The sequence below is a fragment of the Bacteroides sp. Phil13 genome, from assembly GCF_001940965.1.
Classification (GTDB): domain Bacteria; phylum Bacteroidota; class Bacteroidia; order Bacteroidales; family Bacteroidaceae; genus Bacteroides; species Bacteroides intestinalis.
In genome coordinates this window covers 61,763-119,433 of record NZ_MSHA01000049.1, presented here as the reverse complement: position 1 = coordinate 119,433, position 57,671 = coordinate 61,763, and the positions used below count along the sequence as shown (strand labels likewise).

Annotated in this window: 36 protein-coding genes (1 of these 36 cut by a window edge); 7 read left to right on the top strand and 29 right to left on the bottom strand. The window is 41.2% G+C overall.

Annotated elements, in window-relative coordinates; genetic code table 11:
• Window positions 1-2,168, top strand: the 3' portion of a protein-coding gene (locus BWI44_RS09260; protein ID WP_195208633.1) for a glycoside hydrolase family 127 protein. It extends 205 nt beyond the left edge of the window; the window shows 2,168 of its 2,373 coding nt (coding positions 206-2,373); the start codon falls outside the window, past its left edge; its stop codon occupies window positions 2,166-2,168.
• A 7-nt stretch (window positions 2,169-2,175) separates the two neighbouring features.
• On the opposite strand, the gene BWI44_RS09255 is transcribed toward BWI44_RS09260, so the two are convergent.
• Entirely contained in the window at window positions 2,176-4,083 is a 1,908-nt protein-coding gene (locus BWI44_RS09255) for a glycoside hydrolase family 97 protein (RefSeq protein WP_195208632.1), read from the bottom strand.
• Between the two features lie 17 nt (window positions 4,084-4,100).
• Entirely contained in the window at window positions 4,101-7,208 is a 3,108-nt protein-coding gene (gene lacZ / locus BWI44_RS09250; RefSeq protein WP_195208631.1) for a beta-galactosidase, LacZ type, read from the bottom strand.
• 240 nt (window positions 7,209-7,448) lie between these two features.
• On the opposite strand from lacZ, the gene BWI44_RS09245 reads away from it, so the two are divergent.
• Complete coding sequence (locus tag BWI44_RS09245; RefSeq protein ID WP_195208630.1) at window positions 7,449-7,829, top strand: MmcQ/YjbR family DNA-binding protein; 381 nt, start codon at window positions 7,449-7,451, stop codon at window positions 7,827-7,829.
• Window positions 7,830-7,869: 40 nt separating this feature from the next.
• Here the strand turns inward: BWI44_RS09245 and BWI44_RS09240 are convergent, their stop codons facing one another.
• From BWI44_RS09240 to BWI44_RS09185, 12 genes are all read right to left on the bottom strand, one after another.
• Window positions 7,870-8,952, bottom strand: coding sequence for a hypothetical protein (locus BWI44_RS09240; RefSeq protein ID WP_195208629.1), 1,083 nt, complete (start codon window positions 8,950-8,952; stop codon window positions 7,870-7,872).
• 11 nt (window positions 8,953-8,963) lie between these two features.
• Window positions 8,964-9,371, bottom strand: coding sequence for a hypothetical protein (locus BWI44_RS09235; RefSeq protein ID WP_138291412.1), 408 nt, complete (start codon window positions 9,369-9,371; stop codon window positions 8,964-8,966).
• Window positions 9,368-9,931, bottom strand: coding sequence for an RNA polymerase sigma factor (locus tag BWI44_RS09230; protein ID WP_171032091.1), 564 nt, complete (start codon window positions 9,929-9,931; stop codon window positions 9,368-9,370). Before BWI44_RS09230 ends, BWI44_RS09235 begins: the two co-directional genes overlap by 4 nt.
• Before the next feature lie 88 nt (window positions 9,932-10,019).
• Window positions 10,020-12,467 (bottom strand): TlpA family protein disulfide reductase, encoded by a 2,448-nt coding sequence (locus tag BWI44_RS09225; RefSeq protein ID WP_286813028.1) that lies wholly within the window; start codon window positions 12,465-12,467, stop codon window positions 10,020-10,022.
• Between the two features lie 332 nt (window positions 12,468-12,799).
• Window positions 12,800-16,417 carry a family 43 glycosylhydrolase gene (locus BWI44_RS09220; RefSeq protein ID WP_195208628.1) on the bottom strand — a complete coding sequence of 1,206 codons (3,618 nt, stop codon included), beginning with the start codon at window positions 16,415-16,417 and terminating at the stop codon, window positions 12,800-12,802.
• Window positions 16,418-16,446: 29 nt separating this feature from the next.
• Window positions 16,447-19,134: an MG2 domain-containing protein gene (locus tag BWI44_RS09215; RefSeq protein ID WP_195208627.1), complete on the bottom strand. Its 2,688-nt coding sequence runs from the start codon at window positions 19,132-19,134 to the stop codon at window positions 16,447-16,449.
• Window positions 19,135-19,468: 334 nt separating this feature from the next.
• A complete protein-coding gene (locus BWI44_RS09210) occupies window positions 19,469-20,347 on the bottom strand; it encodes a hypothetical protein (RefSeq protein ID WP_138291415.1) in 879 nt (292 codons plus the stop codon).
• Window positions 20,348-20,544: 197 nt separating this feature from the next.
• Complete coding sequence (locus tag BWI44_RS09205; protein ID WP_195208626.1) at window positions 20,545-21,468, bottom strand: BT_3044 domain-containing protein; 924 nt, start codon at window positions 21,466-21,468, stop codon at window positions 20,545-20,547.
• 77 nt (window positions 21,469-21,545) lie between these two features.
• On the bottom strand, window positions 21,546-23,561 hold the full coding sequence (locus BWI44_RS09200) for a RagB/SusD family nutrient uptake outer membrane protein (RefSeq protein WP_195208625.1): 2,016 nt from the start codon (window positions 23,559-23,561) through the stop codon (window positions 21,546-21,548).
• A gap of 15 nt (window positions 23,562-23,576) precedes the next feature.
• Entirely contained in the window at window positions 23,577-26,660 is a 3,084-nt protein-coding gene (locus BWI44_RS09195; protein ID WP_195208624.1) for a SusC/RagA family TonB-linked outer membrane protein, read from the bottom strand.
• A gap of 28 nt (window positions 26,661-26,688) precedes the next feature.
• Window positions 26,689-28,029 carry a hypothetical protein gene (locus tag BWI44_RS09190; RefSeq protein ID WP_286813023.1) on the bottom strand — a complete coding sequence of 447 codons (1,341 nt, stop codon included), beginning with the start codon at window positions 28,027-28,029 and terminating at the stop codon, window positions 26,689-26,691.
• Between the two features lie 367 nt (window positions 28,030-28,396).
• A complete protein-coding gene (locus BWI44_RS09185; RefSeq protein ID WP_286813021.1) occupies window positions 28,397-32,263 on the bottom strand; it encodes a hybrid sensor histidine kinase/response regulator transcription factor in 3,867 nt (1,288 codons plus the stop codon).
• Between the two features lie 109 nt (window positions 32,264-32,372).
• Here BWI44_RS09185 and BWI44_RS09180 point away from each other — a divergent pair, with 109 nt between their 5' ends.
• Window positions 32,373-34,055, top strand: a complete 1,683-nt coding sequence (locus tag BWI44_RS09180) for a SulP family inorganic anion transporter (protein WP_007661143.1) — start codon at window positions 32,373-32,375, stop codon at window positions 34,053-34,055.
• Window positions 34,056-34,120: 65 nt separating this feature from the next.
• Here BWI44_RS09180 and BWI44_RS09175 read toward each other — a convergent pair whose 3' ends face one another.
• The 3 genes from BWI44_RS09175 to BWI44_RS09165 all read right to left on the bottom strand — a co-directional run bounded on the left by BWI44_RS09175 (window position 34,121) and on the right by BWI44_RS09165 (window position 37,719).
• Entirely contained in the window at window positions 34,121-34,630 is a 510-nt protein-coding gene (locus BWI44_RS09175; RefSeq protein ID WP_044154878.1) for a flavin reductase family protein, read from the bottom strand.
• A gap of 216 nt (window positions 34,631-34,846) precedes the next feature.
• Entirely contained in the window at window positions 34,847-35,620 is a 774-nt protein-coding gene (locus BWI44_RS09170) for a radical SAM protein (RefSeq protein WP_195208621.1), read from the bottom strand.
• Window positions 35,621-35,712: 92 nt separating this feature from the next.
• Entirely contained in the window at window positions 35,713-37,719 is a 2,007-nt protein-coding gene (locus tag BWI44_RS09165) for a helix-hairpin-helix domain-containing protein (RefSeq protein ID WP_195208620.1), read from the bottom strand.
• Between the two features lie 108 nt (window positions 37,720-37,827).
• Between BWI44_RS09165 and BWI44_RS09160 the strand changes: the two genes are divergently transcribed.
• A complete protein-coding gene (locus tag BWI44_RS09160; protein ID WP_007661149.1) occupies window positions 37,828-38,427 on the top strand; it encodes a DUF4294 domain-containing protein in 600 nt (199 codons plus the stop codon).
• 167 nt (window positions 38,428-38,594) lie between these two features.
• On the opposite strand, the gene BWI44_RS09155 is transcribed toward BWI44_RS09160, so the two are convergent.
• A complete protein-coding gene (locus tag BWI44_RS09155; RefSeq protein ID WP_007211408.1) occupies window positions 38,595-39,122 on the bottom strand; it encodes an RNA methyltransferase in 528 nt (175 codons plus the stop codon).
• 615 nt (window positions 39,123-39,737) lie between these two features.
• Here BWI44_RS09155 and nadA point away from each other — a divergent pair.
• A complete protein-coding gene (nadA, locus tag BWI44_RS09150; RefSeq protein ID WP_286813014.1) occupies window positions 39,738-40,676 on the top strand; it encodes a quinolinate synthase NadA in 939 nt (312 codons plus the stop codon).
• A gap of 147 nt (window positions 40,677-40,823) precedes the next feature.
• Here nadA and BWI44_RS09145 read toward each other — a convergent pair whose 3' ends face one another.
• From BWI44_RS09145 to leuS, 8 genes are all read right to left on the bottom strand, one after another.
• Complete coding sequence (locus tag BWI44_RS09145; protein ID WP_374937254.1) at window positions 40,824-41,729, bottom strand: sugar phosphate isomerase/epimerase family protein; 906 nt, start codon at window positions 41,727-41,729, stop codon at window positions 40,824-40,826.
• 108 nt (window positions 41,730-41,837) lie between these two features.
• Entirely contained in the window at window positions 41,838-42,710 is an 873-nt protein-coding gene (locus BWI44_RS09140; protein ID WP_007661154.1) for a 3-keto-disaccharide hydrolase, read from the bottom strand.
• Window positions 42,711-42,744: 34 nt separating this feature from the next.
• Window positions 42,745-44,232: a glycoside 3-dehydrogenase gene (locus BWI44_RS09135; RefSeq protein WP_007661155.1), complete on the bottom strand. Its 1,488-nt coding sequence runs from the start codon at window positions 44,230-44,232 to the stop codon at window positions 42,745-42,747.
• 64 nt (window positions 44,233-44,296) lie between these two features.
• A complete protein-coding gene (locus BWI44_RS09130) occupies window positions 44,297-45,376 on the bottom strand; it encodes a disaccharide 3-dehydrogenase (protein WP_195208619.1) in 1,080 nt (359 codons plus the stop codon).
• Window positions 45,377-45,481: 105 nt separating this feature from the next.
• Window positions 45,482-47,509: a type IX secretion system anionic LPS delivery protein PorZ gene (gene porZ, locus BWI44_RS09125; protein WP_195208618.1), complete on the bottom strand. Its 2,028-nt coding sequence runs from the start codon at window positions 47,507-47,509 to the stop codon at window positions 45,482-45,484.
• Window positions 47,510-47,574: 65 nt separating this feature from the next.
• A complete protein-coding gene (locus BWI44_RS09120) occupies window positions 47,575-48,159 on the bottom strand; it encodes a non-canonical purine NTP diphosphatase (RefSeq protein WP_118307839.1) in 585 nt (194 codons plus the stop codon).
• Window positions 48,160-48,173: 14 nt separating this feature from the next.
• Window positions 48,174-49,076 (bottom strand): YitT family protein, encoded by a 903-nt coding sequence (locus BWI44_RS09115; RefSeq protein ID WP_007661161.1) that lies wholly within the window; start codon window positions 49,074-49,076, stop codon window positions 48,174-48,176.
• Window positions 49,077-49,191: 115 nt separating this feature from the next.
• Entirely contained in the window at window positions 49,192-52,029 is a 2,838-nt protein-coding gene (gene leuS / locus BWI44_RS09110; RefSeq protein ID WP_195208617.1) for a leucine--tRNA ligase, read from the bottom strand.
• Window positions 52,030-52,684: 655 nt separating this feature from the next.
• On the opposite strand from leuS, the gene BWI44_RS09105 reads away from it, so the two are divergent.
• Complete coding sequence (locus tag BWI44_RS09105) at window positions 52,685-53,563, top strand: DMT family transporter (protein WP_007661164.1); 879 nt, start codon at window positions 52,685-52,687, stop codon at window positions 53,561-53,563.
• 8 nt (window positions 53,564-53,571) lie between these two features.
• Here BWI44_RS09105 and BWI44_RS09100 read toward each other — a convergent pair whose 3' ends face one another.
• Window positions 53,572-54,057 (bottom strand): DUF3836 domain-containing protein, encoded by a 486-nt coding sequence (locus BWI44_RS09100; RefSeq protein WP_195208616.1) that lies wholly within the window; start codon window positions 54,055-54,057, stop codon window positions 53,572-53,574.
• Between the two features lie 398 nt (window positions 54,058-54,455).
• Between BWI44_RS09100 and BWI44_RS09095 the strand changes: the two genes are divergently transcribed.
• Window positions 54,456-56,669, top strand: a complete 2,214-nt coding sequence (locus BWI44_RS09095; RefSeq protein WP_286813007.1) for a sensor histidine kinase — start codon at window positions 54,456-54,458, stop codon at window positions 56,667-56,669.
• Window positions 56,670-56,671: 2 nt separating this feature from the next.
• Here BWI44_RS09095 and BWI44_RS09090 read toward each other — a convergent pair whose 3' ends face one another.
• On the bottom strand, window positions 56,672-57,217 hold the full coding sequence (locus BWI44_RS09090) for a metalloprotease family protein (protein ID WP_195208614.1): 546 nt from the start codon (window positions 57,215-57,217) through the stop codon (window positions 56,672-56,674).
• Window positions 57,218-57,229: 12 nt separating this feature from the next.
• Window positions 57,230-57,367, bottom strand: a complete 138-nt coding sequence (locus BWI44_RS09085) for a hypothetical protein (RefSeq protein ID WP_167507334.1) — start codon at window positions 57,365-57,367, stop codon at window positions 57,230-57,232.
• Window positions 57,368-57,671 lie beyond the last annotated feature (304 nt).

Here is a 57,671-nt window from a genome sequence, read left to right as displayed (position 1 = left end):
TGACACCCAAAGCAAAGTGTTATCCCAATTGGGACGGATTGGACGGACATGTGGGGGGACATTACCTCACAGCTATGGCCATCAATGCAGCCACCGGCAATGAAGAATGTCGCAAGCGCATGGAGTATATTATCAGTGAAATTGCCGAATGTGCCGAAGCCAATTGCAAGAATCATCCCCAATGGGGTGTTGGCTACATGGGCGGAATGCCTAACAGCCAGAATATTTGGAATGGCTTTAAAGACGGAGACTTCCGCGTATACAGTGGCTCATGGGCACCGTTCTACAATTTGCATAAGATGTATGCCGGCTTACGCGATGCATGGCTATATTGCGGCAACGAACAGGCAAAGAGTCTTTTTCTACAGTTTTGTAATTGGGCGGTTGACATCACATCGCACCTGTCGGACAAACAAATGGAACGGATGCTTGGCAATGAACATGGCGGCATGAACGAGGTGCTTGCCGATGCGTATGCCATTACCCACGAACAGAAGTACCTTGACTGTGCGAAGCGTTTCTCTCATAAACGGTTATTTACTCCTATGTCGCAGCGGCAGGACTGTCTCGACAATATGCACGCCAATACGCAGGTACCCAAAGTTATCGGCTTCGAGCGTATATCAGAGTTATCGGGCAATGAAGATTATCATGCGGCAAGTTCATTCTTCTGGGATATCGTAACAGGCGAGCGCAGCCTTGCATTTGGCGGGAATAGCCGTCGTGAACACTTCCCTGCCAAGGATGCTTGCATGGATTTCATCAATGACATTGACGGGCCTGAGAGCTGCAACACCAACAATATGCTGAAACTAACAGAAGACCTCCATCGCCGTAACCCGGAAGCGCGGTATGCCGACTACTACGAGCTTGCTACTTTCAACCATATACTTTCTACCCAGCATCCGGAACATGGAGGCTATGTCTATTTCACGCCTGCCCGTCCCCGCCACTATCGCAACTACTCTGCTCCTAATGAAGCAATGTGGTGTTGTGTAGGCACCGGCATGGAGAACCATGGTAAGTACGGACAATTCATCTACACCCATGTAGGTGATGCTCTTTTTGTGAATCTATATGCGGCTTCGCAGCTCGACTGGAAGGAACGTGGCATCACGTTACGTCAGGAGACGGCTTTCCCTTATTCTGAAAACAGTACTGTTACTATTGCGGAAGGCAAAGGTACATTCAATCTCATGGTGCGCTATCCGGGATGGGTACATCCGGGCGAATTTAAGGTCAGTGTAAACGGAAAACCTGTCGACATCATTACAGGTCCGTCATCCTACGTCAGCATCCATCGTAAATGGAAAAAAGGCGATGCGGTGAATATCCATTTCCCAATGCACTCATCCCTGCGCTATCTACCCAACGAACCGCAGTACGTTGCTCTCATGCATGGGCCTATCCTTCTCGGTATGAAAACCGGTACAGAGTCGATGGCTTCACTCATAGCGGATGATAGCCGTTTCGGGCAGTATGCAGGTGGTCTAAAGCAACCTATTGATAAAGCTCCAATTCTCATCAACAATGACATTGCCAGCATCCCGTCACAGCTCACTCCTGTGCCCGGCAAACCACTGCATTTCACACTGAGCACCCGCATGGAGAACAAGATTGAAGGAGAATTGCAACCATTCTTCGAAATTCATGACTCTCGCTATATGATGTATTGGCTTGCCCTTACCGAAGGCAGTTACAAGCAGTACGTCGATAACATCGCCAAGCAGGAACAGGAACGCCAGGCACTCGAAGCAAAGACGGTCGACAAAGTGCAGCCGGGTGAACAACAACCGGAAACCGACCACAAGATGGAGACCGACGAGTCATACACCGGTAATACAAATAATGTCTTCTACCGCGACGCCCGCAACGGACATTATTTTAGCTACCTCATGCAAACCGATGGTCTGACCGACCTCAAGCTACGCCTCAAGTATTGGGGAGTGGGCGAATGGAAAAGCCATGAGTTCGATATTTATATGGATGATGTATTTCTCCGTTCTATCAATAACACCGGCAAATACCGCATATCGGAGTTCAAAGCAGAAACCTATGACATTCCGGATACTCTTTTGCAGGATAAGAAACAAGTACGCGTCAAGTTTGTGGCAAAACCAAACAAGCAAATAGGCGAGATATATGAAGTAAGATTAATAAAACAGTAGCAAGTAGCTACTGTTTTATTTCTTTTCCAATACGGATACAAGTCCCACCACCCGGTGCCAACTTTATATTCAGAACCTCATTCCGGGTTACTCTTTTTTTAGAAATCTTCATCGTTTCCCTGTTACTTAAATAATGGGCATTCTCTCCATCTTCTACAATTTCCGCTTCATAGTCTCCTTTACCTAAGAAAGACAGCGGCACACGTAAAGTTCTACTTTCTTCGTTAGTGACAGCTCCTATCAAGAATACTCCATCTTCCGCTTGACGCATCATTACGATATATTCCCCTATTTCGCCATCTAAAGTCTTACTTTCCAGCCAAGGCATTTTCTGTGCAGATAAAAAGCGGAGTAAAGCAGGATATTTACGATAATATTCAGGAATATCCGGAATAATCGTCGCACCGGAGAAAGTAATCAATGTTCGTGCAGCTTCCGATACCACCGTTGAAGGTACCTCCTGGTTATTATCCGAACGCGTCGTTTTCCCTTGCCGCAAGTCAAACATACCATTATTCATATCAATCGGGCCGGCTACCATATTTACAAATACCGAAGTAACAAAGGTTTTGGGATAGAAAATCTCGTGTCCGTCCAACTGAGCCTTGCAGTATTCACGTGTCACAGCATTGGGCCATGTCCGCATCTGCCCATAGGGATGCACCGGATAATCATGAAAATTTACCAATAGCTTATACCGTGCACACATTTCCGTTATACTCTTTGTTCTGGTATTCTTCTCTTCAGGGTTTCCGGCCATAAAACCATACTTCACTCCGGCAGCTCCCCACTCCCCATATTGTTTCAAAGTTTCTTCCAACGGATAATTACGTCCTCCCACATCATTCAGATACAACCAGATACCCACTCCTTTCTGCTTTCCATATTGAATCAATTTTCGCACATCCCTGGCCTTATCTCCCTTAACGGGGTCCGAACCCTGCTCAAACTCGGGTCCATACCAGTTGGCATCAAGAACCAGATAAGCAAAACCCTGCTCTGCGGCAAAATCAACCGCTCTTTCCCAGGAAGGATAGGACATCGTATAATTAAACCCGTCCCACTGAGCACCATTCATACGCCAGTCCCATAACGCAACTCCCGGCTTCACCCATGAGAAATCATATTCTCCGGAAGGTTCCGGATTCAGTAATTCCACAAGATGAGAATCCACCAGATCACCCGGCCGGTTACCGCAAAGCACCACACGCCATGCCGATTGATATCCTACACGGAGTAAATGCGGTTTCGCAGAAACAGAAAACAAGCATCGCCCCTTTTCCGATTTCAGTTTCAAGGGTTCACCCTCATCCAGACAAGCCTCATGTACAGCCAGGTATAAATCATCCGCAGCTTTCACCGTCATCACAGGCAAGCGTTCACCATCTGTTTCGGTCAATCGTTCCGGACCGATATTATGCCTTTCTCCATTATAATACCACGCGATATAGTCGCCTGCAAAATTAAAAGTGGTAAGTTCCAGTGCAGAACCCGCCCCTTGAGGCAACACATAGCGAAAAGCCACACCTTCATTATAAGCCCGCGCCACTATCTCCAAAGCATCCGATGATTCCGCTTCATTCACAAAAGACAACTTCATCTCATTGTATTTATCGGGTACTACGGCACGCTTTCCCCACAGAGGCTTCCAAACAGAATTCACTTTGTTACGGATAACCTTTCTCATTTTCCATCCTTGGGAAGGAAAAGACACCCCATCCTCTGTTTTAAATCCCAATGCAGAAGCCTCAATCACTTGTTTACGCTTCACAGATAGCTGATAAGTCAGCTCACCGGCATCCGTTTGAATAATCGCTAACTGTATCTTTCCGTCAGGCGAATCAACCGTATGTTTTTTTTCACCAGCATAACAATAGGTTCCTATCAATAAGAACAACAACCATAATTTTTTCATAATCCGAATTTATCACATCAATAAACTTTATTAAATACCGGCTTCATTATAAAGCTGAATTCATAATTACCGTATGGCAAACGGTATTGCGGATAAGCGATAGCTCCCCAACTATTTTCACAAGCCAGACCCAATTGAGCCTTGTCTATGCAAATATTCGTATAATCCACCGGGATTACTTCCGGCGAATGGCGCTGATCTTTATTCAATCCGTCGTCCAAAGATTCAATCGTATAGTTCAGAGCTGATGCTGAGAACGGGGCTTCCGCAACAAATTGCAACCCGGAACCCGCTTCGTTCAGTTGTCTCCACCAACGTATATCAGTCTTAGTACCCGTTTCCTGCGGACGAATATACGAAAAAAATTGTTCACTCACGGTCTGACGGTAAATTCCTAAATCCGTTGCATGATTGCGGTCCGAATAGTTTTCCACAGGACCTCTGCCATAATAGTTGATTCTATAGAATTCATCAGGCATCTGCATCTGCATGCCGAAGCGGAACATATCGGGCACTTTCTCTGCTTCACCGGCAGCCATTTTCTGAGTAACTTTTATCTCACCTGCATTATTTATCACATAAGTCAGGTATAGTTTAGCAGAGACATCCGGCATTTCATATCCGGCTTCAACTACAACCGTCCCATTTTCCTGCTTGTTGGTAAATGAAGTCCTTTTAAGTTTGGGATTCAGCCATACCCTGTATTTGTGCTGCAATCTGGCACCATAATCATTGTCAGTAGGCGCACGCCAGAAATTAGGTACGAGCTGTCCGCCATCATTCATCAATTCCTTGCCTGCAACCTTATATCTGCTCAGGAAACCATTGTTCTTCGCAAACTCGATAATGAAATCCTCACCTTCAATGATCAGATAATTACCATCATTATTATTCACGGAGGGAGCAACGGATTCTATATTCGCTTTCTTCACATTCACTAATGCAATATCGGGTGCTTTATAGGGAATGACAGACATTTGAGCTTTTGCAACAGTAAATCCGGGAGATAATAAGGTTTCAGCCTTTTTAAGTTTATAAGACACATTCAGTAATAGTTCTTTGTCTTTATACGAATTTACATCGGAGATGTCCAGTTTTAGTTTCGCCTTTTGTTGAGGAGCAACATTAAGATTGCTAACAGTGCCGGCTTCTACCAATTCACCATCTGCCAATAACTGCCAATCCAGATAATAAGCGGAAAGATCACGGAAGAAATTCTCATTAAAGATTTCTATTTCTCCATTTTGCAGGTTGACGGGATGTGTCCAAATGGACTGATAAAAGTAACCCACTTCGTACATGTGCGGATTCGGTACCCTGTCAGGGCTTATCAGACCGTTATCACAGAAATTATTGTCAGAACCATCGTACTTATTAAAATCTCCGCCATACGCATATATCTCTATGCCGTCCTTATTTTTCCAACGCACAGACTGGTCAACAAAGTCCCAGATGAATCCACCCTGAAATTTGGGATATTTGCGTATCAGGTCCCAATATTCTTTGAATCCACCCATAGAATTACCCATAGCATGCGCATATTCACACTGTATAAGCGGCTTAGTAGCATTACTCTTGGCATAATCCTCACACGCACTGTACCACAAATACATCGGGCAGAAAATATCGGTATAATAATCATGACCGGCCTGTTCATACTGCACGGGGCGTGTCGCATCTTCCGCTTTTATCCAACGGTAGCAAGTCTCAAAGTTAGGGCCGGGACCGGTTTCGTTGCCCAATGACCAAATAATAACCGAAGGATGATTGTAACTGCGCTGCACATTACGCTGGTTACGTTCCAGATGTGCTTTGGCAAAAGAAGTATGTTTAGAAAGCTGATTATTAGTATATAACATTCCATGCGCCTCTACATTAGCCTCAGCTACGACATACAAACCATACTCATCGCACAATTCATACCAAAGATTATCGTCAGGATAATGACACGTACGCACAGCATTGATATTGAATTGTTTCATAATCCGAATGTCCTGCAACATACGCTCCCGTGAAATAACGTATCCATAATCGGGATCCATTTCATGGCGGTTGGCACCTTTAATAAGTACAGGCTGTCCGTTCACAAGCAGCTGGGCATTCTTAATCTCCACTTTACGGAAACCCACTTTTACCGGAATAACTTCTAAAATATCATTACCATTCTTTAAAGTAGCGGTCAGGCAATAAAGATTGGGTATTTCCGCACTCCATTTAAGAGGATTCTTAACCTCCATAACAGTCGAAAGACTGCCCGAACCATTCAACCGGGTGTTTGCAACCACATTGCCTTTCGCATCCGACAAATCCAGCTCTACGGTACCCCGTCCTTTCATCTGGAGAGCAATGTCCAGTGATCCGTTGGTGTATTGCTGATCCAAATCGGGAGTAACTCTTATGTCCTGTATACAAGTCTTGTTGCGAGCATATAAATAGCAATCACGTCCCACACCCGAAAAGCGGAAGAAATCCTGATCTTCAAGATATGACCCGTCACACCAACGGAACACCTGAAATGCAATCAGATTTTTTCCCGGTTTGAGATAACCCGACAAATCAAACTCCGCTTCCAGTTTACTGTCTTCACTATACCCAACATACTTACCATTTACCCACAAATAGATATTAGAAGTGATAGAACCAAAATGCACAAAGATTTGCTTATTCTTCCATTCTGCCGGTATGACAATTTCTTTTCGATAGGATCCTACATGATTGTTGGCTACAGGTATTTTCGGAGGATCAGTTCTGAATTGGTTCTTCCATGGGTACCCTACATTGACATAAATAGGATCACCATAACCATTTAACTCCCATACAGCAGGTACTTTCAGTTCATCCCACGCACTATCATTATAACCCAACTGATAAAAATCATCTGGACGCTGGTCAGCATTCCTTACCCAATTAAATTTCCACATCCCATTCAGAGACAGAAAATTATCAGATTCTTCCTTAACACCTGTACGGGCAGCATCGTATGATTCATAAGCAAAATAATTAGCGTGCATCGGAGCACGATTCACAGCATTTACCTCCGGATCTCTCCACTCATTCTTTTGGGATAAAGCAACCGTTTGCAATCCAATAGCCAACGCAAATAGGCTAAATAGTCTCTTCTTCATATCATTATTATTTGAAATTATCCTATAGAATACAAATGTAGAGCTTAGCCTGTCCGCAGACTTTCAAAATTAAATATATGATTTTAAAAATTAGATATATCTCAGATTCCTAACTAAGATAACTCACCAATAGATACAGATAATGAAAAAGCATGACTGCAACAGATAATTAAGTATTCAGCCAGAATTCGCTTTAAAAGTGCTATATTTGCCTCTGTATACGTTTTAAAAACCATCAAAATGAATATCGAAGAATTTAGAGAATATTGCCTGTCATTAAAAGGTGTTCGTGAGAAAATGCCGTTTCCCAATGTCCCCGATAAATACAGTCGTGATGTTCTATGCTTTTATGTAGCGGATAAATGGTTCTGCTTTGTAAATATCGAAATCTTTGACTTTTGCTGTATCAAATGCAATCCAGAAGAATCAGGAGAATTACAAACCACATATATAGGAATAAAGCCCGGATGGCACATGAATAAAAAATACTGGATCAGTGTTTACTTTAATCAGGATGTACCTAACGAGAAAATTAAAGAACTCGTAAGCAAGTCTTATGACATTGTTGTCAAAAGCCTGACAAAGAAAGAACGGGAAATGCTACTATCAAGTGATGAGTAGCACTCCCAGCATTAATATGATATATATGAATTCTACAGAGTTATGAAAGTTTTCTATACAGTCGCCAACAGTATCCACCAATAAGCAATATTGGTAATAATGTAATACCAAAAGCCCAATAATTAACTACACGGGATTCGGCAACAAGCATATAATCACTGTCCAAAAGACGAAAAGCATCTACTTTCCAAATGAGTGACTCATTTTTTTGCATGGCTGCATTGGTAGAAACCACCCTACCCGGCATGGATAACTCAAACTGCACAGCATAACCAAACAATTCTGCAATCCGCCCTTTTTCCTCAAACAGATCATCCATTGGCTTTTTATTGTCCGCATATAAACTTGAGAAATATTTCGTTTGACTCAATTCATTCAGATAATTGCATACCTCTTCGGGCGAACCGTCATCACCGGTATCTTTTCCAGAAAAGTACTTCCCATAAACCGGTTCCTTCAGATCTGCCAACTGATGTACAAAGGCCGTATCTCCTTTTATCGTAATGAAATGAAGAATTACTTCACAACTCAATTCATACTGACTACGGTTATACCATTTCCAGAATTTGGCTTCAATGTCATCCAACCTATTATTCTGTTCAATGCCATTTAATCCGATCAAAGCCTCCTGATCTCCCCGGAACCATATCCGCTGCTCCTCTTTATTCATATAATTCTCAAGAGGCACCGGACCTTTATCGGATAATTCACCGTAGGCAGCCGTATACTGATAATATGTATAGAACCAGCGGAAGCTTTTCCGGAGTTTTTCAACCGGGACTACCAGAGGAAGACTGTATTCCTTTCCATCCAAAGTACTGAAGCTCTCGGAACCTACCATTGGATAAGTCCGGTAAACTTTCACATTCAGTTTGTCTTCATCTCCCCAGCAGTTGAATTTAACAACAGAATCCAAATTGCTCACTTCCCACCCCGAATCTATTCGGAATAAAAACGGATTATGAGTCCTGTCTCCTGCAAGGAAAGCAGAGTCGCCATAAGCATATACCTCTCTGTGCATGCTACCATCACTATTTACCTGAGAAACCATCCGGTAATAGGTACCGCAAGAAGTCATACCGAGCAGCAAAACAATGGCTGCCATCCATTTATACGTTCTCATAATGATTTAATTTAATAAGTTTTCTTTGTAAGTTCCATTACTCTCTTTTGTCTGAGCTTCTTATACTGCACATACTGTCCGGACAGGTAATCGCTCTTTTCAGAAAGCCTCATCATCTCCCAGCCTTCCGGTAGGGAATAAGCACTGTTTTCTTGGAAACGATACTCCTCTTCTACTCTGACACCATCGGGAACCGGACTAAGAAGAGTCTCACTCACCAACAAGCACAACAAAAGTCCTGCGGCTATCCCGGATACCCAACTGCCAATCAGCAGGCTTTTCCTTTTCTTCTTTCGGGGAACTATCCTGCTCACTTGCTGCAAAATGGCGGTAGTCAGTTCATCCGGATTGCTCAATATAGGCTGTACATTCCTCACCTCATCAAGCCATTCATTGTAAAGTTTATCATCTTGTTTCATAAGCCAGCATCTATTTGATTCATTTTGTTTCGTATATTCTTCCGAGCTAGGTAAAGGGTGGTTTTAATGATTCCGGCAGAAAGTCCGGTGATAGTCTGCACCTCCGGCACATCCAGTTCCTCAATATCCCGTAATGTAAAAATCAACCTTTGCCGGGGAGACAGTTCATTGGTATATCTCAGGATTAGTTCACGCAGTTGCTTGTTCACCACTGCCAATTCTACATTATCATCTGACAAGATATTTGCGGAAACGGAATAATCTGCTTCATTATCGAGTGGTGAATGGTGCAGGGAACGCAGACGGTCATAACAGGTATTGCAAGTGATTTTATAAAGCCAGGTAGAGAAACGGCACTCACCATTATATTTACCCAGTGCCAGCCACACCTTTACAAAGGTTTCCTGTACCATATCTTTAGCTTCATCTTCGTCGCACAGCAATCGGAAAGCAAGCCGGAATACAAGTGGCTGAAACGTAGAAACCAGCAGAGAGAATGCTACTGCATCCTCCTGCTGGCTCCTACTTATAAGCTCTTGTATTTTTTTCTGGTCCATCATAATAATATCTTCGTTTATTATATGATACGTAAGAAAAAACTTCCGGTCAATAAACAAGAGTTAAAATAATACTTAATAATGGAAAATATCAATCTTTATTCCCGAAACGCTTCTTCAAAAATTCCTCCAGATTATAAGTTCCCGGAGAATTTCGCAATACGGTACCATCTTTTTCTATCCATTCATAATGAGGAATACCATTAAAGTGAAATAACTGGCGGAGATAGTTGTAATCTGCCTGGGGGATACGATAGCAAGCCTCACCCTTCAGATTCTTCTCTACATATTCATTATAAGTCTTTTCGGGACTTTCACGATCACTGGTTATGTATATAAACTGAAAATCCGGATGATCTTTATACTGTTGGCGCAAACCGGCGGTATGTTCAATGCCTCCACGACAGGGTCCACAGAACGTTGCCCAAAAATCTACAAATAAAGCTTTACCCGCATGGGCTTTAATGATATTACGGAAGACATCCGTAGCGGGCCCTTCAGGCAACGTGTAAGTACTATCATTTTGTTGCGGAAACACCTTGGCATACAAACGTTCCGCCTCGGCAAATAAAAATGGATGAATGATAAGCTCCTTTTCTTTATCCAGCAGATAGCGGGCATACTTTTCATCGAGAGATTTTAAATCATAAGGCAGGCTACGCAAAGGAATCACTTGAGAAACAAACGGCCTATATCCCACTATTGTATCCAATTGCCCGACTTTCACTCTTTGATATTTAAAGGAACTGTCAGCATCCAATTCATTATCAGGCTTTTTATCTTCTGTTTCAGTATCATTCGCTACTTCATGTTCCGCTTTGTATGCTTCAAATAAATCCTTATACTTTTCCATAAGCTCTTTCCAGATTTTTGTTTCAGCAATCAGCTCTTCAACGGGCCTTTCCAATGTTGTTCCCGCCTTTTCTTCATGTTGTTTCCGTAGCTCTTCCTGTTCGGGAGTAAACTCGGCGCCATGCTTTTTCAGATAGGTAAGAATAGATTTTTCAGGATATGTGTATGTCACCACATCCATTTTCGTAACAGCGGTGTCACCCATGGCTCTTGCAAAATCCATATACTCAAGACGATTGATAAACGTGCTGAAATGCCTGTCCGCTACGATAAGACTATCGTTAAGCGGCATCTGACGTAAGAAGTGGTAATAAGTTGAATCTTCCTTAACCTTCAGAACCTCGTTATCCTTATTCTCTCGCGCCAGATAATTCCTATCCATTACAAAGTCCAACATCTTATAGCCTTGGGAAATCTTTGCCGTATTTCTCACCAGACGTGCCGCTTTTCCCACATACCGATTGGCAGCTATAAGAGAATCAGCCTGCTCTGACCAACGACGAAACATGGGTTCGCAACGTTCGGCAAATTGCGCAGGAGTCAGTTCTTTCTGCATTTTCGAGAAATCTTCATAACGAAATACGAATAAATCATCCACATATTTCAATGCCTTTCCTATATATGCGGTAGATCCCATGTAATGGACATTATGAAGAGGATAATAATGATCACGGGCACGACTACGGGCCATTATCGCTTCCCAATCCACATACATGGTTACGGTCTGTCCCGGCTCTATATAAAAGGGTATCCAATCATTATTGAACACAACCGAACTCACTATAGGATAGTTGATCTCAAATTTACATTCAAACCTTCCATTAGGCTGCAGAGTTACCACCATCGGATAATCTTCTCTTGTCAAATCATTAGAAACATAAATCAGACCATTGGTAAAGCCCAATTTCTGATCATAGCCGGCAATATATCCTTGCAGGCAAACACTATCACGACGAAATACCGGACTCTCATTCTCTTCAACCTGCATCGCCTTCATATTTCCCGTATCCCGCGAATAAAGTCGGGCAGGTTCTTTATCTTTCCCTATCCGGCACAAATCATTCTTTTGCGGAGTCAGTTCCAATTCCACTTTATCGCCCCGGTCATCTTTCAAAGTCAACAGCATACTTTTGCCTTTCTGACGGATCGTTTCGTACTGATAGAAACGATTGTCCATGACAGCAAGAGAATCGTATATGCCAAAAGCCCATTCATAATAGTCATCCATTCCCATCCAGTTGCCGGAGACTTCATCGAAGAGTGAGGCTTTGGCATCTTTTTTCTCCAAAGATATATAGAATGTATGCGACTCATCACCTTCATCGTCATCAAGAAAATGAATCTCTTTTGTTGTTTCAGGAAGCGGTGGAAAAAGAAGCACAAAATCCAAAGTTCCCGAATCCGGCGTATATACTTCTTTATCCAGTTCAAAACCTTCGCTTTCCGTAAGATAATATTTCTTACCGGTATCCGCATCCTCCAAATAAGTACTCTTACCCAGCATCACCCACCAATGCGGACGGAAAATAACATGGATATGCAACCTCGTTGCATCCGGAGTACGTTCAATGCGGGTAATATTATAGATGCTGCCCGAACGGAATTTAAACTTAGGATTATCAATTACATTTTGTGCCTGAAGCATACAAGTGATGCAAAGCAGGAAAAGGAAAATAAGTTTTCTCATGGTATAGTTGTATATGATTAATTTCTACTAAAATTTAAAGGTTGCTCACTCTGACAAATATAAGCAATAAAAAGGAAAGACTTTTTATTTTAAATAAATATTTTTCAATAACTGATATTTAAAAGTAAAGTATCCTTTTGGAATAGCTACACCCTTTATATAGAAAGGTGTAGCCATGAGAGTAAAAGGGTGTAGCCATCCGGACAAAAAGGTGTAGCCCTTTCAACACACGGCTACAAACACCTGTAGGCCGGATTATATCATCCTTATAAATATGTTTTTTAAAAAGCCGATTGTTTGTTCATGTAAACTAATCAGATTCTATCATCATATTACTCCAATATGGCGATCTTCTCTCTGCCTACAATATAAATTCCTGCAGGCAGTTCCCGGATCACCTCACTTCTGCGCACCTGAGTGCGAAGCTTGATTCCCGTAATGGTATAGACATCTACCAGAGGATCTTTATCCACGGTCACATCCTCGATGCCCGTAGGATCTTCGTAATCATCGGAATTAGTCAGATAGACTTTATCGATAATAATAGGGCTGCCGCCGAACGACCAGAAACCTACACCATAAATGTGGCTCGGATCAAGTTTCACTTTAGAATTACTCTTATACATATTATTCAAATCAACAACCACTTGCTTACTGTTCTTAACTTCATACTCAGCAGCTCCCGACCAATAGCTATTCTCATCAAATAAACGAAATGAAGCACCGTTGTTTGAGTTATCATTGCCCATTTTTGCCACAACGTATTTGTATTCCGACAAATCAATGCCGTTATCGTACCACCAGCCACCGAAACCATACTGTCCGGTCACCAATGTATGTGTATTCTCATCAAAAGAACCGGTCTCCCAAATATTGGGATTAAACAGTTCTGCAGTTAGCGGAAAAGTAGAAGAAGTTACATGAATCTTTAAAGACTGACGATCACCCAAAGGGCCTTTATAACTGATAATTATATCACTCTCTCCATCTTGCAAGGCCATTATACGTCCATTAGTTACACGTATGACATCCGGATTCTGATTTTCATAATCGACCGCCATAGTGATATCTTCCGTATGGCCATCGGCATATATTCCTTTCACTGTAATTGTAGAAGAACTTCCGGTAAGCAAAGTTAGCTCTTCATCTCCATCGATGGTCAATTCGGTTAAGGTTAGTGATTCTTCACTATAACCCTCAAAAGAATCGTCAAAATAGAACTCTTCATCAAACTCCGGTTCGGTAGAGAACCAGTCTACATCTACATAGCCACCTGTCTGGACAGTTGCATAATTAAAGATAGCGAACTTATTGCCTGTGAATACCGTCAGATCATACTTCATGTTCAGGTCATCTCCTAATTTTGTATAGGTCTTGTTGTCCAGGCTGTAGTAGAAACCTGCCTTACTCGTGCTGTAATTGGCAATAGCTCGCAGATAGATTACCGGTTCAGTGACTACCTCTCCTATCTGTTCCGACTTTGCAGCCGACGAAACTACAGGGGCAGTGGTATAAACCAACCGCTTCTGTCCATCTATGACTTTAATACCAATAAAAGCATAAGGGTCCTGAAATACTGCCAATCCTGCCACATCGCCTTCTTGCATTTTTCCTATCTCCATTCTGACCGTACCATAGGAATGCTCCAAATCCTGTGGATATCCCAGAATTCTTTGGGTCAATGTATTCTTGGCTTTATGCAGGCTGCCAGTAACATTTGCCGTATACAATCGCAAATAGCCGGCATGTTCAGTCAACGACCATTTTGATCTGTCTGCATTATGATTCCATCCCCATTGCAGCCCTAATTTATAATGCCTGAAATTATCATTTGTAGGCAATGACTTTATGGGGTATTCCTTACCAACATCGGGCTTACGATAGGTAGTGACTCCTTTTCCATTCTCACCGATTTCAGGCCAACCATCCACCCATTTTACGGGTTGCAGGTTAGGAAACCGTCCATAAGCACCTTTATCGTAGAAAAGCATAGTCCACCACTCTCCAGTCTGCGTTTCTATCAAAGCTCCCTGATGAATGTTGTCATCGTCTATCAGCTTCTTCTCCTCATAAGGTCCGTAGATGTCTTTGGAACGGAAAACAGTTTGGAAAGCAGGCCATCCTCCATACGTAGAGTAGATGTAATAATATTCACCTATCTTATACAAACGGCTCCCTTCGAGCCCTTCGCGGAAAGACCATTTAACCACATCCTTATCGTTACCGGGAATTTTATTGAAATCTGCATCCAATTCGGCTATGCGAAGCTGATTGATACCGTAAACTACGTATATTTTATCATTATCAAAAAGCAATCCGCAATCATAAAAACCGTCATTCAACTTCTTCTTTTCCCATTCACCTTCAATATCAGTAGTGGTCAATAGGTATCCACCTTCATCCAGTGTAGTAAACAGGAGATAGAACTTGCCGTCATGATATTGAAGCGCTGTTGCCCACTGTCCGCGACTGTAACGATTCTGACCATTTTCAAGATTATAACCATCGGATGCCTCTATCCGCTCCAACGGATTACAGCAATACTCCCAGTTCACCAAATCATAAGATTTCAGAATGGTAGCTCCGGGAAAAATGTACATAGTAGTGGATACCATGTAGTACACATCACCTACACGGATTACATCAGGATCAGGGAAATCACCGAAGATAACGGGATTGGTATATGTTCCATCCCCATTATCACTATGAGACTGATAAGTGAAATCGGGACGCGGATAATTCTCCTTTGCATATTCCTGATACCAGTGATAGGTAGGCCACGGACAAGCTTCCGGATCAGTCAGGAAAGTGTATGCCTCTCCTTCGGCAGGTGGAGTATTTTTAAACTTTGCCAGCAAATCGGCACCCGTAAAAATAAGCCAGCTCACATTGCTCGAATTATCTACAATATGTTTCATATTCGCTCCAAAACCCGGACCGCCAAATGTACCGGTATGGGCTTTCCCCCATGAAGCATTATATTTTGACGGCGCCCAATCCATTTCTGTTATCATGATAGGTGCGAATGTCGCTACCGGAGCTACAGAATCATCCCATCCCTGCTGGAAAGGTTCATATCCTCCTGTACTGGAACCACCATCTCCATTTTCCCCGTCACTTCCCATCCAGCCCGGGTAAAGGTGAACAGCATAGCCAATATTTTCTCCCTCAATCGGATTAACAGCAAATCCTTTATACAACCCCTGATAACCCAAACCGGGTATCCAGAGAATATTATCACAGCCCTGTGCACGCATCCCATCTACCACCGACTGGAAATACTCTTTCAGTTTATCGAAGTGTCCCTGCGAACCGGCTCCATAAGTACCATCAGGACCAAGTATATTAATCGGCTCGTTGGCCAGTTCAAACATAATATTGGGATGATTCTTTAATTTCGGATGCTGGGCTACATGTGTCCATACTTTAATGAGATACTGATTATACTCATCTCCTACAGCTATCTTTTCCGGACAGACTCCGGGAGGACGCATCACCACATAAAGTCCTTTTGAGACGGCATATTCCGCCATCGGAATAAAAACCCTATCAAGATAGGTTTTGAACCGGTTGAAATCGAATGCTGAAATATCATTCTCTCCTTCTACATGAATTCCCGGAGAGTTCGACCAATACGGGTCCATGTGTAATCGAAGAAAATTCATTTTCCAACCGGCATCTATAATGTCGTCAATCAGTCCTTGATTGTATTTCAAGCATTTTGCCACGTCATAATTGTCCCACTTCTGTCCCATCTCATTGAACCACGGACTATAGGTTTGTGCAAACCCATGTAAATTAACCTTATTCCCATGCGGGTCTACCAAATAACGGCCTTCGACATGCAATCTGGGCATTGGCATATCTTCCCATGCCCAAAGCGTGGAGGAAAACATCAAACAGCATAAAGCTATAAGAAATTCGTAAAATACGTTTGTAATGTTTTTCATAAGCAATATTTTAAATAATTCTGAGAAAATTAATAAGAAGCATTATGCCGCGATACAATTTTCTCACCTGAATAAATGAGATTGCCTGAAGCGCAGACACCTTCTATCACTATCCCATAATCGGCAGCAGAATCAGCCGTATAGAAACTGACGTGAGCAGTTCCCGATTCATCAACCTGAACGCTCGGATTCCAGTATATCGTTGAACGCAAGTCAGGAGTGATGGATTCTTTCTTCGCTTTGGTGTCATACGCCGGTGAGTAAAACTCTACAGTCTGCTGGTAGCCGATACCCGTAATAGTCTGTATGTTGCTGTTCATCTTATTTTTCTGCACAAACCCATTCTTCGTAGTGACTACTATGGCACCATTTCCCGCAGCCGACCCATAAAGAGGACCGACAGAAGTGGCAGGAGAGTAAAAAACATCTTTGATATCATCCACGTCCAACAGGTCAAAATCAAAATTTTCTTCGGGAACATTGTCCAGTAACACCATGACCGGAGCAAATCGATAACGCACCTCATTATTTGTGACAGTGATGCCCGGTAAACGTCGCAAAAGGTCGTATGTAGAAATAAAATGTCCTTTTTTTACATCCTCTTCTGTAAGCACCTTCGAAGTTCCTACCGAATAAAAGGGAGATTCCGTTTTTACAGCTCTCTCTCTTCTGGCTGTCACTATCACTTCCGCCAGATTATAGACTCTCATTCCATTTTCTATAGTATATTTTTGGTCCATCTTTGCCATATAGTTTTCTTCTATATGTGGTTTTTCAATGCGGGGAATAAATCCGATTTTAGGGGCAGGAAATGATTTATAGGGGTCCAGTTCTATAAAGACTTTTGAAGAACCTTTCTTGCTAAGAGCCTGAACTATATACTGAGTACCGCTGGGATATTCCAGCCTGTCGAATACAAACCGCCCATTCCGGTCAGGCTTCGCCAGTTCTGTCCCGATGAGCGAATCTTTAAGGGCGAGCAAAGAGATATTTCCCTCTTTCAATGCAGAAAACAAGCCTTCTACTTTACCGGAAACTTCGTCGCCCAATTCCAAATTGTAGGGTAATGTGCCAGTTACGTTGCCCTTCAATACCTCCGGAATGTTGTATTTCCGCCAGCCTTGTGTCATCATCAGCAAATCCAGAGCATAGGAAGAACTGCGGTTGTCTTGCAGATAACTCAACGGTGACTCAATGTGTCCTTTAAGATCGGAAGTGAGCAATAAAGTGGAAACAATGTTGGAAACGGTATCCGGCTTCACGTCTGTTCTGTCAACAACTGCAAGTGCGAAGTTGCCTGACATGGGGTTTCCGTTTATATCTTTAATCTGTATATCCATATCTACCTTCTCTCTTGCCAAGTAATTTTCGCGGTCAAGCCGGACTTCAGTCTGCACCAGCGCGCTTTTTTGCAGAGAAAACACTAAACGTTCGCTCAGAATATTTCTCCCTTCATCAACCAGCAGAAAATGAACGATACCTGCCGGGAAGAAGTTTTTTTCGAAGTCAACATAACTTTGTTTGTTATCCCAAGGCTGTGCATACAGAACGATGCCACGCAAATGTGCCACCAGCGTCAGCGAAGTCCCCAATGGGGTATCAGGTGATTTGGAAAGACTTACCCGCAAATAATCTTTAGACCAAAGTGTATTCAGGGAGATAGCATCCGGAGAAGGCTCAGGCAAATCAAAACGCCTGGAAACACCTGTTCCGTCACTACAAACGGCATGATACTTTTTTCCGGGAACATAATACATCCGGAAACTCCCCATACCCAAATGCTGGCTCTTGAAATCGGCACATACCTGACCTTCTTCGTCAAGTACCTGACCTTCTATCTCTGTAGACAAACCATCTGCATCAATAGCCTTAAATGCCATTTTGATTGTGGTGGACTGAGCTGCATGACCTCCTTCGGGAAAAAAAGCTACATCAAAGTTTTTACTCAATTCGGGGATTCTGAAATAGCGGTTGGATATTTTTCCGTCATACACTGTTTGCAACAAAAATGTACGCGAAGCGGGAATTTCTTTCTTTTTGAAAGTGTAATGGATATTTTCTCCTTCCAATGATAAGACTTTTCCTTGTTTGTCCCTGTCTCCATCAGGAAATAGAATAGCTTGTGTGGGAGTGACGGATCGGTTGTCCGGTTTAGTAAAAAAATGTATTTCCGCATGAATGTCGTTGTTTTCAGCAGAATAACTGATTTCCGGAGATATCGCTTCGGATACGGGATCGGATATATAAATCAATTTATGGGGAAAGTACTCTTCACCTATATTCTGCATGAACCAAGTATAGGCCCTGAGAGAATAGTTGCCTTCCGGCAGGTCTTCACCCAATGGAATATGTCCGTAAAAACACCCCAAAGAGTCCGGTCTTATTTTCACTCTCTCCACCAGGTTGCCCAACGGATTCACCAACTCTACATATACATATCGGCTGGCATTAGCTTGCTTTAGCATAAGGGCATCTACTAAGTGCGCCCTGAACCAAAGGGTTTCACCGGACATGTAGATGCCACGGTCTGTCTGAAGATAAATCTTTTCCTGGGGGAAATGTGACAACTCTTCTCTGAACAGGTTTTCAATGGTATCCGGTGTTATCTGTTGAGGGCAATTGCTATTATCATACGGAGCTGCCCAAAGGTCTAAAGATACCGTTAGAAAGCACAACGCAAGAATAAATTTGCCAAAGCCGTTTGTAATGTTCTTCATGATCTTTATTTAAATTGTTTGTTGTAAATGTATTATAATTTAGGGTTGACTAAAAGGAAAGGACTTTCCAACAAAAATCCTTCTACAGCCATATGTAAAGGGGGTAAAAGTCAACTTTCCGACCTTTTTAGTCAGCCCTATATTATTATAAATAGGAGGTATCATTATTAAATAAAATATATGTATAAATTACATAGAATTCACAGATAAAAGAAAGATACCTCTGTAGATTACATAGATAAATCCTCAATGAAATATCCACTCATTAAATAAACAGAATTCATAGAGGATTTTCCAAATATTACTATTTTAATAGAATATTAATTTTTTTAAATCAATGCCAATCAGGATTTGTATCCCTCACTATATTCATCGATACAACTCTATTAACCATACTTAAAGGTACTGCCGCAAACTCATATTTGCAATAATTTGTACATTTAGGAAACATACCGTTATTAACAGGATAATATGCATTCCTACATGATTTATCATGAATACGAACTTCCAAATTGACATATGCATCAGAACTATTTGCAAATTTTTCCATATTTTGCAGATGAAATCTAGCTTGAAATTCCCTATTCTCTTCTAAAGAATATAGAGAAGTACTTGACATTGATTCTTCGTTACCATATCTAAGAATACCATCACTATCACGATAATAACCTTGAATCTGAAGTTTATACACTAAATTCCCAAGGGTACTCAGATTAGTATAAAAATCCAAAGTACTCAGATTCTCATTCAGTTCTATACGTAAATTAGGATTTTGAGGAGTATACGAATGGTTACATAAAGCAATTGGAGTATATTCAGGATTTGTATTATTAATTGGAACATTCATTACCATACTGGAAGATCCAGAAGAAGGCACCAAAGTAACTTTTGCAATCAAAGGAAGTGTACTCGGATAAGTATAATAAGCACTGCTCATGCTGAAAGAACTCTGCCCACAATCATTTTTACTAAAGAAACTACCTAAACAACTACTGGAAAGGGCAGAAGACTGATCATATACTTCTACAGAAATCCCCATACCATCACCAAATGGTTTATTCCAAGAGATATACATAGTATGGTCAGATAATGTTAAATGAACATCATTCACTCCCATTCTTGTCGTTACAAATAAATCACTTTGTGGATCATCTTCTCCACTACACCCTGCCCACAACAGCATCAAGCACACGAAATAAAATAAATGTTTCATGATAATTAATTTTAAAATTAAACAATAAAATCTCCGAAAAAACGACTTCAACAAACATCAAAATTAAACGATATAATCAGATAAAAGAAAGATTTTACGTACAGAAAATGGCGCTTCTCACGAAGCACCACCTTCTTAAACTAATGGTAATAAAAAATGCAATCTGATTTTACCTTAAATATATTCTCTTAATTATCCTATTTTCTGTGTTCTTCCATCCAGTCGTTTATCTTACGCACTTCATCATCATTCTTGCGTTCTTTATAAACAAATCCTTTCGTTTCTTTCAGCAAACCATCCTCTTTATCCCTAAATGTGTACCACAAATCATATACTTCCATATCGGGATAATACTGGCCACCACCGTCAATAAGTTCAAACTTATCCCAAGACGTCAAATTCAAAGAATTGTCGGAATTCACGGTGATGTTAAAACAATAGTCCGGCCGGTAGTCCGTGGAACCTTTCGTCCATTCGTTCTTTTGATGATACATACGCACCGTATTACCATCAACTACCGCTTGCAGGGTACGAGGCGACTTGTAGACAACAGCATCATCGGGAGCATTTTGCAAAGCGATGGTACCGTCCATATAGTAGAGGCCGGAATAATCATTCATCAGATTCAAACGAATGAGCAACACCGTATCCTCCTTGGCCAGTTCAAAATGAGAAGTCTCTTCCAATTTAAACGCAAGCATATAGAGCGAGTCAATATGCAAGGTAGAGGGATCTATGTAAATGGGACAAGTACCAAATACTTCTCCCGCCTTTACTACTACATCCTCCTGCGGAATACTATAAATGCCATCGGCTAACGTGCGATACATAATGTCATCGGCCACACGCTCTTTTGCATTGTAATCTTCAATTCCGGAAGGATATTCCCGCACCTTGACAGTCACATCCGTCTTCGTCGGTAGCGAACCACTGATAGCCACAGAGGCATATACCGTGTCCTTTGCATAGCCGATATTCAGGTTTCTGTCCATAATTCTATCTTTGGCACCTACCAAATAAACCGATTCGGGATACAAATTCTCCTCCATAGGTATTTTATTATCGCAGCCCACCAAACTGAAAGCCAATAAGCCAAGCGATAAAAATGCTATTTTTCTCATATCATTTTAAGTTACTAAGTTTTTAAATAGATTTCCAATCCTGTTGCCCGGGATTACCAGACAACAGGGGGCAATGATTACCATCCTGGATTTTGTACTAATTTACCATTCTTTCTCAGCACATTTCTGTCGAGAGGCCACAAGTACATTTTATTAGAGAAGACTCGTTTCATGGTCTTTTCCGTGTTCCATACTCTTTCCGTATAGAACTGCTCGCGCTGTGACGATGTGGCGCTTACGTCCAGTCCTCTGATGGGTTTGTTGTACGCTTCGTAAGCATCTTTCCAGCGACGCAAATCCCAAAAGCGATGACCTTCAAAAGCAAATTCAATCTGTCTTTCGTGTTTAATCAAGTCCCTCATCTTGGCTTGGTTGGAAGCATCGGCTGCGGTGATGCCCGGCTGGCCGGCACGGTAGCGGATTTGATTGAAGCAGCTTACCATCTGATCCACATCACGGGTAACCGTCACCTGCGCTTCCTCATCCGTATATGAGCCTTCCATCTCATTCATAGCCTCTACATAGCCCAGCAATACTTCGGCATAACGGAACATTGGATAAGTTTTGGCTTTGCACGTACCTTCCCAAACGATACAATCATCTTGATTTACATATTTACGATTGGTATATCCGGTTCTGTTTCTATGATTATTATCATTCAAATTCGAGGCACTACCTCCGGAATAATAGTCTGTTACATAATTTTTGACACTAGAATCACCTCCACGATAGGAAGTACAAGGCCACACACAACCATTAAAACCAATAGTGGCGTAAAAACGCGGTTCACGACCATTGTCCCGATGAGCTCTCAAACCGGAAAGACGGTAATCCCCCGAGAATGTAGCATCCTGCCCTACCGCATTCCCGGACTTTTCTTCAGGAGTAGCCTCGCTAAACGCTCTACCATCTGCCATACGATACTCGTCAATCAAATCCAACGTGACACTATACATAGCATTTCCAAAGATTTTGCTGGGCGTAACAATACGATAATCGCCATATCCTGCCCCACCTCCCATTGAGTTCGGTATATAAGAAATATATTCTTTCACGATATAAGGCTGATAAGTACCATCAAACAGAGTCTTGTACGACTTATAAGGGTCTATATTTCCAGCCCCATCGGGAAAGTTGGCATCAGATACAGTTTCAGGAAGAGGCCATGTACCGGTACCTTTTCCATTATCCAACTTGGTTACCGTATGAATGGCATACTTATTCATATCAATAATCCGCTTGAACGTGGCAGCCGCTTTTCCCCACTTGGCTTTATCTTCCGTTTGGGCAATGAAGTTCCTGCCCTGTGAATCTTTCCAGTCTGCATAATAGGTATTTCCGTTGAAAAGAGGACTGGCGGCATAAAGTTGCAAACGTGCTTTGAAGGCCAGAGCAGCACCTTTGGTGGGCACATATTGCAAAGTCTCGATTCTATCGCCCGGTAACAAATTGGCCGCCATCTCAAAATCTGCACAAATCTTTTCCACACATTCGTCATACGTGGAACGTTCAAAGGAGGCATTAGCCACATCTTCGTCTGTTTCGAAAGCACGGTCGGGAAGTATCACCACCGGTCCGTATAATCTTACCATATAGAAATAGAAATAAGCACGCAGGTAATAGGCTCTTCCCATAAAATCACGCATTTCCATTTCAGTTAGTTCCTTGTTTTTGGAGATATTCTCCAAAATAATGTTAGCCTTACGTATTCCTTTATAACAATCCGGCCACGGATTATACCGTGAATTCGTCTCTGTTACTTCATCATAGAGTATCGCATTGCTGGCCCACACGTTTGGAACAATACCCTCATCCGAACCCAATCCGCTGGGTAAAGTTGCAACTTCTCCCCAATCATTTCCGGTCAGTCTAGATTCATCGGGAAGCAGGGCAGCCGCTCCATTGATATACTCTTCCGTTCGGGAACGGGAAAGGAATATGGAGTCGAGCGTGGTCTGGTCATATACATATTTCTCAATGTCCAAGTATTTTTCGCATGAACCGAAAATGAAACTCGAACCAAACACAACGACTATAATGGCAATTTTGCCAAGAAGTCCAAATATTCTTTTATAATTTCCAAATTTTATCATAATTGTCAGGTTTCATTAGAATGAAAGATTTAATTGCAAAGTGTACACACGTTGGATAGGATAAGCCTTTCCATTGTCCCCCGCCTGCGCCGGGTCTAACATTTTTTCCTTAGACCATACAGCCAGGTTATCACCAATCAGGCTGAAGACCGCCTTCTGAAGACCCAGTTTTTTCAGGAATGCACCCCTAGCCGTATAAGACACCTGTACATTCTTCAAACGTAAGTAACCGCCATCCGACAACCAAAATGTAGAATTTCTATCGTTGTTGGCACTACCTCCATAGTAAAGACGAGGATACTTGGCATTCGGATTCTCAGTAGCAGGGTTTCCTGATATTTCACGGGAGATCCAGCGATTAGCCGGGTTGGCGAAATCCGTAATCACGTTACCGGCAGCACTTTTTGCAAACGGGCGATACATATTATCTCCCTTGAAATAGGTAACACGGCTTACTCCTTCAAACAGGACACTCACATTGAAATTTTTCCAGTTAAACTCCGTAGCAAATCCATACTGAATCTGAGGTACATAAGAATACTTCAAGGGCACCTCATCATCCGAATTGATAAGACCATCGCCATTGATATCCTTATACTTGATATCACCCGGCAAATAATCGCCAAATGTCTGACGGGGGCTGTTATCTATTTCTGCCTGATCTTTAAACAATCCCAAAGCTATTAGTCCCCGGTTGATACCGCTTTGATAACCTACAGCTGATTGATAAGGATATTTCTTGAGATCTTCCTCATAGTTGGTAATCTCGTTCATAGACTGCGTGTAGTTGGCACGTACAATCAGGTATTTGTTATTGTCACCCAAAGGCTGCGTGTACGAGATGGTACCATCCATACCCCAGCTCTTCATTTCACCCACGTTGGCCCAAGGCAATGTTACAAGTCCCATCTCCTCGGGTACACTCTGGCGTTGCTGATAAATACCGGAACGTATATCCTGGAAGAAATCGACTGTCATATCAAAACGTTCGTGAAGGAAACGCATATCAATACCGATATTAGCTTTCTTGGCCTTCTCCCAGCGCAGGTTACTGGAACCTACTTGTGTTTCCGTCAAACCGGAACCGTTATTCCAAATACCGGAACCCGTATAACCAATCAAAGTCAAATAGGGGAAACGCACCGAGTCATCCCAAGTGAGGCGATCATTACCTACGATACCATACGAAGCCCTGATTTTGAAATAGTTAATAAAATTATCCCTATCGCGAAAGAATTTGTACTGCGTAGGTGCCCAACCCACAGAAACAGCGGGGAACCAACCAAATTTCTTACCTTTCTCAAAAGCCTCCGAACCGGTGTAACCCACATTAAGCTCAGCCATATAAGTATCATCATACGAATAAGAGAAACGGCTTGAGTAACTGTTATAACGCTTAGGAATAGCAGTCAACAATTGATTATACTTCGACGCTTCATAATCGCTCCAATCAGCTTTAATCAAAGCACCTACACGGTGCAGCTTATTAAACACACGGTCGTAATTCAGTCGGAATTCCCAATAGAACTTACGACTGGAATCTTGGTAATTTCCGTATGAAGGATCCCTAGATTCAGACATCTTTTCCAAGTTGAGTGTACCGTCACGATTGCGGCCATAAGCATAATAGATGGCCGGCATTTTTTGACGCATTTGCGTCAATGCACTATAAGAGTCGATATTGACCAAACCCGAAATAGAAAGTCCGGGAGTAACCATCTTTAAATCTTGATTGAGCTGCATCGTGATTTTATTGTTGTTAGAATACAGTTTCTGATATCCTGTCATGTTCAACAATACATACGGACTGATTTCAGAATTACCACTGCCGTAACCCGGAGCCTCTCCCGTAGTGTACATCAATGGCACGGTAACCGGAGTCAGATTGGACTGTGCTTCCCACAATGCCTTAGTGTCGTTTCCATATCCCGGATAGTTTTGACTCACAATCACTGTTTCCTCGTTCAACGAAAGGGTAGTGGTAGGTGTCACATTCACGTCCACATTGGCACGGAAGTTAAACTTATTATAGTTTACGTTTGTATTATATCTGTTTACGTCTTTATCTTGCTTGAAGATAGCATCTTTCGTGGTAAAGCCGGCACTGATGTAATAGCGAGCCACTTCACCACCACCCGATGCACTCAGAAAATATTGCTGATTCCAGGTATAATCTTTCAAAATTACATCTCGCCAATTCACATCAGGATGCAAATCAGGATCCATGTGATTTCTAAACAAATCCACATCCACATCGGAATAGATAGGAATGCGGCCACGTGTCACGGCAGCTTCATTAGCGAGCGCCGCATAAGTTGCCGCATTTACAAATTCAGGCATACGTGCAGAATAAGAAATACCGGCATTGGCTTTCACCTGCAAATTCAACTTTCCCGCTTTTCCTTTCTTGGTACTTACCAATACTACACCATTGGCACCACGCACACCATACACAGCCGTAGAGGAAGCATCCTTCAAGATAGAGAAACTCTCAATATCTTCGGGGTCGAGTGTATTCAAATCTCCTTCAATACCGTCAATCAACACCAAAGCTCCCTGTCCGGCACCAAAAGTACTGATACCACGTACCCAGAACTCAGAGAAGTCCTTACCCGGCTCTCCACTACGTGTAACGGAGATGATGCCCGGTACGCGTCCACCCAGCATATTGGTTACAGACGAGGCGGGTGTCTTCAGCGTGGCAACTTCCACACCCGTAACAGCTCCCGTCACGTTAATCTTTTTCTGTACTTTACCCGATGCCGTTATCACCACTTCGTCCACCAGGTTGGCGCTCTCTTTCAGCACCACACGCATGCGCTCGTCGCTCTTGGTCATTCTGATTTCCTGCGTGTCATATCCAATATAGGATATAAGCAAGGTGTTGCCGGCTTTGATGCCTGTCATGCGGAAACGTCCGTCCAAATCTGTAATAGCACCCATAGAGGGGACTTCCTTTACAGATACCGACACACCGATTAAGGCCTCACCCTTTTCATCCATTACCAGACCGGAAGCAGTCACGGTCTGTTGCGCATAGGCTGAACTCATAGAAGTCATCCATGCCATGAGAAACAATAATATATATTTTATCTTCATATTGATTCATTTTATATTGGTTCTATGTTTACTCGATTGTCATTTTTCTGATTGCTCTTGAATTTTCTTCACCAATAAAGAAATTCTCTTCCGAATCAAGAGAAATGCACATCGGGCGATCAAAATATGCATCAGTAGGGAATCCATTTACCTTTCCTGATTTATCGGGATTTCCTGCCACCAAGGAAACAAGGCGTCCATCAATCTTCAAAATGCAATGGCCTGTAGCACAGCATACATACAGTTCGCCACTGCTGTTTACAACCATACCCATAGGCTCTCTCAACACGGCATCATTCAATCGGTCCCCTAATGCAGTGGTACCTCCCGATCTGAAGCCGGCATAACGCTCCACATTCCACTTGCCGGAGTCATCTTGCCAAACCTTCAAGATACCGTTATTTTCAGCAAAGGAGAAAAAGAAACATTTGTGGAACTTGCTGTAAGTGATGTCGCTACGCCACTGCTTGGTGTTCAATCCGGCAAATTCTTCCGGGAAATCGGAGTATTTAAACATGGTTTCGTAGCTTTTTTCCTGCAAGTCAATCCTATAGAATGCATCGCCGCCTCTGCAATAGACGTAGCGGTTATCTTCGGCATAAGCCAAAGCGCCTTGGTTGTTTCCAGTGTGGTTTTCGGCAGGCACTTTGATGCCGAGTGAATTGATTGTCCATCCGTCTTCGCGGGTAGCTGTATATACCGCACCTCCCTCACGAGGCATGATAGTGACTTTTTCTTTTGTATTGTCTGCTACGACAGAACCCATGAAACCTATACCTGTCAATTTAATGACCATGCGGTCATCCAACGATACGAAATAGGTTCTGTCACCCCATCCACCTCCGAGGAAGATAAAGTTGTCACCCTTCTGTCCTGCCACTGTTGTAATTCCTGTACCCTGTGTCAGCCGGAACTCATCCATCTTGATGCTTCCTCCGCCATCGGTCCAGTCCTCATCGGTGAAAGCTCCCAATATGGTCGTCACCGATTGTGTCTGGTAATACTTGAAGTTGACATCGGAAGATGTGTATTTCGTTCCGTCAACTTCAAGCGTCACTTCATTGTAACCGGGTGCCTGCTTAGGAATAAGCCCATAGAGTTCCCGACCGTTGTTGTTTACTATAACCGCTTCCTTGTCGGCAAAGAAAACTTTGACTTTTCCGGTCGTGTCAACCGGAAAGTTTCCTTTGATAATAAAAGAATCGTTGATTCTTCCCCAGTCGGGTGACATGGATTTTAACTCAATAGGCTTGCTCGAATCATAATAGTTGCCTATTTCAGGCCATTTCTCAATTACTTCTTCGCCATTGCAACTTGCGAACAAAATACTTAAGAAAAGAAAAACCAAATAAAGCTTATTGTTTTTCATAATATATAAGTAATGGGGTTCTATGTTTTTCATTACTAATAGTAGTCATTGGTACCAGCCCCCCTTTAAATACCAAAGCTACGTAAAACTCATTGCAGATTACCGAAAGTGATATGTATCGCTACGGTTATCTCTGATTTTACAATCTTTACATAAATAGCTGACTTAACCGTCATCATCATACATACATTTCATAAGATTAACTTGATTAGATTTAACATAACAATAACTCCATCGACATACATTCCGTACATCGATACACAAAGCTACAGAAGTGTACCCAATACACTTTTAGATATTAGATATATAATTTTAGATATTAGATAATCTATACTACAAACGATAAAAAATAGGAAAAAGAAGTAAATTAGACCTCTGTAGGAGACTTACCAAAGTACTTTTTAAATACCGTACTAAAGTAACTGATACTGGAATAACCACAAAGTTCGCTAACTTCCGTGATGGTGTATTTATGAGATTGGAGTAATTCTAAAGCTCGGTTTAAACGAATGGATTTAATAAACTCAATAGGTGATTGACCTGTCAATGCTTTTATTTTTTTATATAATAGTGAACCGCTCACATGCATTTCCATAGCAAAGCTTTCTTTGTCAAAATCCAGATTTTGCATATTATTATGAATTACTTCCACGGCTTTTTTCACAAACTGATCATTAAGCTCATTCGCCAAAATAACCTGTTGCTCATCATTCTCCGGTTTTATCAATTTCAAAGCTTTCTCTCTGACAATTTCCCTGTTTCGCATAAGGGACTTTATCCGTTGCTCCAAAAGTGATATATCAAAAGGCTTTGTGATATAATCTTCTGCCCCCAGACCTAAACCTTCCAATTGGTCACTTTTATCACAAAGTGAAGTTAACAGGATTACCGGAATATGCGAAGTTTCAAAAGTAGATTTAATCAATTTACATAACTCAAACCCATCCATATCAGGCATCATCACATCCGAAATAATCAATTCAGGAGATTCTTTCTGAAGCAATTCCCATGCTTCATTGCCATTGCCAGCCTCTAAAATGTAATATTGATTTTCAAAAGAACACTTCAGGAAGTTCCGCAAATCCTTATTATCATCTACGATTAATATAGATTTCTTCTTTCCGGATCTATCATCTTCCTGTTTATATTCCGACTGATCAGACGGACCATCGGCAGATGTGATATTGCCCGGTTCTTCATGTTCAACAGGTGCAACTTCAACCACTTCTTTATAAGGGATGTTTATTTTGAATAAAGAACCTTCATTCTCCTTACTTTCAAGCGAGACTTTTCCCTCATGCATCAAAACGTAATTTTTCACCAACAACAGGCCTATCCCGGAACCTACCATGCGTGAATTAACCTTATTATCTCCCCTATAAAACTCTTTGAACAACTTTTTCTGAGCATTATCCGAGATACCCAATCCATAATCTCTTACCTCCAAGCTCCAATAGTACTCATTACAATTCAATGTAAGCTCCACTTTACCATTCGTATGGGAATATTTGATTGCATTAGATATCAAATTATCAACGACTTTCTCTATTTTCAATTCATCGACAGCTGACATATAAGATTCCTTGTTAGAGACAAACTCTAATATAACATTCTTTTTCCCTGCTGTAGACTTGAACATCGTTTTCCGCCTATATACCAAATTAACAATATCAACCATTACCAAAAACAGTTGTCCTTTTCCCATATCTACTTTCTGGAAATCCAGAAGTTGGGTTGCAACATTAGATAAGCGTTCAGACTGTTCCATAGCCAGATTCAGATAATAATGTCCTTTCTCTGACAATTCTTCCTCTTTATTCAATTCCTGAATAGGTGCATTTATCAGCGTTATCGATGTACGAAGATCATGAGCAGTATTTGTGAAAAAACGAATTTTATCTTCGGCATGGCGCTGTTTTAAACGATTTATATAGAATTTAAGCACAAAGAATGTAGTACTCATTATAATAATGAATATCACCAGGCGGAACCACCACGTCTGCCAGTAAAGCGGAATAACGTGTATATCCAATGTACGTTCATCAACTATCTGAGAAAGTGAATTATTGTACATTCTTACTTTAAGCCGGAAATTACCATTAGGAATATTGGTATAAGTAATTATTTGCTGACTGGAAGGATGTGACCACTCCACATCAAGACCTTCCATTTTCCATGAAAATTTTATTTCTTTGGAAGAAACACCAATAGGCAATACCTCAAGCGTCAGAGTATTCTGATCATATTTGAATGAAATATCAGTTTGCTTATTTACCGGGATTCCACGCAACAAATCCTGATTTTCTCTGATAGAACTACCGGAAATATTGATATTCTGGAAATAAATCTGTCCGTTGAGCTGGGTATGATATAACTTATCTGGATTAAACATTACCGCTCCATTATTGGTACCCCACATCAATTCGCCATTGCGTAATTTGCAGCTGGCATTCACATTGAACGAAGCACTGGAAAGAGCCAAAGTGGAATAATAAGTATGTACCGTACTGTCGGCAGGATTATAGCGACACAATCCATTTTCCGTTCCTAACCATAGATACCCATTATCATACATAACACTGTTAACATAATTAGATGGCAATCCGGATTCCACTGTTATTTTATGAGTTTCACGATTCGTATAATTATAGTGTAGCAATCCGTCTCCGGAAGTAGCCACCCAAATATCATCCTCCATTACTAAAATATCTTGTGCAAGGCATTCTGGTAAAAAAGATATTTGCCCTGTTTCTTTGTCTAACAAAAGCACAGAATAAGTACAGGCCAACAACATTTTTCCTGGAGAAAACTCCATAAACGTACGCATGGGCTGTGCACCATACGTATGAAAACGTTTTTCTTTCGTTAAATAACATATTACATCTTGGATACCCCCAATCCAAATATCACCCTCGCTATCCTTATATATATTCATTATGAATTTACCATCAGACTTCAAATCCGATGTATTCCGTGGATAATGAACCAATTCTTTTCCGGTATTCCGATCTAAAACATAAAATCCGGATGAGAACGACCCCGCCCAGATGTTTCCTTCATTATCTTCACATAATGCCAGAAATACCTGTGCCTGTGCCTGTTTATTCTGATAATAAATATCCCATTCATTAGTGGCTACTCTCCACCTGCTTATCCCATTATTCGTAGCAAACCAGATATCTCCTTTGCTATCTTCAAGTATCTTGTTTACATTATCATTCCCTAAAGAATTCGGATTATTAACCTGATGGGTAATTTGATTAATTAATGGAGACTTCCAGTCGAAAAAAGAAAGTCCACCTGTATAGGTAGCGACCCATACTCTTTGCTTACCATCACAATAAATATCATAAACTCCATCCCCGCGAAGAGAGAAAGGATTATCAATATCTTCTTTCAGAATGTTCAGAACCGTTTTTTTATCCTTATCCAATTCCCATACTCCCTGCCCGTCAATCCCAACCAATAATGTTGAATCAGAACTTTCCGTTATCACTCCGATTGGCTGCTTTGGAAAATCAGAAAATGGCAATAACGATTTTTTTTTCATGTCCAGATAAAAAAGACCGTCAGTAGAAGTCCCTATCCATAAAACCTCTCCTTTATTATCATAAAAAAGACTGCTTATCTGAAAAGTATTATTTATTTCATATACACTTTTTTGTTCCAATGTATTCATATTCAGCAAACTAATGCTATCCTGATGTGTTACAAGCAAATGTGTCTGATCATAAGGTACTATACTCGGTGTCATGATTTGTTTCTCTCCTATTTGGGAAAACATTCCATTCTTATATTTACACAATCCTCCGGAAGTGGGAATCCAGAGAGCCTGTTCATCATCAATAACAACTTTGCCTACACTTAAATAAGAATTTTTTAATGAAACCCTAAGATCCAGAAATAAATCAAACCGGTCATACAGTTCATTATAATGAAAGAATTGGCCATTATTCGTATATGCTATTAAAAACGAATTATTATAGGCCAGCTTGACATTAATGATATTGGCTGTTTTATAAGGAAGCTGATAGATGCGATAATCACTTTCCGTAATTCTCAATATACCCGTTTTAGAAGAAGCCCAAATAAAACCATTCTCATCTTTGCAGACAGAAGCCATCTCCCGCATGGAAATTCCATACATCGTATTAATATTATAAAACTTCACATCCGAAGCATATATATTAAAAATAGAAAGGAAAAGAAAGAATATAAGCAGTCGTGATTTCATAATATTACAGTTAGCTGTTGCAAATATAATATATTTGAAAGCAATCAACCAATATATGCATTATTTTGTCTAATTTTGCACCTCGTTTCACAAAAAGTACAGATTATTTATGAAAGCGTTCGAATTCAAACCAAAGCTATTCACGGCTTTGAAGAACTACTCGAAAGAATTATTCATGGCAGACCTGATGGCCGGTATCATAGTAGGTATCGTTGCTCTCCCGCTTGCCATTGCATTTGGTATTGCATCCGGTGTATCACCCGAGAAAGGTATTATCACGGCAATCATTGCCGGATTTATTATCTCCATGTTGGGAGGTAGCAAAGTACAGATCGGTGGTCCTACAGGAGCTTTTATCGTTATTATTTACGGCATTATCCAGCAATACGGAGAAGCGGGATTGATTGTTGCCACGCTAATGGCGGGAATCATTCTTATTCTGTTAGGGATATTCAAGTTGGGTGCCGTAATTAAGTTTATCCCTTATCCTATCATCGTAGGATTTACCAGTGGTATTGCTGTCACTATTTTCACCACCCAAATAGCTGATATTTTCGGACTTAGTTTCGGTGGTGAAAAGGTTCCCGGAGATTTTGTCGGGAAATGGATGATTTATTTCCAGCATTTCGACACCATTAACTGGTGGAACACGATTGTCAGCATTGTAAGTATTGTAATTATTGCCATAACCCCGAAATTCTCAAAGAAGATACCGGGATCGCTGATTGCTATCATTGTAGTAACAGTAGCGGTATATTTGATGAAGACTTATGCCGGAATCAACTGTATAGATACCATTGGTGACCGTTTCAGCATCAAAGCGGAACTGCCGGACGCAGTAATGCCTTCACTGAACTGGGAAGCTATTCAGGACTTATTCCCTGTAGCCATTACCATTGCAGTATTAGGAGCCATCGAATCATTGCTTTCTGCCACGGTAGCAGATGGTGTTATCGGTGACAAGCATGATTCCAATACGGAATTGATAGCACAAGGAGCTGCCAATCTAATAACACCTTTATTTGGTGGTATTCCTGCCACCGGTGCTATTGCACGTACAATGGCCAATATAAACAATGGTGGTAAAACCCCTGTTGCAGGTATGATACATGCAATGGTGCTTTTGCTTATCCTTCTGTTCCTTATGCCTTTGGCACAATATATTCCAATGGCATGTCTGGCAGGTGTACTCGTAATAGTCTCTTATAATATGAGTGGATGGCGTACGTTCAAGGCATTGCTGAAGAATCCGAAATCAGATGTCACTGTATTGCTGATTACCTTCTTCCTGACAGTAATTTTCGACTTAACCATCGCTATTGAAGTGGGTCTTGTCATAGCTTGTGTACTTTTCATGCATCGCGTTATGGAAACCACTGAAATTTCTGTTATTAAAGATGAGATAAATCTGAATGAAGAATCTGCCAGCAAAGAAGAAGAAGAAAACTTGTCCATCCCTAAGGGTGTGGAAGTATATGAAATAAACGGTCCTTACTTCTTTGGTATTGCCACTAAATTTGAGGAAATCATGTCCAGACTGGGAGACCGTCCTAAAGTGCGCATTATACGTATGAGGAAAGTACCTTTCATCGATTCAACAGGTATTCACAATCTAACCAATCTTTGCCAGATGGCGCAACGGGAGAAGACAACAATCGTACTTTCCGGTGTGAATGAAAAAGTACACAAAGCGTTGGAAAAATCCGGTTTCTATGAGCTTCTGGGTGAAAAGAATATCTGCCCGAATATCAATGTGGCATTGGAAAGATCGAAAGAATTATTGAATGAGTAAAACAAGGTAATAATATAAAGGAGGGAATGAAAAAATCATTCCCTCCTTTATATTATTAAAGATATTTATTCTCTCATCCATGCTCCAGTAATCTCTGCTACATAAATATGATGTAAACCGCCATGGGCACCACCATACCATTGCTTACAAACACTTGGATCAATGAAACAATCTTCTTTCATTACATTCGTATAGAGCTTACGGCATTCCATACTGAGACGTCCTTGTTCAAAAAGAATATTTCCTTTTTCAGTAATAACCGGTTTCAGTCCCGTCTCTTTTACCTTGTCTACTTCCCTACCCGACTTGCTTCCACATATCTTATGGATAGCTCTATTCTCTTCTCCCAGGAAAGAAAGCGTGAAGTATTCACTCTTCTCAATAAACTCAAACGTGTAACGTTCCGGACGGATAAAGATATAGACCACTGGTTTGTTCCATAGGAAGCCTATACCACCCCAACTGGCAGTCATCGTATTGAAATGATCTTTATTACCTGCCGTCACTAGCATCCATTCTTTACCAATAACTTCAAAGAAGTTCTCTGAAAGGTCTTTAATTGCAATAGGTTTCATTGTATGCATATTATAAAATTATTCACTTTAATATTTCTGATAAATTCCATACTTGTACATGACGTATATCTTCTCTTGAAGACCAATAGTTTCGATTATAATCGAAACTAATCCGTTACTTTATATAGTCTTAATTCAAACGCTTATTACTCCATTATTTCCCGTTTGCAGGATCTATATACCCAATGTATTGGATATATAGATCCTGTAAACCGCTTAATAAGAAACACTAACCGGAAGACCTTCTTCTTTAATTAAAGAAGCAATGCGGTCCAGTTCTTCATGAGTAGCCTTACAAAGATCATGGTCAGGCGTTTCACGATCAATGGTATAAATCATCACCTGGTGGGGTTTTATCTCTTTCACAACCTCCAGCCACGGAAGAACGTACTTATCCGAAGTATTATCCACGTCTTTCCCTTGATAACTGCCTTTCATGAACATGGTCTGAATAATGCAGTTTCCTTGAAAAGCTTTCATATGTTCTATGATTTCGTCTATGGAATAATGCCCTGTAGGACGATCCACAGTATGAATATAATCCTCATCTACCGTATCAAGTTTCAATATGTTGTTATCTATCTTATTCAGCGCATCAAACACTGCAGGGCGGTGAATAAAGGTGGAATTACTCAATACACTGACTTTAGCATTCGGGAAATACTTATCACGAAGCATCAACGTATCTTCTATGATTTCAGGAAAATGCGGATGAGCTGTAGGCTCACCATTTCCGGCAAAGGTCAATACATCCGGTTGAGGTCCGTTCTGTTGCATATCTTGCAATCTGGCTTCAAGAGCATCGCGAACCTCTTCGCGGGTAGGCAATACTTTCTTGGGACGATGGTCTGCATTGAAACCGCATTCACAATAAATGCAGTCGAATGAACACACCTTACCATCTTCCGGCAACAAGTTAATCCCTAAGGATACTCCCAAACGGCGGGAATGAACAGGACCGAAAATGGGAGACGGGTAAATTACAGTCATTTTATTTACTATTTGACAATTGACGATTCAAATTACTGAATTACTATAAAAACCAGATACAGTATTTTCAGCGTTTATAACGGCAAAGTTAACTAAATCTTTATACGAAGTTGCATTTGTAAGTCGGCTTTTTTGTTTCCTTGTATCAGGTCGTTACCCGAACCAATATTCTCACGATCTTCGTAGATAGTCTGCCCGAATTTAACAAGGAACATAAAAACTTTGTTCACATCATATCGGACACAAGCAGAAAAACGAAATCCTTGCCCATAAAACGAAGGTGTATAAAAGGTATAAAGCAATCCTTTTTCAGAAGCATAGATACGGGAATCGTAATCATCCGTATGGAAATAAGTACCCTGCACAGATATCTTTATAGGAAAAGAAAAAGCATATGAGCAGGATTGTGTAAACTGATATCCCTGGCTTCCCTCCTGCCCCTGCGAATGAAAATGATTATAATCCACCGTTGTTCGTAACTGTAGATGATCCGGTGAATAAGTCAGTCGGTAACGAAGGCGGTGCTGATAAGTAGGAAGGATAACTTTTCCATCCGTACCCGCCACATCTCTCTCTTTTCGCTTATAGCGATAATTAACATACATAGATAAATTTCGCTTAGGAGAATAGAGTGATTGAAACATACCATCCACACCTTGCGATGGTTTACTGATGCGGTATTTCCACCAAGGAAAAGAAAATAAATCCAAAGAAGCGAAGAACTTCCAATGTGCCAAAGGCGATGCTTCGGTAGCCAGATACCAACCATTTTCATTTTGCGGTGCACTGCTTTCACCAAACGAACGTGCAAACATTGCCCAGTAATTATGGCTATAATATCTATGAACAATCAGCAGTTGATAACCGGTTAATATGTTATATTTCAACTGGTTCAACAGTGAATAACCTTGTTTACCCATAGCTGCTTCACCTGTCAGAGTAAATCGATTCCAACGATATTTATAATCTACCCCCACATTATGAAAGTAATTCCCTTGCAGATTATACTTGGCATAGGTTCTTAATACCGGTTGATAACTACGGTTGAAAAAGTAGTAAATGCCTGTCATTCCTACTTTTAGATTGTTCTTTTCATAGGTGATATTCCCACCCATCAGCTGTAAAGTGAAAGCATTTACTTTATCTGCTTCCTTCTCCGTACGATGCAATCCGGTTTTATAAATAGAGGTAATTTCATTCCCTTCTATGACTCCATCTATAGACCGATGTGAATAAAAACCGGATAACTGAAGTGCAGGAATAACCTCCACTGTTGCCGCAGCACCCCTGAAATAATTATATTCATCCGTAGAACTATGCTTCCGAATACCACTATTACGGTTATCCACCGTTGAGAGAGAATAAGTTTTCCCTAAACGGAAATCAGTGCTGACTACCAACCCTTGCCCGAAACTTAATCTGTAATTTCCCAATGCCAACGTTTTCAACTTACCCAAATTACGAAGCAGAAAGTAAATAGAATAATAATCATATCCTTTTTCATTATGCAAGGCAAAGAAAGGTTCTCCTGCATCCTTTTCTGCTGTAATTCCCATTTGGAGATAATCTCCATAACGATACCCATATCTCAGAGAATGATACATTGCAGGTCCCAAATAATTTTTTTGATAACCTTTACGGGTATAAAAGGGCACATCCAGCCGGGTTAATACCTCCTGTTTACCATATTTCAACAGACTTTTCAACCGGGGAAAACCTTTCTTTTCCGCAACAGGATGCACACAAACAAAAGGGAGTAGCAAGTCGATGGTATGCTTATCCATTTCTTCCACCAATTGCAGTTCATAAATAGTTTGCATCTGCCCGTGTATATACACATAAGCCAAGATATTTTCAATTTGAATATCCGAAAGAAAAGAAAATTGCTCTAATTCATGTTTAGTAGTAACATTGATATTAACAGGTTCGTGCAAACGATTGGAAAGCTCTTCAAGCTCATCTTCCCAATTCTTTTCTTCCTCATCCATAGAGAGTTGCTCTATGTTCTCTTCCCATAGGGACACGCTTGTATTTTGGGCTTCAAGTACAGGAGTCATCAACAGCATACTCAGAAAAACTCCCAACTTGAGTAATTTCATTCGTGTAAATAAGTTTAATTGTCGCGAAATTACCATAAATAAGTTAACAAGGCAAGGAAAACATCGACAATCAAACCAAATATAAAGATAAACACTTAATTTTGTGGCATGAACGCACGGCTGAACATATTCATTATCGTAGTCTTCCTTCTGTTCGGAACTTCCCTATGCCAGGCACAGGAAACGAAAACCGAAGGATACCTTGTTCCTATGTGCATTTACGAAGGAGACACTATCCCGTATATAAAGATACCTACCGTTTATATTTTCAAACCTCTCAAATTCAAGAACAAGAAACAATTGAATGAGTATAACCGACTAGTATATAACGTAAAAAAGGTATTACCTATCTCCAAAGAAATCAACCGTGCAGTTATTGAAACTTACGAATATATGATGACTTTACCCGATGAGAAGAGCCGTCAGAAACACATGAAAGCGGTAGAAAAAAGCCTGAAAGAACAATATACTCCACGCATGAAAAAGCTTTCTTTCTCTCAAGGAAAGTTATTAATCAAGTTAGTGGATCGCCAAACTAATTCCACGGGTTACGAACTGGTAAAAGCCTTCATGGGACCTTTTAAAGCAGGTTTCTATCAGACTTTCGCCGCACTGTTCGGTGCCAGTCTGAAAAAACAATATGATCCCACTGGAGATGATGCGCTTACCGAACGGGTTATTCTGTTGGTAGAAAGCGGACAGCTCTAATAATGTTAAGAACATTGTTAGTAATGAAAAACAGTCATTATAGAAAACCATGTATTTCAAACACTTATCTATGTTGAAAACTTCTATGAACCATTGTTCATTTCTCTATCGATAAGGACATGATAACCACTGTTTGAACAGGGTTCAAACAACTTATCAACACCTTGTTATTTCAGTTTCTTAAATAAATCCCAGATAACGATACCGGCAGTTACAGATACGTTCAATGAGTGTTTCGTACCATATTGGGGTATCTCAATACATCCATCAGAATGGTCAATAACCTCCTGCTGAACTCCTTTCACCTCATTGCCCATAACTACTGCATACTTTTTAGTACGGTCTAAAGACAACTCATCCAACATGATACTGCCTTCCGCCTGCTCTACGGAATAAACAGTATATCCTTCCTTTTTAAGGTTATCAACAGCTTCAACACAGTTATCAACATACTTCCAGTCGACAGTGAATTCAGCACCTAAAGCTGTTTTATGCATCTCAGGATGGGGCGGAGTAGCTGTAATGCCACACAGGTAAATACATTCCACCCGGAAAGCATCCGAAGTACGAAATACAGAACCAATGTTATGAAGACTGCGGATATTATCCAATACCACCACCAAGGGTAGCTTCTCAGCTTCCTTAAACTCCTCTATACTAATACGATTCAGTTCTGTTATTTTCAGTTTACGCATGACAACTATACTCTTTAAATAGCTTTTATTAATAGATTGATTTACAAAGACTTGTTTAACACAAGTGTTTTATTTGCACCACACTTGTGTTTCATTTATACAACACAAGCATTACAGACAAACCACACAAGTGTAGAACAAACAACGTACTTATACGTTATCTTTTTATTCCTGTTGCAAAGATACTTCTTTCCGTTCACATCCCTGTTAATAACCATTGAAAAGCTGTCAAAAGAGTAGGGAAAGAAATTCAAAAATAATTCTTGCAATATTCAAAACAACGTATATGCACCCACCGGAATGAACATTCCAAAAAAGTTAAGAGAAACTTTCTGAGGTTATATAAACACATTTTTCAGCCCTATTACACCGGTTTATAACCATAAAGTTATTAACTTTGCACTTTATCAACAAGGTGTTGAAAGAGTTTTATAGATGGCTTATTATCAAGAGATATACCTTTTATTTGCCCGTTGATAACGTACGGATAAAGTTTTATCTCATACTAATAACTTCTCCGGCAAGAAAAATCGTATTTACTTGTCGACACTATTAACAGCCTATCATCACCATCAAAGGATTTTTAAATTAGAAAGAGAAATAAAAAATATAATTATGAATAATCTCATAGAAGCTATCAAGCAACTTAAAAAGGAGAAGAACGCGATTATTCTGGGGCACTATTACCAGAAGGGGGAAATACAGGATATAGCCGATTACGTCGGCGATAGTCTGGCATTAGCTCAATGGGCGGCTAAAACGGAAGCGGATATCATTGTGATGTGTGGTGTTCACTTTATGGGTGAAACAGCCAAGGTGCTTTGTCCGAATAAGAAAGTGCTGGTTCCTGATATGGCAGCCGGTTGTTCGTTGGCGGACAGTTGTCCGACGGACAAGTTCAGTCAGTTTGTCAAAGAGCATCCCGGATATACGGTGATATCTTACGTGAATACGACAGCTGCCGTGAAAGCAGTGACGGATGTTGTGGTAACTTCTACCAATGCGAAGCAGATCGTGGAAAGTTTCCCCAAAGATGAGAAAATAATCTTTGGTCCTGACAGAAATCTGGGGAATTATATTAACTCTATCACGGGGCGCAATATGTTATTATGGGACGGCGCATGCCATGTACACGAACAATTCTCGGTTGAAAAGATTGTTGAATTAAAGACGCAGCATCCCGATGCAGTGGTCTTGGCACATCCCGAATGTAAGAGTGTAGTTCTGAAGTTGGCTGATGTGGTAGGTTCAACTGCAGCATTGCTGAAGTATGCAGTGAATCATCCCGAGAAAGAGTATATTGTTGCTACCGAATCGGGCATCCTTCATGAGATGCAGAAGAAATGTCCGCAAACGACGTTTATTCCGGTTCCTCCTAACGATAGTACCTGTGCCTGCAATGAATGTAGCTTCATGAGATTAAATACGCTGGAAAAGCTTTATAATTGCTTGAAAGACGAATCTCCGGAAATAATAGTAGATTCTGAAATTGCCGAGAAAGCAGTGAAGCCTATCAAGAGGATGCTGGAGATTTCGGCAAAGCTGGGGCTTTAATAAACTTTGGTTGTATGAATTATTAGCTACGCTTATATTCTGTTAAAGTCGTATGAAATGACAATAGGGTGTATCAAGATAAATGATACGCCCTTATTGTTTTCACCATCCCATTGAAGAGTATTTTCAAATAAATAATTTTCCTGTTTATTTGCTATACGATGCTTTTACAAAGGGAGCTTCAAGTAAATAGTCTAGGCTTTGCTTTACACTTTCTTCTACAGGACAACTGTATTGTTCGATCTCTGCCACCAAATGGTGCACACCTGCTTTATCTGTATTTTTGAAAATAGCATCGTAACCTACCATACCGCTTTGCCCTATTTCGCGGTGGTCTTTAATGTGGAGCATTGTGAAGCGTCCGGGATATTTATTGAAGTAATCTACCGGACTGTTATCTCCACGCACTACCCAGTAAACGTCCATTTGGAAGAATACATATTCGGGATTGGTGTGTTGCAGCATATAATCCAGCATTATTTCCTTGTCTTCTACTTTTTGGAATTCGTGAGCATGGTTGTGGTAACCGTATTTCAGTCCGGCAGCATTGCAACGCTTGCCCACTTCATTGTAATAATCACAGTAGGTCTGCAATTCTTTCAAAGTCTTGGGTACGCCAAGCCATGGAGTCACAATGTATTCCATACCGGCAGCTTTGTGATCAGCTATACATTGATCCCACCATGCCAGAGCTTCCGTAAAGTCACCTGAAGATAATTCCTTGTCCGACAAGCCGTGCGATGTGTGTGAGGAAAGTACTTTCATTCCATTGGTCTCTACCATTTGTTTAAACTCTTGGGGCGTCTTGCCATAGAATTTTCCATCATTGTAGTTAGCAGCTTCCACACTGGTATAACCCATATCTGCCAAGTCTTTCAGAATTTTGTTGAGGTCTCCGCCATTGTTTATCAAATCTCTCACGGAATAGAGTTGTATGGCGACTTCTTTTTTTTCTTTTTCCTTCTTTTGGGGGGATTGGGGTGTGGTACATGCTTGTGGCACAGTCAGACAGAAGGTTGTCAGCACTGTAAGTAAATAATTCTTCATTATCATGTTTGTTAATTTTTCATGGATTATATTGGATAAATGCCTGCAACGAGGCTGTCGCTTTTAAAAGCGATGATTCTCATTGCAGGCATCGTTATGTTTGAAAAGAAAGGATTAGTCAAGAACCTTCACGCGGATGTTACGGAACCAAACGTCGTCTCCATGGTCTTGTACACCAATGAAACCTTCGTGATTGTCTCCGCCACAGTTGTTCAGGAGTTCAAATGCCAAAGGCCATTTTTCTTCACTGAATTTGCTGGCCTGCAACATATCTGTCCATTGCTTGGTCCATAAGTGGTATTCCAATACGTTCTCGTCGTTTTGTCCATGAACTACGGTGCCTTTGTATACCATAATTTTGGCTTTATTCCATTCACCGAATGGTTTGGCATTCTGAGGAACTGCAGGAATCATATCATACAGAGAAGCTGCCTGACGGTTATTGTCCTTGCCCAGTTTGGCATCGGGATGATTAGCGTTGTCCAGTACTTGGAATTCGGGAGCGGAGATGTAGATAGGTTCCAACACTTCATTACCGTCCTTGTCTTGAGAAGTGACTTCCTGAGCCAGATAGAAGATACCGGAGTTACCACCTTTCGAAATCTTCCATTCTAATTCCATCTCGAAGTTTTTGAATTTGTGGGCGAAGATTAAATCGCCTCCTTCACCAGTCTGTCCTTCACCAGTACCTGTGCCGTTAAATTTAAGACAGCCATCTTCAATAGTCCATCTGGAGGGTACTTGGTCTTTGCCATATCCGCGCCATCCGTCCAAGCTTGTTCCGTCGAAGATAGTTATATAGCCATCAGCGTCTATCGGTAGGGTCAGACTGTCTGTTTCAGCTCCCTTTAATGATTTGGAATAAGATAATGTAACGGTAGTAGGCGTACTTTCTTCCGTAACATTTTGTTTTTTGGCACCGCCTCCACAAGAAGCTAGCATACCACCAATGAGGCAGCAAGCCAAAGGATAATAAATTTTCTTCATAATAAAAAAATATTAAATAGTTTATGTTTGATTGTTATCTTGGCATATCGGGTAATTTCCAACCTTCGCGGTAGTTGTGCTTCACAAGTTCTTCGGCAAATGCTTTGGCATTGACAGGATCGGTCCATGTTTTGTCGAACGTAGGATGACCGTTGTGTATCTTGAAACCATCCTTGATGACTGTACGGATAGTTTCCTCGTCACCGATATTAGTAAAACGCATATTGGCACCGTCCCATTCCAATGTCTTATTTAAACCCTGTAGACGGATTGCTAATACACCCATAGCTACCATTTCGTTCATTGGGCCTGCTTCCGAGAAGTCAGATTTCGGCATTACACGGTTTGAAGCGCTTTCTTTGCAAGCACGTACCCAGTCCATTTCATGACCGCCATTCATAGCCTTCGGTACACGACGGCAGACTTTCGGTGCATTGGGTACACGACCTGAAAGCAACCATGGGTTTTGTCCATAGCAACCGCAAATTAGTGTGTCTTTGGTACCATGGAAGATGGTTAGACCACCACCACTTTGCATCAGTTGTTTTCCTTCGGGGAATCCTTTCGGACGTTCAGGCATCATGCCACCGTCGTACCAGTGAACTTCCACTTCGGGCATAGCCACTTTCGGCATATTTTCGCGTGCGGGGAAAGTCAGCTTCACATGCTGTGCTTGCGGAGCACAAGAATTGAGTAATAATGTAGACGAGCCTTCCACCTTAGTAGGATATTGTAACTTCAAAGCCCTAAACGGTTGGTGCAGGATGTGGCAGGCCATATCGCCCAAAGCACCTGTACCATAATCCCACCATCCGCGCCAGTTCCAAGGATGATAGATTTCGTTATAAGGATTCAATTTGGCAGGACCAGTAAATAAATCCCAGTTTAGTGTACGAGGAATACGGTCTTCCTTTTCAGGAACGTTCAGTCCTTGCGGCCAGATGGGGCGGTCGGTAGCGCATTCCACTTTTATTACATCGCCAATTTCACCGTTCCATATCCATTCGCATACTAAGTCAGTACCTTCATCTGAAGAGCCTTGGTTACCCATTTGGGTAACTACACCAGTGGAAGCGGCCAGACGAGTGAGTAGACGAGACTCATATACAGAGTGCGTCAGCGGTTTTTGGCAATATACGTGTTTACCCATTGTCATGGCATCGGCTGTAATGATGGCATGTGTATGGTCGGCAGTAGCAACGATCACTGCATCAATGGATTTTCCCATTTCATCGTACATTTTACGATAATCCCAATATTTCTTTGCATTGGGGAATTCGTCGAATACACCTTTTGCGTAGCGCCAATCTACGTCACAGAGGGCTACGATGTTTTCTGTATTCTTCACATGGTTGATGTTGGTGTGTCCCATTCCACCGATACCAACGGCAGCAATGTTCAATCGGTCACTAGGAGGTACGTGTCCGTGGCTACGACCTAAAATGGTACTTGGAGCAATTGTAAGTCCTGCCAAAGCTAAACCTCCGGTCTTAAGAAATTCTCTTCTTGTAAATTTTGACATGGTTTTTTAGATTTAAAAAATGGTTAATATTATGAATCTTAAAACAATCAATATTACCAATATGTCAGACTACAGTTCTTTTCGGACGAAGGAGTCCGTAGCCTTCTTTCATATACTTTCGGCGTTCCCTAATTTCTTCTAGTGTCTGTAAATCTCCGATAGCGGACAAGTCATTTCGGTGTGCATCTTCCAAGAATGTCCAACCATATTGGGATGCGATTGCAGAATCACGCATCTGCGGAAGCCGTGGGTCACGTTTTCCACTTTCAATAGAATTAGCCATAATGTCACAAAGCTTGTCTAGATTCTTCCCGCCAAATGGTTTTTCCAGACGAAGTGTACGGTTCACTCCGTGAAGTTCTACTACAGCAGTTTGGAAATCATGCGTCATGCGTACAATACCTTTTGTACCAATGATATCCGTATATGCGTTATGAGTTTGATTTTTGGAGAGTTGTCCGTAGACGAAACCTTGTGTAACATCAAATACAATTCCGTTTTGGAAAGTACCGTGGCACTGTACCCACCAGGGATCTTTATAGTTCCACATTCGTATACCTTGTGCATGCCAAGTTTTATATTCGCTATTGGCATACCAACGGGCAATGTCTATGTAGTGCATGCCGCAATCGTGGTAAGCAGGGCCTTCGTACTCGTGTCCTTCGCCTGGTGCCAGTCCTGGAGTCATGTGACAGATTCGTAGAATGGCTAGTTCACCTATTTCACCTTCTTCAATAAATTGTTTCATGATCTGATGATACCATGAGTTGCGCAAGTAAAGATTTACTGTGGAAAAAATATCACTTTTTTCCACTAGATCTACCACTTTCCATTCTTTATCGATGGTATCGGCAACGGGTTTTTCCGAAATAATGTGTTTTTTACTTTGAATAGCTTTCTCTATTTGATCTTTCCGTGAATCAGCTAACGTAAAGAGTCCTACGGCCTGTACGCTGTCATCATTGAATATTTCCTGTTCATCGGATATGATTTTGGATGTAGGTGAAAGAGTTCTTGCCAACTCTCGAGAAGCGGAATCTGTGTCGCAGATATATGCAATGTCCCACCGATTAGTCTTTTGCATGCTTTCCAAATACATCTGTCCCATTCGCCCGAACCCAATCAAACCAACTTTTATTTTCATGGTGTTTTTCTATATTTTATATTGGTTTGCTACAAAATTAGGACAATTCGTTATAGAAAGAAAAACAAAAATATAAAAAAATAAAAAATAAATTATAACTTTATGTTATTTGATAAATGCAATTTTCGTAACAATCCCCTCTTTTCCTTCACTGTCTGCGGCAAGTACCATATATATTCCTGTGGCCACTCTCCTACCCTGCTTATTTCTTCCATCCCAAGTGAATTGCCCTCCCAGGGAAGTACCTTGATAAATAAGATGTCCGGCAGTATCCACAATCTTCACATCACTGTCGTAAACCATTCCCGTAACAGTAATCACTCCGCTGTAGTCCGGACGTACCGGATTAGGATAAGCACGTACATTACTCTCTTTAAAGCTGTTTTCAGCCTTTGTAGCGTCACTTTGGTAAGAAACGATCCCCTTGCCTGTTCCGATGAAGACTTCGCCGGTACGGGGATGTATGGCAATAGATACGATGCTATTGGAAAGTAGCGGACTATTCTCTTCCGTAAAGTGATGAATCGTTTCCATTCCATCCGCACTTATCAGGTAAATTCCATTGGACGCCGTACCTATCCATTTTCTGTTGGCACCATCTATTGCAATGGCATTAATCGCTTCGTTCACCAATAAGAAATCAGCTAACCCACTGTCATCATTGCGCGGAACTTTAATCTGTGTACAATAGAAGTTATCATTGAAATAGCGGGAAGGATTGTTCAGTACCAAAGGACCTCTGTTAGTACCGATCCAGATGACTCCCTCTTTATCCTCGGCAATGCAATAAACCGCCAGCTGTTCTAAAAGGGCTCCGTCTTGATTCGTAAACCGGGTAATGAACCTGTGTTGGTCGTCCGAAGTATCTGCTATAGTGCCGTTATAATTCAAACAAAACAATCCTCCCGACTCTATACGCGAAGAAGTAGCCCACAGCCAACCTCTTTTATCAAAGATAGTCCGTCCGAAATTACTTGCTTTTACTATTTCCGGATAATGAAGACTTACCCAGTCACCATTTTTCATCAATACACTCACTGCATGTTGTGTCTCACAACTCACCATCCAAAGGTTATTTTCTTTGTCATAAATCAATCCGTTCACGCGTACATAACTATCTGCCCAAGGTTCATTAGGTACAGCACTTTCCAACGGACTGTTATGCATACTATACCAGTTTATGAACTTCCCATCTTTAAATTCGTAAATCCCTTCTCCTGCTGATGCTGCAAAATGATGAGCAATGTCTTTAGGATCTTGCACAATACAGTTTATGTCATCGTATCGATGTTTGGTTTGTTCACTGATGCCTTCTTCCTGAAAACTATTCCAGGTATTATTTTCAAAGGTCATAATGGTTCCGGGCCTGTCAAGTCTGTTGGCTATATGCCCTCCTCCGGTAATCAGCAATCGTTCTCCGGCAAAATTCATATAATACGGATAGTTTCGTACAGGACTATTCGGAGTAATGTTTTCAGGTACTTTTTCTTTGAAAGGAATATCGTGGTATTGCGAGAGGAATTCAGAGGTATCATCCGATACTTTCTTCCAGTTCTTAATATCCAGCAGATTTTCTGTCAATAACCCTGCAAACAACCCTTCGGAAGTAGCGGCATAAAGATGATTATCCGATACATTACATGCCAGAACGTTTTTATTCAGAGGATAGTAATTGCTGATTTCCCGCTTTTTCAGATTGATACAAAGAATACCCGACGCAGTGGATAAATACGTGTATTCCTTATAAAAACAAGCGTGGTTGACCGTCTTATCCTGTGTCATATTCTTGTTTTTATAATCGGGAAGGTTATAGATATCTTCCTCATTCACCAACAGGTCTATATTTGCATTGGAATAAATAATGACCAATGATTTATAGGCTGATTGGTAAGCAATATAAGATATTTCCGTATCGCTTAGCAGAAAAGATTTTGAATAAGTTCGTATGCTGGTATCTTCTTTATCATAAGCATATAAATCACCATTGGCAAGGATGAAGAGTTTACTTCCAATGACTTCACTGCGGGTAGGGTTATGATAAGAGAGGTAAGTTTGCCACTCTCCTATCGCATTTTGCGAATAGGCAGGCAGAAAATAGATTAAGCAGAGAAGAACTATATATTGAAATCTCATAAAATCAGAGTTATATTAGTTTGTAAGCAACACACTTACAAACTAATAACTCCATATTTTCGGGTTTATTGTATGCTATTAAGGAATTTGCAAAGTTTGTTTGTAGCTATGGCACGGTGGCTGATTTTGTTTTTAAGTTCGTTACCCATTTCTGCAAAAGTCTGTGTATACCCTTCGGGAACAAATATAGGATCATATCCGAAACCGGAGTTTCCTCTTCTGGTTTTGATGATTTCTCCTTTGATTACACCTTCGAACAAATGCTCTTTTCCGTCGATAATCAGTGCGAATGCAGTGCGGAATTGTGCTTTCCGGTTTTCTATTCCTTCCATGGCATGTAGCAGTTTCAGCATATTTGCTTCTGCATTATGTCCGTCTCCGGCATAGCGTGCCGAATAAACTCCCGGTTCTCCATTCAAAGCTTCTACTTCCAGACCGGTATCATCGGCAAAACAATCCATCTGGTAGTTTTCATAAATGTACTGTGCTTTCAGTAAAGCGTTTCCTTCCAAAGTATCGGCAGTTTCAGGTATGTCTGTATGGCAATGAATGTCTTTCAGATTGAGAAGTTCTATTCTTTTACCTAAAATAGCCGTTACTTCTTCCAATTTGTGTGCATTGTTTGTGGCAAATACGAATTTATGTTTCATATGTTGATTGGTTTTTATTTCACTTTCAACCGGTCGAAACCTTCTCCATAGACTCCGATAACAGAGCTTTGAGAGATAAATGCGTTCGGGTCAATGTCTTTCACCAAACGGAAAATATCAATTGACTGACGCTTATATGCTAATACAACGAGCACTTTTACATTGTGTTTACTGTACCATCCTATGCCGTCCAGAACGGTTACGCCACGGTGGGTCTCTTTCGTAATGCGATCGGCAATTTTTTCATACTCTTTGGAGAAGATAAAAAATTGCACGGACTGACGGGCACTGTTCACGATATAGTCTAATACGAAACCGATAACAAACAAAGTTACAAAACCAAATATCACGCGTCTCCAGTCATGGAATACGAAGTAACAGGAACTGATAATAATCACATCGCAAAGCATCACCATACGTCCCAGTGTGACGTCTTTATACTTATGTATAATGGCGGCGATAATATCCGTTCCGCCCGTACTTCCGTTGCAATTGAATACGACTCCAAGACCTGCACCGCACATCACGGCACCTATCATACAAGCCATGAAGTCCTGTCCCGGTCCCAGTATAAGTGGTGGTGTATTGTCTGGACCATTTACAAGCATTTGGAAAAACCATAAAAAGAATGTCAGCCCGAAGATGGCAAACGTAGTTTTAATACTGAATTTAGGACCCAGTATTTTAATGGCAAATGTCATTAAGACAGCATTGATGATGAAGTATGACCATTGGATAGGAAACCCCGTGGCGTAATAGATAATTGCACCGATACCCGTAGTTCCTCCTGTCGTTATCTGATAAGGAATCAGAAACAACGCCCATCCCAAGGCATAACTGATAAGACCGACAGTGATGAAGATATAGTCCCGTAACTCTCTCATCATTTCGGCTTTGGTTGGTTTTGTAATTTGCATATTAATCAGTTACAAGATATTAGCTACGAGCTATAAGTTACGAGCTACAAGGGAGTGAGTCAAGTTGCCTTTTCCTTCTCTACTTGTAGCTTGTACCCCGTAGTTCGTAACTTATTTATTTAATAACAATGTTTACGATCTTCTTCGGAACGACAATTACCTTCACTACTGATTTGCCTTCCATCCATTTAGCCGAACGTTCATCTGCCAATACGGTGCTTTGAATGACTTCTGATGTTTCGTCAGCAGGGAATTCCATATTGAAGCGTGCCTTACCATTGAAAGATATGGTGTAGTTGATTGTATCTTCCACCAGGTATTCTTCGTTGTAAGCAGGCCAGTTGGCATCGCAAACTGAGTCTTCATGACCCAGTGTATCCCACAACTCTTCACATACGTGCGGAGCGAAAGGAGCCAATACGATAACCAGTTGATTCAATATCTCTTTCTTGCTGCATTTCAGGCTGAATAACTCGTTTACACAAATCATGAAAGCACTGACGGAAGTATTGTAAGAGAACTGTTCAATATCACTCGTTACTTTCTTAATCAGTTTATGCAAAGATTTCAGTTCTTCCTTGGTTGCAGGTTCATCCATCACTATATAACTACCGTTACGGTCGTAGAACAGTGACCAGAATTTCTTGATGAAACGGTACACACCATCGATACCATTCGTATCCCAAGGCTTGGATTGCTCTACCGGACCGAGGAACATCTCGTACATACGCAATGTATCCGCACCGTATTTCTCAACAATCATATCGGGATTAACTACGTTGAACATGGATTTACTCATCTTCTCCACAGCCCAGCCGCAGATGTATTTACCATCTTCCAGGATAAACTCAGCGTTGGCAAATTCAGGACGCCATGCTTTGAAAGCTTCAAGATCCAGAATATCATTGGATACGATATTTACATCCACATGGAGTGGGGTAGTGTCGTACTGATCCTTCAGATTCAGAGAAACGAACTTATTGCTATCTTTGATACGGTAAACGAAGTTGCTACGTCCCTGTATCATACCTTGATTAACCAACTTCTGGAACGGTTCTTCTACGATAGACACTCCTACATCGTACAGGAATTTATTCCAGAAACGTGAATAAATCAAGTGTCCCGTAGCATGTTCCGTACCGCCTACATAGAGGTCGACGCTTCTCCAGTATTCATCTATTTTCTTATCAACCAATGCTTTATTGTTATGCGGGTCCATATAGCGCAGATAGTAAGCGCTGGAACCTGCAAAGCCCGGCATAGTATTCAGTTCAAGAGGGAATACGGTGACGTTATCTATCTTTTCATTCTCTACCACACATTTGTTTACGGTGTCCCAAGCCCATTTGGTAGCATGTCCCAACGGTGGTTCTCCGGTTTCGGTAGGAAGGAATTTGGCAACTTCCGGCAATTCGAGTGGCAAACTGCTTTCGTCGATCATATAAGGCATTCCATCCTTGTAGTAAACCGGGAACGGTTCGCCCCAGTAGCGCTGGCGGGAGAAGATAGCGTCACGAAGACGATAATTCACTTTTACGCGTCCCAGATTATGTTCTTTTACGTAGTTCTTGGTCTTTTCGATAGCTTCTTTGATGGTCAGTCCGTTCAATGTAAGATCACAGTAAGGAGTTACATCAGGTCTCGGAGAGTTGCAAACGATACCTTCTTTAGCATCAAAGCTCTCTTCGCTGACATCACAACCTTCTACCAACGGACGGATCTCCAATCCGAAATGTTTGGCGAAAGCGTAGTCACGGCTATCGTGTGCAGGTACAGCCATGATGGCACCTGTACCATAACCGGCAAGTACATAGTCGCTAATCCAGATGGGCACTGCCTCACCTGTGAAAGGATTAATGGCATAACTTCCGGAGAATACACCCGTCACGCTGCGGTCTGTAATACGATCACGCTCGGTACGTTTCTTGGTGCGTTCTAGATAAGCGTTAACTTCATCCTTTTGTTCAGGAGTAGTCAACTGAGCTACCAATTCGCTTTCCGGCGCCAACACCATGAAAGTAACACCGAACATCGTATCTGCGCGAGTGGTGAAGATGGTAAATTCCAGATCGCTGTCTTTTACTTTGAATTGTACTTCGGCACCTTCGCTGCGACCGATCCAGTTTCTTTGAGTTTCTTTCAGAGAATCTGTCCATTCGATGGTATCCAGTCCGTCCAGCAAGCGTTGTGAATAGGCGGAAACGCGAAGACACCATTGACGCATCTTCTTCTGAACTACGGGGAAACCTCCACGTTCGGATACACCGTCTATCACTTCATCGTTGGCCAGAACCGTACCCAATTGGGCACACCAGTTTACCATCGTTTCACCCAGATAGGCGATGCGATAGTTCATCAGGATTTCCTGTTTCTCTTTCTCGCTCTTGGCTTTCCATTCTTCGGCAGTGAAGCTGAGTTCTTCGCCACAAGCCACATTCATACCGTTGGTACCTACTTGCTCGAAAGCCTGTATCAGTTCTTCGATAGGGCGGGCCTGCTTTTCATCATTGCAATAATAGCTGTTGAACATCTTCTGGAATGCCCATTGCGTCCAATGATAATATTCCGGTTCGCACGTACGTATTTCGCGGCTCCAGTCGAAACAGAAACCTATCTTATCCAACTGCTCACGGTAACGGTCGATATTGTTGATCGTAGTAATTGCAGGATGTTGTCCCGTTTGTATAGCATATTGTTCGGCGGGAAGTCCGTAAGCATCATATCCCATGGGATTTAGTACATTGAAGCCCTGCAGTCGTTTGTAACGGGCATAAATGTCCGAAGCAATGTATCCCAGCGGGTGTCCTACGTGTAGGCCCGCACCGGAGGGGTAGGGGAACATGTTTAGTACATAGTACTTCTGCTTCGTCTCATCTTCCTTCACTTGGTAGGTTTTCTCTTCCACCCACCTTTTCTGCCACTTCTTTTCAATCTCCCTGAAATTGTACTCCATAATGGTTTTCTTTCGTTATTTTATGGTTGATACTTAGTTATATACTTTATTAAACGGTGCAAATTTACAGGTTTATTTTCAGATTCATAGCTTAGTACAACAAAAAAGTATATGTCCGGGCCGTACCTGGGATACACTTGCTCCGTACTAAAGCCATACTTTCTCCATGTAGAGGTACTTTTGGCCGAAGAATGTACGGAGCAAGTACGGTTCGGATACGTTTCAGACAGGTAGCGGAACATTTGAAAATATATATTTTTTCCTGTTTAATGATAAAGTTGCAGAAAAGGTAGAAAAAATATAAATAAATACTTGACAAAGTAATTTTTATTGCAGATATTTGTGAAGTGCTTATTAAAACTAATTCAAGTAATGTAATACAAAAAATGGCTAAGTTAATTCAATAGGATTTTACACAAAAGTGTTTTTAGGATATTTCAAGGGATGAAGTCTGAGAAGATTACATCCCTTTTTGTTTATTTTTCTGCCAGATTGCTAAAAAGCACTCTAATCATGTTGTTAATAAACGTGGGTAAAGTTTTTAAAAAACGTCACCCTTATTTATTAAAAACGTTTCCGGTGTCTATTAAATCCCTTGTTTTATTGTACAAAAAGTAGAAATAGTATATCTTTGCCTCCAATTTATCGGGAACGTATGAATGAGAAGAAAAATTACACCTATCATCTGATAGCTATCTTCACCGTAGGAGTGTGGGGATTAACTTTTATCTCCACCAAAGTTTTAATAGCCAATGGACTTTCTCCGAAAGAAATCTTTCTGCTTCGTTTTCTGATTGCTTATATTGGTATCTGGTTTATATCTCCCCGCAAGCTGTTTGCAAATAACTGGAAAGATGAACTTTGGTTGTTATTGGGTGGTATTACAGGCGGTTCTGTCTATTTTCTGACGGAGAATATGGCTTTAGGCATTACATTGGCTACCAATGTGGCGTTTATTGTTTGTACGGCTCCGTTGCTCACCACTATCTTTTCACTGATGATTTATAAGAAGGAAAAGGCTACCCGTACTTTGATAGGCGGTTCACTGATGGCATTGGTGGGAGTGGCAATGGTGGTTTATAATGGTAGTTTTGTTTTGAAAATCTCTCCGTTGGGCGATTTTCTTACTTTGCTTGCCGCTCTTTCCTGGGCATTTTATAGTTTGATAATGAAGAAGATGACAGGGAGGTATAATACAATCTTCATTACCCGCAAGATATTCTTTTATGGGATATTGACCATACTTCCTGTTTTTCTGTTCCAGCCTTGGCAGGCAGATCTTTCTTTGCTTATGGAGCCTTCTGTCCTGTTGAACCTGTTATTCTTGGGCGTGCTTGCTTCATTGGTTTGCTTTGCGGTATGGAATGTGGTGCTGAAAAATCTCGGTACGGTGCGTGCTTCCAATTATATTTATCTCAATCCGTTGTTCACTTTGGTAGGATCGGCTGTCCTGTTGGATGAACATCTGACAATCATTGCGCTGATTGGTGCAGGCTGCATTATGGGTGGAGTGTATATAGCAGGAAGGAAATAATCAACGGATCATTTTTCAGCAAACAACATAATTTCTTCCGCTTGCGTGCTGTGTTCTGCCGTCAGGTTCCAGGAATTATCTTTCTTGTTCCATTTATAGCTTTGGTAACTTGTACCCATTGCGTTTATCTGGTAAACAGCTTTGGCTTTTACATCGGCATAAGCGTTCGTTTTGCTGTTCCATGCTACATATTCCACGTTTATATCCGTTCCGTCATAAGAGAAATTCAGGCAATATTGCTTTTCGAAACGTTGGTTTTCCTTATTCCATTTCAATACCTCTTTGGCTGATACTCGTCCTTCGGCATTGTACGCATAGTTATACTGCAAATGATTATGCAGATACTTCCGGTTCTCTACTTTAAATACGGTTTCCGTCTTTACGAGACCTTCGTTCATTTCCGTGTTATAGGCGAAATCCTTTACATTGTTCCCGCTTACTGCGTTTACTACTGATGTCAATGCGAATACTACTGATACTACTAAAGCTTTCATAATGATTTTATTTTTTAAGTTATACATTTTTGTTTCTTTCGATGTTGCAAAGATAGGGCAAGGGTGCGGGATGGAATGTTATCGCAATGTTATCATTAGGTTAACACAGAAATTCCGGTGATTGTATTAACTGCAAATATGGCTTTGTATCTTACCAAATCCGTACCCGGGGGAAGGTGCTGAAATGATAGGATAATAGGCTTTTTTCATAATTTATCAGATGTTTCTTTTTCAAAAAGAAAGTATTTTGTATTTTTATCTTTTCCGGAAAGAAAGAAATTAAATAAACTGTCTTTATGAAGAGGAAGAAATAAATGCGGGTGAATATACAATTCGTGTTCTTCCTGTATGGAAATGGATGCTGAAAACAGTATCTTTGTCCCCAAAATAATGATAAGATGAAGCTCCGTTCCCTTTACATCCTTTCTATTGTTGGACTGTTTCTCGTTGTAGTGATACAATTGGGAGGGATGATGTATGCCTATGACAGTTATAAGAAAGAAGCCAAACGTACACTGGACGAATGTTTCCGGCAGGCTTTTATAGAGACGGTAGATAATCAAATCAACAACTTGCCCTTTCCCGACTATACTATTCCTTTCTATTCGTACATACCTAAAGATGAGAATAGACCTATGGATAATGAAGTTTTTCTGGGATATCAACAGGCCGCTTCTTTCCTGCAAGATGTTTATCAGGTGACGATACCTCTGGATGAGATGGAAAGGACGTTGGAAAAGAAACTGAAATGGAAGAATATAGACCGGACCGTGTGGATTGATGCGGCTGAAGACCATAGCCAGTATTCTGCCTACAGGCGTTTCAAGACAGTGGTCTCCGATACTGCATGGCTGAATGAAAAGAAAGGGGAAGCTATAGAAGCGGCTATTATCGCCCCTTTCCTTCCGCTTGTAAAAGATGTATTCTTCTTGTTTCTTCCTACTTTGTTGCTGACCGCTTTTCTTATTTATAGTTGGGCGCAACAGATGAAGTATATCATCAGCCAACGGCGGGGCATTGAAGAACAACGTTCTGCCTTCTATACTTTGGCGGAGAAAATGAGACAGCCGATAGGCGAAGTGCGTAGCCGGATTTCCGGACAACGGTGGGAAGAGATAGAAACATCGGGTAAGCATATTCTGGATATGACGGAAGAAACACTCTCCGCTGCCAAAGAAGAAGAATGGAAAAGGCAGGCACGTAAGCAGCACTCTTTCAAGATATTCTTTATAATCAGTCTGCTGGCAAGCTGTTTGTTGATGGTGGCCTGGTTCGTTTATTTGTATCGTACGGCTGCCCGTGAGACGGTTTATCAGGTGAATGACTGTTTTGAGGCTGCTTTTTATGATGAAGTGATGTATAGCCGTTATCCTTTGTTCCGCTCGCAACCCGGAGAAAACAGAGAATCCGAAGAACGGATAAAAAGAAGCGAGTCGCCTTTTGCCGAAGAGCAAAGAGAATATTTAAAAGGAAAAGAGGCAGAGTATACTATAAATATATTGTATGTGGTGCATACGCACAATACGATTGATCAAAATTACCGTCTTCGTGCAGCTTTGATTATGCAGAAACACTTGGAAGGAGTAGAGATGAATTTCCAGTATCTGGATTCTGCCTTTGCCGGATATCTCAGCCGGTTGGGAATGAAATCACGCAGTGGAATCCGTCAGTTCCGCTATCCTTCGGACAGTACGGTTGCACAGGTAGGATATACTTCTGTGAAGTACGGTGACTATACTTCCCGGTTTATACCGTTGAAGGAAGACAGTACGCTTTGCGTGCAGGGAGTTGTGAAGAACCCTTATCGTTATGTGGCGACTTCTATCTGGTATCTTTTGTTGCCCCTATGGATTACATTCCTGGTGATGCTCGATTGTATCTTCGGTCAGGTGAAAGTGCTTCGGATGCAACATCGCCTGGAGCAGTTTCAGAAAGACTTTACTTACGCTATGATTCATGATATGAAGTCTCCGTTGAACTCCATACTGATGGCGGCACATGTGCTGGCAGGGGGGAAACTGGAGGATAAGCCCGAAAAAGAAGAGAAATACCGACGGGTGATAATGGAAGAAAGCGAGCATCTACTGGCTTTATCGAACAGGGTATTGATGCTGACACAATTGGACGAAGGGCATTTGAAGCTGCATAAGGAAGAAGTCGCCTTGCGCCCCTTGCTTGATGATCTGATAGCGAAGATTTCTTTGAAATCTAATAAAAAAGTGGAATTCAATACGGTTTATCATCGTTGTGAGACGGTCTATGCGGATGCTTTCTGCCTGCGTGAAGTGCTGGGAAACTTATTGGACAATGCGATCAAGTATTCTCGTGAAGAGGTGAAAATAGATATAATCTGTGAGTCGGAGAGGGGAATCTGCAAAATTAAAGTATGCGATAACGGGTTGGGTATCTCCTTGAAAGACCAGTCGCGTATCTTCAATCGCTTTGAACGCTCTGCGGCGGCAGCACGCAGTAGTAAAGGGGGAGCCACAGGCTTTGGCTTAGGTTTGAACTATGTGCAGCAAGTGATGCTGGCACATGAAGGCAGGGTAGAAGTGGAGAGTGAAGAAGGGCGTTTCAGTGAGTTTACTCTTTATTTTCCGGCACGATCCTGACATTACCATATATGGAATCGCAACTCCTGTGAACAGTCGTTGATGAATGCATCTTTGCCGAATGAACGCAGTTTCCAGAGGATGCAGATGTCGTCTATGCTACCGATAAGTAAGAATGTTCCGAATAATGTGAAATAATAGCTCCCTGTTGCCATGCCGTACAAAAGCGGAAGGATGCCTAACAACAGAATAGGTAAGAAGCAGGTTGTGCGATATTGCCACATTCTGATGGGTTCGTTGCAGTGGCAGAAGCGTATGCCTCCCTTATGCTTTACGAAAGAGATAGACCGGAAACCTTTGGGCGAAAAGATTCCGAAGAATAGTGCATGAAGCAATAGATTTACTCCAAAGCCTGCCAGAGCGCACGACCAGAATATCAGCAATGATACATGAGCCATATTTTCTCCGTGTATCCATCGGAACAGGAGCAATATAGGTACTGTAAAGAGGATTGCAGCCAGTATTCCATACTTGTTGATCTTATTTCCCGAAACCATGATTTCAGTTCCTTTCTTGCTTTGTACAATTGAGATATCCGCTTTCATCATCTGTTCTTTTTATTAATTGAAGAATATATTTGCAATGGCGTGTTTGAGTCCTGTGTATGCAGGATTGACTGTGGCCATTAATACGTAAGCTGCCAAAACTATTGCAATACCTTTTGCAAATTCGATTCCTATTTTCTGAAATTTCTTCATGGCTTGTTTATTATTTAAGTGATACATTGGGGTTATTTCGATGTTGCAAAGGTAAGGCGGTGAGCAGAGAAGGAATGTTATCGCAATGTTATCTTTAGGTTAACGATTATAAGTCGGCATGCAAGTTTAGTAAGGTATAAAGAGCTAATAAAACTTGCTGGCTGTATAAATCCTTTCTGACGGGATATGAACATACTTTCCCCTCCTGATTCGCATGAATAATATAAGTTTCAGAGGTTAAGCCGCCGCATTGCCACTTTTATCTCTTTTTGTTGCGACGGTTAAGTAAAATTGTAGTAGGTAC

What these genes read in the sequence shown, in the direction of transcription:
- BWI44_RS09255 (WP_195208632.1), bottom strand. Translation starts at nt 4,083, where the DNA reads ATGAAAAAATTATGGTTGTTGTTCTTATTGATAGGAACCTATTGTTAT.
- lacZ (WP_195208631.1), bottom strand. Translation starts at nt 7,208, where the DNA reads ATGAAGAAGAGACTATTTAGCCTATTTGCGTTGGCTATTGGATTGCAA.
- BWI44_RS09245 (WP_195208630.1), top strand. Translation starts at nt 7,449, where the DNA reads ATGAATATCGAAGAATTTAGAGAATATTGCCTGTCATTAAAAGGTGTT.
- BWI44_RS09240 (WP_195208629.1), bottom strand. Translation starts at nt 8,952, where the DNA reads ATGAGAACGTATAAATGGATGGCAGCCATTGTTTTGCTGCTCGGTATG.
- BWI44_RS09235 (WP_138291412.1), bottom strand. Translation starts at nt 9,371, where the DNA reads ATGAAACAAGATGATAAACTTTACAATGAATGGCTTGATGAGGTGAGG.
- BWI44_RS09230 (WP_171032091.1), bottom strand. Translation starts at nt 9,931, where the DNA reads ATGATGGACCAGAAAAAAATACAAGAGCTTATAAGTAGGAGCCAGCAG.
- BWI44_RS09225 (WP_286813028.1), bottom strand. Translation starts at nt 12,467, where the DNA reads ATGAGAAAACTTATTTTCCTTTTCCTGCTTTGCATCACTTGTATGCTT.
- BWI44_RS09220 (WP_195208628.1), bottom strand. Translation starts at nt 16,417, where the DNA reads ATGAAAAACATTACAAACGTATTTTACGAATTTCTTATAGCTTTATGC.
- BWI44_RS09215 (WP_195208627.1), bottom strand. Translation starts at nt 19,134, where the DNA reads ATGAAGAACATTACAAACGGCTTTGGCAAATTTATTCTTGCGTTGTGC.
- BWI44_RS09210 (WP_138291415.1), bottom strand. Translation starts at nt 20,347, where the DNA reads ATGAAACATTTATTTTATTTCGTGTGCTTGATGCTGTTGTGGGCAGGG.
- BWI44_RS09205 (WP_195208626.1), bottom strand. Translation starts at nt 21,468, where the DNA reads ATGAGAAAAATAGCATTTTTATCGCTTGGCTTATTGGCTTTCAGTTTG.
- BWI44_RS09200 (WP_195208625.1), bottom strand. Translation starts at nt 23,561, where the DNA reads ATGATAAAATTTGGAAATTATAAAAGAATATTTGGACTTCTTGGCAAA.
- BWI44_RS09195 (WP_195208624.1), bottom strand. Translation starts at nt 26,660, where the DNA reads ATGAAGATAAAATATATATTATTGTTTCTCATGGCATGGATGACTTCT.
- BWI44_RS09190 (WP_286813023.1), bottom strand. Translation starts at nt 28,029, where the DNA reads ATGAAAAACAATAAGCTTTATTTGGTTTTTCTTTTCTTAAGTATTTTG.
- BWI44_RS09185 (WP_286813021.1), bottom strand. Translation starts at nt 32,263, where the DNA reads ATGAAATCACGACTGCTTATATTCTTTCTTTTCCTTTCTATTTTTAAT.
- BWI44_RS09180 (WP_007661143.1), top strand. Translation starts at nt 32,373, where the DNA reads ATGAAAGCGTTCGAATTCAAACCAAAGCTATTCACGGCTTTGAAGAAC.
- BWI44_RS09175 (WP_044154878.1), bottom strand. Translation starts at nt 34,630, where the DNA reads ATGAAACCTATTGCAATTAAAGACCTTTCAGAGAACTTCTTTGAAGTT.
- BWI44_RS09170 (WP_195208621.1), bottom strand. Translation starts at nt 35,620, where the DNA reads ATGACTGTAATTTACCCGTCTCCCATTTTCGGTCCTGTTCATTCCCGC.
- BWI44_RS09165 (WP_195208620.1), bottom strand. Translation starts at nt 37,719, where the DNA reads ATGAAATTACTCAAGTTGGGAGTTTTTCTGAGTATGCTGTTGATGACT.
- BWI44_RS09160 (WP_007661149.1), top strand. Translation starts at nt 37,828, where the DNA reads ATGAACGCACGGCTGAACATATTCATTATCGTAGTCTTCCTTCTGTTC.
- BWI44_RS09155 (WP_007211408.1), bottom strand. Translation starts at nt 39,122, where the DNA reads ATGCGTAAACTGAAAATAACAGAACTGAATCGTATTAGTATAGAGGAG.
- nadA (WP_286813014.1), top strand. Translation starts at nt 39,738, where the DNA reads ATGAATAATCTCATAGAAGCTATCAAGCAACTTAAAAAGGAGAAGAAC.
- BWI44_RS09145 (WP_374937254.1), bottom strand. Translation starts at nt 41,729, where the DNA reads ATGATAATGAAGAATTATTTACTTACAGTGCTGACAACCTTCTGTCTG.
- BWI44_RS09140 (WP_007661154.1), bottom strand. Translation starts at nt 42,710, where the DNA reads ATGAAGAAAATTTATTATCCTTTGGCTTGCTGCCTCATTGGTGGTATG.
- BWI44_RS09135 (WP_007661155.1), bottom strand. Translation starts at nt 44,232, where the DNA reads ATGTCAAAATTTACAAGAAGAGAATTTCTTAAGACCGGAGGTTTAGCT.
- BWI44_RS09130 (WP_195208619.1), bottom strand. Translation starts at nt 45,376, where the DNA reads ATGAAAATAAAAGTTGGTTTGATTGGGTTCGGGCGAATGGGACAGATG.
- porZ (WP_195208618.1), bottom strand. Translation starts at nt 47,509, where the DNA reads ATGAGATTTCAATATATAGTTCTTCTCTGCTTAATCTATTTTCTGCCT.
- BWI44_RS09120 (WP_118307839.1), bottom strand. Translation starts at nt 48,159, where the DNA reads ATGAAACATAAATTCGTATTTGCCACAAACAATGCACACAAATTGGAA.
- BWI44_RS09115 (WP_007661161.1), bottom strand. Translation starts at nt 49,076, where the DNA reads ATGCAAATTACAAAACCAACCAAAGCCGAAATGATGAGAGAGTTACGG.
- leuS (WP_195208617.1), bottom strand. Translation starts at nt 52,029, where the DNA reads ATGGAGTACAATTTCAGGGAGATTGAAAAGAAGTGGCAGAAAAGGTGG.
- BWI44_RS09105 (WP_007661164.1), top strand. Translation starts at nt 52,685, where the DNA reads ATGAATGAGAAGAAAAATTACACCTATCATCTGATAGCTATCTTCACC.
- BWI44_RS09100 (WP_195208616.1), bottom strand. Translation starts at nt 54,057, where the DNA reads ATGAAAGCTTTAGTAGTATCAGTAGTATTCGCATTGACATCAGTAGTA.
- BWI44_RS09095 (WP_286813007.1), top strand. Translation starts at nt 54,456, where the DNA reads ATGAAGCTCCGTTCCCTTTACATCCTTTCTATTGTTGGACTGTTTCTC.
- BWI44_RS09090 (WP_195208614.1), bottom strand. Translation starts at nt 57,217, where the DNA reads ATGATGAAAGCGGATATCTCAATTGTACAAAGCAAGAAAGGAACTGAA.
- BWI44_RS09085 (WP_167507334.1), bottom strand. Translation starts at nt 57,367, where the DNA reads ATGAAGAAATTTCAGAAAATAGGAATCGAATTTGCAAAAGGTATTGCA.